This is a genomic window from Massilia aurea, assembly GCF_024753205.1.
GTDB classification, from domain to species: domain Bacteria; phylum Pseudomonadota; class Gammaproteobacteria; order Burkholderiales; family Burkholderiaceae_D; genus Telluria; species Telluria aurea.
Map to the genome: position 1 here is coordinate 343165 of NZ_JANUGZ010000002.1, position 57389 is coordinate 400553.

Consider the following 57389-nt stretch of genomic DNA (forward strand, 5'->3'; position numbering starts at 1 on the left):
CGGCCGAGCCGGGATCGGAAAACGCCTTGTTCAGCGACGGGATCACGGTGTCGGCCGCGCCGCTGCCTTCGGCTTCGATCTCGCCGTTGATTTCGATCAGCGCGGTGTGGCGGCCGAGGTTTTCGGTGTCGCCGCTGGCGAAGTTGAAGTCGTAGTAGGCCCACAGGGCCAGCAACGCCACGGTCAGGAAGCCGAGCTTGAAGAAGATGCTCCAGCGGCGCGCAGAGCGGCGCTCCTGGACAGTGGCAAATACCAGTTTCTCGAGCGTGTCGCGCTCCCAGTTGCTCATCGTCGGATTCGACGCGAGCCGGCTGTCGCCAGGTTGGTCAATGCTCGTATGGTCACTCATAAAGTCGGAAGGTGGACGACGAAACGCCGTCCCCGCGCGTCACGCGCGGGGCTGTTCGTGCGGCAATCAGTATATCGTGCCAGCGCCGTCGCGTACGGTCGGCAAAACCACCCGTACACTGCGGGCCTGCAGCTGGCCCGTGCTTGGCGTACCTGTCGACCGGACTTCAGGCGTGCTCGAGAAGCCAGTCATGCAGCTCAGGGATGTTCCTGGCAGAGAACAATGGCTGGCAGGCGTGGAGCTGGCTGACCGGATGGGCGCCGAACTCGACTGCGATACCGGCGGCGCCGGCATTGGTGGCCATTAACAAATCGTGTGTTGTGTCGCCGATCATCACCGTCCGCCGCAAATCCTGGCCAAGCTCGCGTGTCAGTTCCTGCAGCATCGCCGGGTGCGGCTTGGAGAATGTCTCATCGGCGCAACGTGTTGCATCGAAGATCGACAGCAGCCCGGTCGCATTGAGCGCGCGGTTCAGACCAACCCGGCTCTTGCCCGTGGCCACGGCCAAAAAGTAACCTTCGTTCGACAACGCACTGAGCATCTCGGGCACGCCTTTGAACAGCACCAACTGGTGGTCCTTGGTCAGGAAATGGTGCCGGTAGCGCTCGACCATGCGTGGATACAGCGCCGGCTGGATGTCGGGCATCACCGCCTGCATCGCTTCGGCCAGGCCGAGGCCGATGACGTGCGCGGCCGACGAGTCGGTCGGCACCGGCAAGCCCAGGTCGCGCGCCGCCGCCTGGATGCACTTGACGATGGCGGCAGTACTGTCCATCAAGGTGCCGTCCCAATCGAAGACGATCAGGTCGAATTGTTTTCTAGCCATAATTAGTGGCGGCAAGGCCGCCGGTCCCCTGTTGTTTTTTATTGGTGCGCTGTCGTACTTGCGCGATTGGTTGCTGTGCGCCTGATGGTGTTACACCGGGGCGCCCAGACTGGTCAGGAAGCGCTCGCACTCGGCCGGCATCGGCGCGCGCAAGGTCATGCGCTCGCCCGAATCCGGATGCGTGAACGTGATCTGGTGCGCATGCAAGAACATGCGCTTGAGCGCGCCACGGCTGTCGGTCGCCTTGTGCAATTGCTTGTTGAACGCGAAGTCACCGTACTTTTCGTCGCCCAGGATTGGAAAGCCCGACGAGGCCAGGTGAACCCGGATCTGGTGCGTGCGCCCTGTCTTGAGCTCAGCTTCAAGTAAGGCGAAATTGTGCCATTTTTTTAACAAACTGAAAATCGTGTGCGCTTCCTGACCACCGGCCTGGACCAGCACGCGCTTCTCACCTTCGGCGCTCGTGTATTTATGCAGCGGCAAGCGGATGTGCTGGCGCTTGTTCACCCAGTCGCCTTTCACGGCTGCATAGTAACGCTTGTCGGTCGTGCCTTCGCGCATCTGGTCATGCAGGTGCGTCAGCGCGCTGCGTTTTTTGCCGATCAACAAGAGGCCCGAGGTTTCACGGTCGAGTCGGTGTACCAGCTCCAGGAACTTCGCTTGCGGGCGCGCGGCGCGCAATTGTTCGATCACGCCGTACGACACACCCGAGCCGCCGTGTACGGCCACGCCGCAGGGCTTGTCGATCACGAGCAGATGCGCGTCTTCATAGACAACCGCAAATTCGGCGCCCGGCGCGGCGTGTTCGGCCGACTTTTCGGCGATGCGGATGGGTGGAATGCGGACGGTGTCACCGGCAACCAGGCGGTACAACTGGTCGATGCGGCCCTTGTTGACACGGACTTCGCCGGAGCGAAGGATACGGTAGATGTGGCTCTTTGGTACGCCTTTACAGACACGCAACAGGTAGTTGTCGATGCGCTGGCCGGCTTCTTCTTCGTCGATTGTCACGAACTGCGCTTGCAGTGCTGCGGGGGATGAAGGGGGGACACTATCGTTCTGCATTGCCATTCGGTCTGTCTTCCCAGAAATTCTCTCTAAGTCCTTCATTTTGAATATATAATCGACAGGCGGCGGTCAAACCTCTGCTGGTGTAAGAATTAAAATGAAATTTTACACTGGGGCACGCCCCATCGGCCCCGCCAAGTGCAAATTCGATGGAAAGAACGTGTACGCACATCCTTGCGCCAATCAAGGTTGCAACCGATTTGTAATCGGATTGCGCGCAATGATGCCGGATTGGATTGTCAGGATTCTTAAGGATAAGTACCAGCAAGCATCCTTAACAAAGTGCTTGCCGGTTGATGGTGTCGATAACGCTTGTCGTTTTCGCCGACCCCGCTGCTGCAGCATCCACACCGCTTGAGCAAGGCTGTCTCTTCGCCTCCAGGCCGGTCGGTTGCTGGCGCCCAGGGTCGGCTGGCTGTGGCACACCCTCCCTTGTTCGTTGCTGTGCCAACCCCAATGTGGTGGCAGGTAACGAACAAAAGTTGCGGCGTGTTTAGACAATGACGTTCGGCCCCACAGCGCCCCGTTGCGGCAGCGAATTACTTTGCTGTACCGCACGCCCGGGCATACCCCCTCCTGTCACCCGTCCCCGCATACATCCCTGTAGCTGCGCCGCCCGTGAGGGCGGCCTTCACACGGCCCCCGGGTCACGGAGTACTAAAAATGAAACGCATGTTGTTTAACGCGACGCAGCAAGAAGAGCTGCGCGTCGCTATTGTCGATGGCCAGAAGCTGATCGACATCGATATCGAGACTGCCGGTCGCGAACAGCGCAAGTCGAATATCTACAAGGGTGTCATCACCCGCATCGAACCCTCCCTCGAAGCCTGCTTCGTCAGCTACGGCGAAGACCGCCACGGTTTCCTCCCCTTCAAAGAAGTCGCCCGCACGTATTTCCGTGAAGGTGTCGACGTGCGCAATTGCTCCATCAAGGAAGCGCTGCGCGAAGGCCAGGAAATCATGGTCCAGGTCGAAAAAGAAGAACGCGGCAACAAGGGCGCTGCCCTGACCTCGTTCATCTCGCTGGCCGGCCGCTACCTCGTCCTGATGCCGAACAACCCGCGCGGCGGTGGTGTATCGCGCCGCGTCGAAGGCGAAGAACGCCAGGAACTGCGCGAAACGATGGACAAGCTCGACCTGCCGCAAGGCATGTCGGTGATCGCCCGCACTGCCGGCATCGGCCGTAACGTCGAAGAACTGCAGTGGGACTTGAACTACCTGATGCAACTGTGGCGCGCGATCGAAGGCGCCGGCAAGTCGTCCAACGGCGCGTTCCTGATCTATCAGGAATCGTCGCTCGTCATCCGCGCGATCCGCGATTACTTCCAGCCGGACATCGGCGAAGTGCTGATCGACACCGACGAAATCTATGAACAGGCGCAGCAGTTCATGAGCCACGTGATGCCCGACATGGCGCACCGCGTGAAGCGTTACAGCGACGACGTGCCGCTGTTCTCGCGTTTCCAGATCGAACACCAGATCGAAACCGCCTACGCGCGCACCGTGCCGCTGCCATCGGGCGGCGCCATCGTGATCGACCACACCGAAGCGCTGGTCTCGATCGACGTCAACTCGGCCCGCGCCACGCGCGGCTCGGACATCGAAACGACCGCCTTCAACACCAACTGCGAAGCAGCCGACGAAGTGGCGCGCCAGCTGCGCCTGCGCGATCTGGGCGGCCTGATCGTGATCGACTTCATCGACATGGAAGTGGCCAAGAACCAGCGCGAAGTCGAACAGCGCCTCAAGGATGCGCTGCACCATGACCGCGCCCGCGTCCAGATGGGCAAGATTTCGCGCTTCGGCCTGATGGAACTGTCGCGCCAGCGCCTGCGTCCGTCGCTGTCCGAAGGCTCCCACGTGACCTGCCCGCGCTGCTCGGGCACCGGCCACATCCGCGATACCGAATCGTCGGCCCTGCAAGTCCTGCGCATCATCCAGGAAGAGGCGATGAAGGAAAATTCGGCCGCCATCCACGTGCAGGTGCCCGTCGATGTCGCCGCCTTCCTGCTGAACGAAAAGCGTGGCGAAGTGCTCAAGATCGAGAACCGCCACCGCATCACCGTGATCCTGATCCCGAACAAGCATCTGGACACGCCGCATTACAAGCTCGAGCGCATCAAGCACGACGATCCGCGCCTCGAAGACGCACACGCCAGCTACGCGATGGCCGAGTCGGCCGATACCGACATGGCCTACGCGAAACGCCAGAAAGAAGAAGCCAAGCCGCGCCAGGAAGCCGTCGTCAAGACGATCACCCCGGCCCAGCCTGCGCCGCTGGTCGACCGCAGCGAGGCGGCCAAGCCAGTCAAGCCGGCCGTCGCCCCTGCTGTGGCGGTGCCCGTGCCTGCGCCAGTGGAAGAAGAAGGTTTCTTTGCCAAGCTGCGCAACTTCTTCTTCGGCAAGCCAGAACCGAAAGGCGCCGCACCGGCCGTGCTGGTGGAAGTGCCTGTCGCCGCCCCTGCGCAGGCAGAGCGCGACCGCAACAACCGCACCAAGAATGGCCGCACCGGTGGCCGTCCAGCTGGCAAGCCGGGCCGTGAGCGCGAAGAGCGTGAGCCAGTTGCCAAGACCGCCGCACCGGGCGAAGAGCTGGCCAAGGGCCCGGACGCCGAAGCGCGTCCACCACGCCCGCCGCGCCCGCCACGCCCACCGCGCGAAGGTCGCGAGCCACGTGAACCACGCGACCCGGCCGATGCCGCGCCACGTGCCGAAGGCGCCGAGCGTCCGGAACGTGCCGAGCGTCCTGAACGCGGCGAGCGCAAAGAGCGCCAGCCACGTCAGCCGCGCGAGCGCACCGAGCGTACGGAACGCACCACCCAGGTCATCGAAGCCAAGCTCGATGAAATCAATGTCAGCCAGGTGGTGTCGAACACCACCGTCGCCGTGACCACCACGGGTCCGGAAGGCAGCCAGGAAGTCGTGCAGCAAGTCATCAAATCGGTGACCACGATCGGCCCGGATGGTGAAGAAGTCGAGATGGATGGCGACGAGCCACGCCGTCGTCGTCGTCGCGGTGGCCGTAACCGCAACCGTCGCGATCGTGATCAGATCGAAGGCGAAGGCGGCGAAGGCAACGAAGACGCACCAGCATTCGCGCCGGTAGCGGACGAAGAAGTTGCCAAGGTGGCAGCAGCCGCCCGCGCCGCCCGCGGCAAGCAGGCGCAGTCCGGCGCCCAGGCGCCGTGGCCGTTCCCGACCTCGGCATCGATTGCTGCCAAGGATGATGCGGCGCAAGCTGCAACTACAGCTGCAGTACCAGCGGCTGCACCGGTGGTTGCGCAAGCGGCGCCGGTCGAGGGCACGATGTTCCCGACGTCGGCATCGATGGCGGCAACGACGACCGAGGCGGCGCCTGCCAATGTTGAGCCAGTCAACTTCCCGACGGCAGCATCGATGGGCGCGCCGGCAGAAGTTTCGGCACCAGCACCGGCGCCAGCATCGACCGAACCGGTCATGTTCCCGACGGCGGCATCGGTGGCGGCTGAACACGTTGCTGAACCGGTCGTGGCCGAGGCTGCTCCTGCACCAGCGCCTGTCGAGCCGGCGCCGGTGGTGGAAGTCGCCCCTGCGCCAGTGGTCGAGCCTGTGACCGCCGTGGCCGTCGAGCCAGCGCCGGTGGCAGCCGCGCAAGTGACCACGGCGCCTGCGCCAGTGGCTTCTACCCCTGCGCCAAAGCTGGATGACATGCTGGCCGAAGCGGGCCTGCAACTGGCCGCGACCGATCCTGAAAAGCTGCGCGCCGCTCAGGCCGCAGCAGCGCAAGCTGCCACGCCGGTGCGCGTTGGCCGTGCCCGCAAGCCGGTCGTCGTGCCGGTCGACGAGCCGCTGGTGCAGGTCGATACCAGCCGTCAGTAAGCACTAAGCAATAAGCCGTAGCGTACGTCGTTCCCGCGCAGGCGGGAATCCAAGTTGATTAGCGTTGCGATAACGCTGGTACCTTGGGTTCCCGCCTTCGCGGGAACGACGCATTTGGGCCGCATTACTCCCTCCAACGACACACCCTCGCCCGGCAGTATTCCCGGGCGCATGCTATCGTATTGGAATGGCTGAAAAAATCATCCTTATCAATGACCTGCGCTCATCGAAGCTGCGGGTCCCGGCCGTGCCGGAAGCACCTACGGGCCTGCTGAGCGACGCGCTCGGCCGGCCGCTGCACGACTTGCGCATTTCCGTCACCGACCGCTGCAATTTCCGCTGCGTGTATTGCATGCCGAAGGAAGTGTTCGACAAGGATTACCAATATCTGCCGCACGGCGACCTGCTGTCGTTCGAAGAGATTACGCGCGTCGCGCGCCTGTTTGTCGCACACGGCGTCGAAAAACTGCGCCTGACGGGCGGCGAACCACTGCTGCGCAAGAATCTCGAACGCCTGGTCGGCATGCTGCGTGCGCTCCCTACCCCCAGTGGCCGTCCGCTCGACCTCACTTTGACGACCAATGGCTCGATCCTGGCACGCAAGGCGCAAGCCCTGAAAGATGCGGGGCTGGACCGGGTCACGGTGTCGCTCGACGCGCTCGACGACGGCGTATTCCGCAGCATGAACGATGTCGATTTTTCGGTGGCCGATGTGCTGCATGGCATCGATACCGCACATGCCGTGGGCCTGGGGCCGGTCAAGGTCAATATGGTCGTAAAGGGCGGCACCAATGTCGATCAGATCCTGCCGATGGCGCGCCACTTCAAGGGCTCACCGACGATCCTGCGCTTCATCGAATTCATGGATGTGGGCGCGTCGAACGGCTGGGACATGCGCGACGTCGTGCCGTCGGGCGACGTGGTGCGCCGTATCTCGGCCGAGCTGCCGCTGGTGCCGGTGGCCGCCAACTACAGCGGCGAGACCGCCTCGCGCTGGCGCTACGTCGATGGCGACGGCGAGATCGGCGTGATTTCCAGCGTCACGCAGGCGTTCTGCGGCGACTGCAGCCGCCTGCGCCTGTCGACCGAAGGTAAGCTGTACACCTGCCTGTTCGCCACACGCGGCCACGATATGCGCGCACTGCTGCGCGAAGGCCATGACGACCTGGCCCTGAGCGGCGCCATCGCGCAACTGTGGCGCGGCCGGGCCGACCGCTATTCCGAAACCCGCTCGGCAGAGACCGGCACCGGCCAGCTGGACGGACCGCGCCGGGTTGAAATGTCCTATATTGGTGGCTGACAGCCGGTGGTTAATCAAACGATGGAGGCAGGCTTGATCAGCGGATTGGTTCTGGCGGGCGGGCGTGGCTCGCGCATGGGCAATGTGGACAAGGGCTTGCAGCCGTTCCGCTCCAGCACGATGGTCGAGCACGTACTGGCGCGCCTGCGGCCGCAGGTCGGGCCGCTCGCAATCAACGCCAACCGCAATCTCGACACGTACCGCGCATTTGGCGCGCCCGTGCTGACCGACGAGATGGCGGATTTTCCGGGCCCGCTGGCCGGGCTCGAAACGGGCTTGCGTCACTGCACCACGCCGTATCTGCTGACGGTACCATGTGATTCGCCATTCCTGCCACTTGACCTGGCCGCGCGCCTGTTCGCTGCGCTCCAGGAGCACGACGCCGACGTGGCCTACGCCGCGACGCAGGAAGCAGGCATGCTGGTCCAGCCGCATCCTGTGTTCTGCCTGGTGCGTGCCGACCGGCTGCCCGTGTTGTCGGCCTATCTGGCCCAGGGCGGCCGCCGGGTCGACGGCTGGTACCGCGATATCAAGGCCGTTGAAGTCGTGTTCGACGATGCTGACGCCTTCCGCAACATCAACACGCTCGACGAGCTGCGCGGGCTCGAACAACCGGCCTTCCCTGCCAGCCTGGCCCAGGTGGCCAGCTGCATCAACGGCTATGACCCGAACGCGCTGCCGGTGCGCGACGCCCAGCGCATCATCTGCGAATTCGTGCAGCCGGTGCGCGCCGTCGAAATGGTGGCGCTGCGCGCAAGCCTGGGCCGCGTGCTGGCGCGCGACCTGGTCTCGCCGATCAACGTGCCGGCGCACGACAATTCGGCGATGGATGGCTACGCGCTGCGCGGCGCCGACCTGCCGCTGGACGGCGTGGCGACGTTCAAGGTGGTCGATATTGTCTATGCCGGCAAGCCGTCCGCGGTCGTGCCCGGTCCCGGTGAGTGCGTACGCATCATGACGGGCGGCGTAATGCCGGCCGGCTGCGACAGCGTGCTGCCGCAGGAATTTGCCGACAACGGCGACGACGTCGCGATGACCGTGCGAGCCGGCGCTATCCGCGCCGGCGACAACCGCCGGCTGGCGGGCGAAGATTTGAAGGCCGGCAGCGCCGCCCTGAAGGCCGGCCGCATCATCCGGCCATCCGACCTGGGCTTGTGCGCATCGCTGGGCTTTGCCGAAATCCCCGTGCAACGGCGCTTGCGCGTGGCGTTCTTCTCGACCGGCGACGAACTGCGCTCGATCGGCGAGCCGCTGGGCGAAGGCTGCGTCTACGACAGCAACCGCTACACGATTTACGGCATGCTCCAGCGCCTCGGCTGCGAGATCATCGACATGGGCGTCGTGCGCGACAGCCCGGAAGCGCTGGAAGACGCACTGCGCACCGCCTGCGAAAACGCCGACGCGATCATCACGTCGGGCGGCGTCTCGGTCGGCGCGGCCGACTACACCAAACAGGTGATGGCGCAGCTGGGCGACGTCACGTTCTGGAAAGTGGGCATGCGCCCTGGCCGCCCGCTGGCATTCGGGCGCGTCACATCGAACGGCCGCAGCGCCTTCCTGTTCGGCCTGCCGGGCAATCCGGTGGCCGTGATGGTGTCGTTCTACTTCTTCGCGCGCGACGCGCTTCTGCAGATGATGGGCGCGAACGCCCCACTGCCGCTGCTGCAGGCACGCTCGTCCGAAGCAATCCGCAAGAAACCAGGCCGCACCGAATACCAGCGCGGCATCATCACACGCAGCGCCGACGGCACACCTGAAGTGCGCCTCACCGGCGCCCAAGGCTCAGGCATCCTGCGCTCAATGTCCGAAGCCAACTGCATGGTGGTACTGCACGATGAGCAAGGCAGCGTGGCCGCTGGCGACATGGTCGACATCCTGCCATTCGAAGGCCTGTTCTAAGCCCCCCAGACGCAACTCCACACCTACCGCGATCACCAAATTGTTGCCCCCAGACCCTTACAAAACAATTAGGGTCAGAGTCGAATTGTTTGACAACTTTGGATAATTGCCCATTAATTCGACTCTGACCCTAATTAATTTTGGCTGTTTTTTCGACTAAATCGAGTTATCCTGGAAATTGAGTTCCAGGCGGAATCAGATTTGGCGTTTGGCGGTTAAAAACCCTCTAAAACAATTAGGGTCAGAGTCGAATTGTTTGACAACATTGGGTAATTGCCCATTAATTCTACTCTGACCCTGATTGTTTTTGTGACTTGGGGAAAATTGTAGCGGTGCTGTCAGTCTTCGCGTTCCAGGCCGTCAGAGCCCAGGAGTAATTGGGCGGCTTCGCTTGGGAGTGCTTCGACGGATTTGAGCTTGCGGGCCATCTGGCGGCTGCGCACTTCGGCGTTTTCGATGTTTTTGGCGGCGCGCTCCAGCGTCGTCTTGGTGGCGGCCAGCACGTCGCCGAATTTGGTGAATTCGGTTTTGACTGCGCCCAGCACCTGCCACACTTCGGACGAGCGCTTTTCCAGCGCCAGCGTGCGGAAGCCCATTTGCAGGCTGTTGAGCAAGGCGCTCAGCGTCGACGGGCCGGCGATCGTCACGCGCAGCGTGCGCTGCAGGTCGTCGGCCAGGCCCGGGCGGCGCATCACTTCGGCGTACAGGCCCTCGGTCGGCAGGAACAGGATCGCGAAATCCGTCGTCTGTGGCGGCGAGACGTATTTGTCGCAGATGGTTTGCGCCTCGCGCCGCACTGCCCGTTCCAGCTCGGCGCCGGCGCGGATGACGCCTTCGGCGTCCGCAATGTCGGCCGCGGCCTGCAGGCGTTCGTACTGCTCCTTCGGGAACTTGGCGTCGATCGGCAGCCACAACGGCGCGCCGCCGTCGACGGTGCCCGGCAGCTTGATCGCGAACTCCACCCGCGCGTTCGAGCCTGCCACTGTCTCGACGTTCTTCGCATACTGCTCGACCGTCAATACCTGCTCGAGCAGCATCTCCAGCTGTACCTCGCCCCACGTGCCGCGCGTCTTCACGTTGGTGAGCACGCGCTTGAGATCCCCCACGCCGATGGCCAGTTGCTGCATCTCGCCGAGGCCCTGGTGGACTTTTTCCAGCCGCTCCGACACCTGGCGGAACGATTCCGTCAGCCGCGTTTCCAGCGTCGCGTGCAGCTTTTCGTCGACCGTCTGGCGCATCTCTTCCAGACGCTTGCCATTGTCCGCCTGCAGGTCGCGGATTTTTGACTCCAGCGTGTTGCGCACTTCGAGCATGCGCTGGGCGTTCGATTCGGTCAGGTTGCCCAGCGTTTGCTGCAGCGTGTCGGCAAAGCGCTTGAGCGCGCGCGCCTGCTCTTCCCGTCCGCTGCTCGATTGCAGCTGCATCTGCTGACGCATGCTGTCAAATTGCTGGACCGACGCGTTGTGATACTGGGCCAGGTGGCCGGCGGTCTCCTGGCGCGTCGATTGCGCGCTGGCCTGCAGTTCCTGGCGCAGCTCGCGCTCGAGCCGTTCGATGTGCGCGCCGTTGCCATCGCCGCTGCCGCGCAGGCGCAGCAAGACCAGCACCAGCAAGGCGATGATGAGCGCGAGGCTCACCAGGATCAGAATTTCTGCTGTCGTCATTGTCTCAATCGGCTTTGTTGCGCATCCAGTCGGCGGTCTCGAAGAAGGACGTCAGCAGGCGGACCCGAAGCGCCTCGTCATAGCCCAGGTCTTCCATCGCCCACGCCATCGCGCGCAGCCACGCGTCGCGCTCCTTCGTGCCGATCGCATACGGCAGGTGACGCGCGCGCAGGCGCGGATGGCCGTAGCGTTCTATATACAGGTCCGGACCGCCCATCCACCCGGACAAAAACATGAACAGCTTGTCGCGCGAGCTGTCATTGGGCACCGGGTGCATCACGTGGATGTTGGCGAACTCCGGCTCGAGCTGCATCAGGTCATAGAAGCGGTCCACCAGCGCGCGCAGGCGCTCGGCGCCGCCCATGATCTCGTACAGCGTTGGCGTGTCGGCTTGCGTATCTTGCATGCTCACGCCTCCCGCAAGGTTTGCAGCGGTGGCTGACGCAGCACGCCGCGCAAGCCGAACCAGCCGCCGATAATCGCGCACAGAATGCCGACCACCAGGCCAGCGAGCCACACGCCCGGCGCGAACGTCCACGGGAACTTGAACTGGTACGTCGCCAGCGCCCAGCCCAGCGCCGCAGCGCCCGTCGCGGCGAGCAGGCCCGACAGCCCACCCACCAGCACGAACTCGATCCGCTGCGCCCGCGCCAGTTGCTGGCGCGTTGCGCCCAGCGCCCGCAGCAGGCCGCCTTCACGCGTGCGCTCGGAGGTCGATCCCATCAGCGCCGCATACAGCACCAGCACGCCCGAGGCCAGCGTGAACAGGAACAGGAATTCGACCGCCACCACCACCTGATCCAGCACGTCCTGCAGCTGGCGGATGATGCCCGAGACGTCGACCACGGTCAGGTTCGGGTACGCGCGCGTGAGCGCATTGCCCAGGTTCGCGCCTTCGGCCGGCACGTGGAACGCCGTCATGTAGGTGGTCGGCGCATTGGCCATCGCGGCGGGATTGATGATGACGAAGAAGTTGGCGCGCATCGAGCCCCATTCAAGCTTGCGCACGCTGGTGATCTTCGCGTCCACCATCAGGCCAGCCATGTCGAAGCGCAGGCTGTCGCCCAGCTTCAGGCCAAGGCGGTCCATGATGCTCTTCTCGACCGACGCTTCGGCCAGGCCAGGGGCGTCCCTGAACCAGGCACCGTCGACGACCTCGTTCCCCTCCGGCAGCGCATTGGTTGTCGACAGGTTGAATTCGCGGTTGGCCAGGCGGCGCGCCTCGCCGTCGGCGAAGGTGTCGCTCTTGATGGCGGCGCCGTTGATCGCCGTGAGGCGCCCGCGGATCATCGGGAACAGCACCGGTTCCTTCACGTTGGCCGCCTGCAGCTGGTCTTCAACGCCCTTTGTCTGCTCGGGCAGGATGTTGATCACGAAGCGATTCGGCGCATCGGCCGGCGTGGCCGACTGCCAGGCCGCCATCAGGTCGCCCCGCACGACGGTCAGGAGCAGCAGCGCCATCAGGCCGAGCGACAGCGAGACCACCTGCACGACCGTGGCGCCGGGCCGGCGCTGCAGCGACGTGACGGCAAAGCGCCAGGCCTGCTGCGGGAACAGGTTGCGCATGCGGCGCAGCAGCTTGAGGCCCAGCCACGCCACGAGCGCAAACACCGCGAAGCCGCCGAGGAAGCCGCCGGCCGTGATCAGCGCCAGCGTCAGGTCGCCCGCCTGCCAGTAGAGAAGCAGGACGAACGCGCCCACGCCCAGGCCATAGGTCGCCAAAGCGGCCGGTTGCGGCGCGCCGGCTTCGCGCCGGATCACGCGGTTGTGCGGCACATTGCGCAATTGCAGAATCGGCGGCAGCGCAAAGCCCACCAGCAGCAGCATGCCCGTGGCCACGCCCTGCAGCGCCGGCAGGATGGAGACCGGCGGCAGCTCGGTGCGGATCAGCGATGCGATCAGTTCGAGCAGCACGAAGTGCGCGCCAAAACCCACCAGCACGCCAATCACGCTGCCCAGCAAGCCGATGAGGGCAAATTCGGTCACGTACATGACGGTGACCTGGTTCTGGGTCAGGCCCAGGCAGCGCAGCATGGCGCAGGCATCCAGGTGGCGGCTCATGAAGCGGCGCGCCGCCATCGCCACGGCCACCGCCGCCAGCATCGCCGACAGCAGGCCCACGAGCGACAGGAACAAACCTGCCCGATCGAGCGTCGCACGCATCTCCGGGCGCCCGTTCTCGAGCGTCTCGATGCGCACACCCTTCAGGTTGCCGTCCCTGATCTGTGCGCGCAGCCAGGTTTCATAAGCCTTGATGGCAGTCAGGTCGTTGCGGTTGGTCGAGGCAATCTGCAGCCGGAAGTCCACGCGCGCGAAATCGTCCACCAGGCCCGTGGCCTTCAGATCGGCCATCGACAGCATCACGCGCGGCGCGAAGTTCGCGAACGACGCGCCTTTATCGGGCTCGGTCGCGATCAGCTGCGTGATGCGCAACTGGCTGTTCCCCAGCGTGAGCATGCCGCCCACCTGCGTCGACAACTGCGCGAGCAGGCCAGGGTCGACCCACACGGTACCCGGCGCCGGGACGGCGCGTGTCGGCTCGCCGCGCGCGCCACTGGCCGCGACCGGGTCGGTCGTGATCTTCATTTGGCCGCGCAGCGGGTAGCCCGCTGACACCGCCTTGATCGACGAGAGCTGCGCCAGCGACTCATCGCCCTCGCCTGCCTGCGCCATGCTCGGGAAAGTCACCGTGTCGGCCAGCAGCAGGCCGCGCCGCGCCGCTTCGTCGCGCCAGGCCTGGGGCACCGGATCATCGGTCTTGACCAGCAGGTCGGCGCCCAGCAGCTGGTGCGCGTCGCGGTCCATGCCGGCGCGCATGCGATCAGTGAAGAAGCCGACCGACGTGAGCGCCGCCACGGCGACGATGAGCGCCACCAGCAGGAAGCGCAGTTCACCGGCGCGCCAGTCGCGCGCCGTCATGCGAAGTGCCTGGACGAACATGGCGTCGCTCCGTGGTTGGGTCAGGCGTTGGCGAAGAAGTCGTCGACTTCGGCCAGGAAGGCGCGCTTGCGCTCCGGGTCGATGAAGGCGGCCTGGAAGCTGTTGCGCGCCAGTTGCCGCGCGTGCGTCGCATCCAGCGGCAAGGCGTCAAAGGCAGCGAAGTAGTTCTCGTTGACGTAGCCGCCAAAATAGGCCGGATCGTCCGAGTTGACCGTGACGGCCAGACCCGCGTCGAGCAAGGTGCGCAGATTGTGCGACCCCATGACGTCGAACACGCGCAGCTTGATGTTCGACAGCGGGCACACGGTCAGCGCCATCTGCTCGCGCACCAGGCGCTCGACCAGCGCCGGGCTTTCCAGACTGCGCACGCCGTGGTCAATACGCTCGACCTTGAGCACGTCGAGCGCGCTTTCGATATAGGCCGGCGGGCCTTCTTCGCCGGCATGCGCGACCAGGCGCAGACCCAGGTTGCGGGCGCGCTCGAACACGCGCGCGAACTTCTCGGGCGGATGGCCGACCTCGGACGAATCCAGGCCCACGCCGATGAACTTGTCGCGGTACGGCAGTGACTCGTCCAGCGTGGCGATCGCGTCGTCTTCCGACAGGTGGCGCAGGAAGCACATGATCAGTTCGGCGCTCAGCGGCGCATCCTGGCAGGCGCGCCAGATGCCGTTGATGACGGTCTCAAACGGCACGCCGCGCGCGGTGTGTGTTTGCGGGTCGAAGAAGATTTCGGTGTGGCGGACATTGTCAGCATGGGCACGCGCCAGGTAGGCGGCGGTCATGTCATAAAAGTCCTGCTCGGTCAGCAACACGCTGGCACCCGCATAGTAAATATCGAGGAACGATTGCAGATCGCTGAAAGCGTAGGCATCGCGCAACGCTTCGACCGAGGCATAGGCCAGCTGGACGTTATTTCTTTGTGCCAGAGCAAAAATCAGTTCTGGCTCGAGCGAGCCCTCGATATGGATGTGCAGTTCAGCCTTGGGCATGTTCTGCAGCAGGGTGCGCAAGCGATCGTCAAGCATGGTGTTCTCCAACAGGTGTTCAGTGAATAAGGTCGCGTTGAGGCGACCGGCAAGTGTAACGCATGCGTGCAATCGGCTCATGCCATAGCGAAAAAGCGTGAGTTCATCATGGGGCAGCGCCTGCTACGCACGCACCGCTGTTGTACAGTTGACGAAAACTCGCTACGCTTTGCATCACAGCCCGCATGCACGCGCAGCGCAGGAAAAAAGCAAACTTTTCATTGTTAAATCAAGCACTTGTTACCACTTCATCATGTCGTGCAACACGACTTTGACTTCGGAAACTATTAGGCACATAATAAATTTCAGTAACGCAAAAAGACGCTCTCCACACTGCGGTTAGTTCGATATTTCCGGATCGACAACAAGCAATCGCACGCGCACCATCCACGACGCCGACCACACTGGCGCCGCACGTGACGACCGAACAAGGAGTACGCCAAAAATAACCGGGCCCCCGGGCAGCGCCATGCGCTGCTGTGACAGTGATTCGTTGTTGGCACATTAAAGGAAATTCAATGAACATCTTTGAAAATTACACGGCCCGCTATGAGCGTACTCGCGAAGAGGAATACTCGATGTCCGAGTTCCTGCAGATGTGCAAGCGTGACCCGCTGACCTATGCCAGCGCACCGGAGCGCATGCTCGCCGCCATTGGCGAACCCACGCTGGTCGATACCCGTCTCGATTCGCGCATGTCGCGCATCTTTGCCAACAAGGTCATCAAGATCTATCCGGCGTTTCGCGAGTTTTATGGCATGGAAGAAGTGATCGAACAGGTCGTTTCGTATTTCCGCCACGCGGCGCAGGGCCTGGAAGAACGCAAGCAGATCCTGTATCTGCTGGGCCCGGTGGGTGGCGGCAAATCGTCGATTGCCGAAAAACTCAAGAGCCTGATGGAGCTGGTGCCCTTTTATGCGATCAAGGGTTCGCCCGTCAACGAGTCGCCCCTGGGCTTGTTCAGCGAAGACGAAGACGGCAAGATCCTCGAAGAGGATTACGGCATTCCCCGCCGCTATCTGCGCGCGGTGCCAAGTCCCTGGGCCGTCAAGCGCCTGCACGAATTCGGCGGCGACATCAACAAGTTCCGCGTCGTGCGGCGCTACCCGTCGATCCTCAAGCAGGTTGCCATTTCCAAGACCGAACCGGGCGACGAAAACAACCAGGACATCTCGTCCCTCGTCGGCAAGGTCGATATCCGCAAGCTCGAGGATTTCTCGCAGGACGATCCGGACGCTTACAGCTATTCGGGCGGCCTGTGCCTGGCCAATCAGGGCCTGATGGAATTTGTCGAGATGTTCAAGGCGCCGATCAAGGTGCTGCACCCGCTGCTCACGGCCACGCAGGAAGGCAATTACAAGGGCACTGAAGGCTTTGGCGCGATCCCGTTCGACGGCATCGTGCTGGCCCACTCGAACGAGTCCGAATGGAAGACCTTCCGCAACAACCGCAATAACGAGGCGTTCCTCGACCGCATCTATATTGTCAAGGTGCCGTATTGCCTGCGGGTGTCGGACGAAGTGAAAATCTACGACAAGCTGCTGCGCAATTCGTCGCTCGACAAGGCGCCCTGCGCCCCGGGTACGCTGCGCATGATGTCGCAGTTTGCCGTGCTCTCGCGCCTGAAGGATCCCGACAATTCCAGCATCTATTCCAAGATGCTCGTGTATGACGGCGACAACCTGAAAGACACCGACCCCAAAGCCAAGTCGCTGCACGAATATGTCGATTACGCAGGCGTGGACGAAGGCATGAACGGCTTGTCGACGCGGTTTGCTTTCAAAATCCTGTCGAAGGTGTTCAATTTCGACAATACCGAAGTGGCGGCCAATCCGGTGCACCTGCTGTACGTGCTCGAGCAGCAGATCGAGCGCGAGCAATTCCCACCCGAGACCGAGCAGCGCTACCTGTCGTATATCAAGGAACACCTGGCGCAGCGCTATGTCGATTTCATTGGCAAGGAGATTCAAACGGCGTACCTGGAAAGCTATTCCGAGTATGGACAGAACATCTTCGACCGTTACGTCACGTTCGCCGACTTCTGGATCCAGGACCAGGAATTTCGCGATCCCGATACCGGCGAGAGTTTCGATCGCGAGTCGCTCAACGCCGAACTGGAAAAGATCGAGAAGCCGGCCGGGATTTCGAATCCGAAGGATTTCCGCAACGAGATCGTCAACTTCAGCCTGCGTGCACGCGCCACCAATGCCGGTAAAAATCCGGCCTGGACCAGTTATGAAAAGTTCCGCAGTGTGATCGAGAAAAAAATGTTCTCGAATACCGAGGAACTCCTGCCGGTGATTTCATTCAATGCAAAGGCGAATACCGAGGATGCGAACAAGCACGCCGATTTCGTGGCGCGCATGGTCGAGAAAGGCTATACGCCGAAGCAGGTGCGGTTGCTGTGCGAGTGGTATCTGCGCGTGCGCAAATCGTCGTAAGCATCAGCGCATGAGCAACTGAGCATGAGCAAGAGTGCATGAGCAACAGCGTTGCCAGCTGGCCGCAGGCCGCCTGCCGGCAACGTCCCGCGCTGTGCGTGCGCCGCACGTCCGTTCACGTAGCGTATTAAGATAAGGGCGCTGCTGTTTGAAAGGCAGCGCCACAGCGCCAACGGCGTGTCCAACACGCCAGATCCGCGCTTACATTGAGCAGGAGGCCTGTTTTGACTTACCTCATCGACCGTCGCTTGGAGGGCAAGAACAAGTCTGCGGTCAACCGCGAACGCTTCCTGCGCCGCTACAAGGCGCAGATCAAGGATGCCGTCGGCCGCGCCATCAAAGGCCGCTCGATCACCGATATCGAAAACGGCGAAAAGGTCACCATCCCCGTCAAGGACGTGAACGAGCCCCACTTCGGCCACGCCCATGGCGGCGTCTGGGAAACCGTCAACCCCGGCAATACCGAATATCAAAAAGGCGACCAGTTCAGCCGCCCGCGCGGCGGTGGCGCCGGCGCCGGCCGCGGCCGCCCCGGCAACAGCGACCAGACCGTCGAGGACGATTTCATCTTTGAATTGTCGCGCGAAGAATTCATGAATTATTTCTTCGAAGACCTCGAGCTGCCGAATATGGTCAAGACGCAGTTGACCCAGACCATTGAGTACAAGAATCAGCGCGCCGGCTACAACGTCTCGGGCACCCCCTCGAATATCCACGTGCTGCGCTCGCTGCGCGGCGCCCTGGGCCGGCGCATTGCCGTGGGCGGGCCCACGCGGCGCCAGTTGGCCGAGGCCCAGGAACAATTGCAGGCCTTGTTCGACGAAGGTGCACCGGCCGACGACCAGGGCGTCATCGAACTGCGCGACCACATTCATCACCTGCGGATCCGGCTCAATGCGATTCCGTTCATCGACCCATTCGACCTGCGCTACGCCAACCGGATCAAGGTTCCCAAGCCAAGTACCCAGGCGGTGATGTTCTGCATCATGGACGTGTCGGGGTCGATGGACGAAACGCGCAAGGACACGGCCAAGCGCTTCTTCATCCTGCTGTATCTGTTCCTGAAACGCGTGTACGAGAAAATCGATGTGGTCTTCATCCGCCACCACACGGCGGCGGCCGAGGTCGACGAGAACGAGTTCTTCCATTCGCGCGAATCGGGCGGCACCGTCGTGTCGTCGGCCCTGCACCTGCTGCAAAAAGTCATCAACGAACGCTACGGCAGCGCCGACTGGAATGCCTACGTGGCGCAAGCCTCAGACGGCGACAACTGGGACAACGATTCGGTGCTGTGCAAGCAGATCCTGTCCAGTGCGATCATGCCGCGCGTTCAGTACTACACGTATGTCGAAATCACGGACGGCCCGCCACAGAATCTGTGGGAACAATACTGTGACGTCGCCAGCCAGCACCGCAACTTTGCGATGCAAAAGATCGTGACCCCGGCCGATATCTATCCGGTGTTCCGCGAACTGTTTAAAAAGCAGGCCAAGTAGCCGCGCGAACAGCCGAACCAGCCAACAGCAGCGAGGTACCTCATGCCAAGAGATCCGGACAACCCGCGCGCCCTGCCCGAACAGTCGGAATGGACTTTCGACCTGATCGAGCAGGCGCACGAAGAAATCAGGCGTGTGGCCCAACGCTATGGCCTCGACACCTACCCGAACCAGCTCGAGATCATCACCGCCGAGCAAATGATGGATGCCTACACCTCGGTCGGGATGCCGGTGTCATACAACCACTGGTCGTTCGGCAAGCATTTCCTGAGCACCGAGAAAAGCTACCGCCGTGGCCAGATGGGACTGGCGTACGAAATCGTCATCAATTCCAATCCCTGTATTGCCTACCTGATGGAAGAGAACAGCCTGACGATGCAGGCGCTGGTGATCGCGCACGCGGCGTACGGCCACAACTCCTTCTTCAAGGGCAATTACCTGTTCCGAAGCTGGACCGATGCCGACGCCATCGTCGACTATATGGTATTCGCCAAGAACTACATCGCCGAATGCGAGCAGCGGCACGGCATCGATGCGGTGGAAGAATTGCTCGATTCATGCCACGCGCTGCAGAACCATGGCGTGGACCGTTACAAGCGCCCGGCCAAGCTGTCGGTAGCGCAAGAGGCGGCGCGCACCAAAGAGCGCGAAGACTACGCCCAGTCGCAAGTCAACGCCATCTGGCGTACGCTGCCACTGCGCGAAGAACAGGTGCACAGCGCCGCGCCAGTGCGCTTTCCGCCCGAGCCCGAAGAAAATCTGCTGTACTTCATTGAAAAATATGCGCCGCTGCTGGAGCCATGGCAGCGCGAGCTCGTGCGCATCACCCGCAAGATCTCGCAATACTTTTATCCGCAGCGCCAGACCCAGGTGATGAACGAAGGCTGGGCCACGTTCTGGCATTACACGATCTTGCAGGACCTGTACCAGGAAGGCATCGTCGGCGACGGCTTCATGCTCGAATTCCTGCAAAGCCACACCAATGTCGTCTATCAGCCGCCGGCCAACAGTCCGTATTACAGCGGGATCAATCCGTATGCGCTCGGTTTTGCGATGATGAGCGACATCCGCCGCATCTGCGAACACCCGACCGACGAAGACCGCATCTGGTTCCCTAACATCGCCGGCAGCGACTGGCGCAAGACACTGGACTTTGCAATGCGCAATTTCAAGGACGAGAGTTTCATTGCGCAGTACCTGTCGCCAAAACTGATCCGCGAATTTCACTTTTTTGCCGTGCTGGACGACGATCGCAGCGACAAACTGTCCATCTCCGCCATCCATGACGACGCCGGCTACCGTTATGTGCGCCACAAGCTTGCCGAACAATACAATCTGGGCAGCCGCGAGCCGAACATTCAGGTCTGGCAAGTCAATACACGCGACGACCGCGCGCTGACGCTGCGTCATACCCAGTACAACCGGCGCCCACTCAACCAGCAAGCCCAGGAAGTCCTCAAGCATGTGGCCCGCCTGTGGGGCTTCGACGTTCGCCTCGAGACAGCCGATCCTGACGGCCATGTTGTCAGCTTTATCGAGTGCCGGCGCGAAAAGCGTACGCGCTGATCGCCTGTTTACTAGACACGGATCGGCATCCCTGCCGATCCAGCCCACCCCGCTTTTCACCCCTCTTAACCTGTAAATACCATGCGTGCGTAGGAACACGTACGTACTTGTGTTCGCTTGGTATCGCCAATATCGTAATTTCATGGTATGTTGCCGTCATCACATGTTGGCGCTGTCACATCTACGTCATGGCAATATGGTGGTGAAGTACCTAGCAAAACTAAGTAATATAGTTTGGCGAAGGAGGTGTGAAGGCTCGCAGCGTTCATTACCGTCAGGTTGAACCCCCGTTGGACGCACGGTTGAGTTATCTCAATGGTGAGAAGTCGTATAACTTTTATCTATAGCTTGTGAAGGAAGGTGCCTGTTTCAGGTGATTCATTCTCCGATGCAAGACTCGGTGAACAGCGATAGTTTGCAGAAAAGCGATCGCATAGTCATAGGAAATTTGCCAGACGACACAATTAACGACAATAATTTGGCTAAAGCAGCCTGAGCATTGATCTTCCACGTAACGAGGAGAATCCATCGAGAAGACGACACATTTTCCGGACCTCCAAACCCCGCCGTACAGCCCATCCGTTCTTGTATAGATGAGCTGGTTTGCCTGCTTTTACAAGCAGTTAGCGGTCCTTTCGCTGCTGTAAAAATGTATGTGCAAAAAAGAATTCGTAGGTATAATTCCTCGAATGTCCCGGATGCGGCTCTAGGTTTCCGTCGTATTTAGTGGGTTTGGTAGCAACAAAAAAGAGTTGGCATTGGAGAAATATGGCATGAATTTTTCGAACGAAAAGCAACCCGGGAAAAATTTCACAGGATTCATCGTTGTGCTCATCTTCCACATCCTTGTGGGTTGGGCACTCGTGGCTGGCCTGGGTACCCGGATCGTCAGCACGGTGACCGAAGCTGTGGAGACCAAGCTGATTGAAGAAGTGGCTCCACCGCCACCACCGGAAACCCCGCCACCGCCGCCGCCGCCGGAAATGAAGGCTCCACCGCCTCCATTCATTCCGCCGGTCGAAGTGCAGGTGCAGCAGCCGCCGCCACCGCAAAACGTGATCGCCGCAGCGACGCAGACGCCGCCACCGACCACGTCGCTGGCACCGCCTGCGCCACCGGCACCATCGGCGCCGCCAGCACCACCGGCACCGCGTGGCGTCAGCCGCAGCGATGCAGTAGCAGACTTTAATACTTGCGCACGTCCGGAATATCCGCGTTCGTCGCAACGCAATGAAGAAACGGGTACCACGACCCTGCAATTCCTGATTGGTGTCGATGGTCGCGTGTTGGAAGCCAAGCTGGCGAAGTCAAGTGGCTTCCGAGACTTGGACCGGGCCGCGCAATCGGCTCTGAGCAAATGCCGATTCAAGCCAGCCATGATCGATGGCAAGCCGGAACAGGCGTGGACAGCGGTGCAGTACGTCTGGACGCTGGAATAAAACCGGGACAAAACACCGTCTCAAACTTTGATTGTCGTTGTCGTAAGTTCAGCGAACTGTCTATTTAAATATTTTGGAGGAAGCATGTTTAAGAATACCCGTTTGTCCGCTTTCCTGGCGGCTGTCCTGTTGTCGGTAACCGCAGCATCGGCGCTGGTGTCGGCACCAGCCTTCGCTCAAACCCCGGCAACCGACGCAGCTGCTCCAGCGGCGACCGACGCAGCTGCACCAGCCGTTGATCCGGCTGCTGCGCCTGCTACTGATGCTGCTGCTACCGCTGCTCCGGCCGATGCCGGCGCGCCAGCTGCTGCACCAGGCACCGAAAAAACCGAAGAAGTCTACAACCCGTACGGCCTGCAGGCCATGTGGGAACACGGCGACTTCGTCAACAAGGGCACCCTGATCATCCTGTCGCTGATGTCGATCGGTTCGTGGTACATCATCATCACCAAGCTGATCGATCAGCAAAAAGTGATGAACCAGGCTAAAGACATGAAGGCCAAGTTCTGGAAAGCACCGTCGATCGTTGCTGGTTCGGCTACGCTGAAAGAAGGTTCGCCATTCCGCTTCATCGCTGAAACCGGCACCAAGGCTACCCAGCACCACGACGGCGCCCTGCTCGAGCAGATCGACCTGTCGACCTGGGTTACCATGCAGATTCAGCGCGCTGTTGACCGTGTTCAGTCGCGTCTGCAAGATGGCCTGTCGTTCCTGGCAACCGTTGGTTCGACCTCGCCGTTCATCGGTCTGTTCGGTACCGTCTGGGGTATTTACAACGCACTGACCGCCATCGGCATGTCGGGTAACGCATCGATCGACAAGGTTGCAGGTCCAGTCGGTGAAGCACTGATCATGACCGCCTTCGGTCTGTTCGTTGCAGTTCCTGCCGTGCTGGGTTACAACTGGCTGGTTCGTCGTAACAAGACCGCGCTGGAAGATATCCGCTCGTTCTCGGCTGACGTGCACTCGGTACTGATCTCGGGCGCAATGTCGACCTCGAACGCAGCAATCAGCGCCAAGAAGATTGGATAAATTATGTCGATGAGTGTCGGATCCGATAACGGAGAAGATGAGCTGAATTCAGAGATCAACACGACGCCACTCGTTGACATCATGTTGGTTCTGCTGATCATCTTCCTGATCACGAGTCCGGTGGTTCTGAAACTGCAACAAGTTGCACTGCCTGCAGAAGAGAACCAGGTCACACTGACCAAACCGGAAGACGTTAACATCACCGTCAATAAAGACGGCGAAATGTACTATAACCAGCTGCACCTCGCGAATACGGACGAGCTGTTCAAGTTCCTCGCGGAGCAGTCGGTGAAAGTGCCGCAACCGGCAGTGAAAGTTCGTGGTGACCAGGAAGCCCGCTACGAAGCGATCGGTCGGGTCATTTACACGGCACAACGTGCTGGGGTGCAGAAGGTTGGTTTCGTGATCGAACCACCGGGCTGATAGCCCTGCACGCGGCGCCGGGCTCATCGAGCCGGGCGCCGCGCCCTTCTCCCAACATTTGAAAAGGAAACACCATGAGTATGAGCGTAGGTTCGAGCTCCGCTAAGGATGCTGATCCGGAACCGATGATGGAAATGAACATGACGCCGTTGATCGACGTCCTGCTCGTTCTGATCATTATGCTGATCATCACGATTCCGAAGCAGAACCACTCGGTCAATCTGAACATGCCGACGGGTACCCCGCCACCGCTGACGGATGTCAAGCCGGTCGTGGTCACCATCGACGTGGACTTTGACGGCACCATCCTCTGGGATGGCGAAGTGATTCCGGATCGTGCAGCCCTCGAAGCAAAGATGAATGCAGTCGCAGCAATGGCTGACCAGCCTGAAGTGCACCTGCGTCCAAATAAGCTGGTAGAGTATAAAGTTGTAGCCGGCGTGATGGCATCTGCCCAGCGCATCGGCGTCACCAAAATCGGCATGGTCGGTAACGAGCAATTCCAGTAATCGTTCCATGTTTTGACCAACACGGCAGGGCTACCCCCTGCCGTGTCTATTTTGAAATAAGGATTTTTCAGATGATCAAGTTCCGTCTCGCTCACCTCAGTATCGCGATGGCCGCACTCGGCTTCGTTGCCGCCACTCCGGTGATCGGCCTGTCCTCCGCTGTCGCTGCAGAAGCATTGCGTGCGGAGATCGGCAAACCACTGCAGCAAGCCCAGGCACAAATGAAACAGGGCAAGCACAAGGACGCACTGGCGACCCTGCGTGGACTGGACAAAGTGGGCAACAAGACTGCCAACGAAACCTACACGATCGAGCGCGTGCGCGCCGCTGCAGCCTCGTCGGCCGGTGATTTTGACACCGCTGCCAAATCGTTTGAAGCACTGCTCGATTCGGGCAAGCTGAACGCCAGCGAGCGTTCGCAATTTTCAGAAGGCCTGGTCGGCATCTATATGCGCGCCGGCGATCTGAACAAAGCCAACAGCACCATCCAGAACCTGCTCAAGCAGAAGGATGATCCAAAGCTGCGCGCTTACCTGCTGCAGAACTACTACAAGCAAGGCAACACCGCCGCGCTCGAGCAGGAACTGAGCAGAATCGAAAAAAGCGGCCGCCTGAGCGAAGATCAGCTCGGCATGCTGGCCAATATCCAGCTCAAGAAAAACGATACGGCCGGCTATGTCCGCACCATCGAGAAGCTGGCAGCAAGCTATCCAAAAGCCCAGTACTGGACCGACCTGCTGAACCGTGTGCAGCGTCAGCCAGGCTACTCGCAGCGTCTGAACATCGACGTCTACCGCCTGAAGCTGGCCAATAACCTGCTCAAGAAGCCGAGCGAGTTCATGGAAATGGCCCAGCTGGTGCTGCAGGCGAAAGCCCCGGCTGAAGCGCTCAAGGTCATCGACCGCGGCTACAAGGCCGGCGCACTGGGCACCGGCACCGATGCCGCGCGCCACCAGCGCCTGAAGGAACTGGCCGAGAAAAATCTGGCAGAGCAAAACAAGAACTTTGCCGCGCTTGAAGCCGAGTACACCGCTGCCAAGGACGCAGACCAGATGGTTGGCCTGGGTTACGCAATGGTGCAGGCTGGCCAGACCGACAAGGGTCTGAAGATGATGGAAGAAGCGATCAAGGCCGGTGGCCTGCGCAATGCTGACGAAGCCAAGCTGCGCATGGGCGAAGCCTACGCCGTCGCTGGCAAGAAGCAGCAAGCCATCGCTGCCTTCAAGACCGTTGGCGGCAAGGACGGCACTGCCGAACTGGCCCGCTACTGGATTCTGGCAGTCAACCACCCACTGTCGTAAGCGCACGTTGCCGTCGACCGCAGCTGCGGTCGACGGCCTTGCAATCGACCAAAAACGCCGCCTTCGGGCGGCGTTTTCATTTGGTCTGCATTTGAAGACCACCGCGCGCGAAGGTGACAACAAACCATTACCTCTATGCAACGTCGGAGTTGCCGCGCAGTTCCCGTATAATCAGGCTTTTGGCGCCGCATACCGATAGCATGGCGCGCAACCGGAACCAGACTTGATGAAGGTATTTCGCGGACTTCCCAACGACAGGGCGCGCGCACCCTGCGCACTCACGATCGGCAATTTCGACGGCGTCCATCGCGGCCATCAGGCCCTGCTGGCGCAAGTGCGCGGCGCAGCCGACCGGCTCGGTCTGGACGCGGCCGTGATGACGTTCGAGCCCCATCCCCGCGAATACTTTGCCCACAAGCTGGGCGACCCGTCCAACGCCCCGGCACGCGTGGCCAATCTGCGCGACAAGCTCGAAGACCTGGACCAGGCCGGCATCGACCGCGTCATCGTCGAACATTTCAACGAACAGTTTGCCGCCATGTCGCCGCAGGACTTCGTCCAGCGCGTGCTGGTCGACGGCCTGCACGTCAAATGGCTGATGGTGGGCGATGATTTTCGCTTTGGCGCGCGTCGCGCCGGCGACATCGCGATGCTGACCGAGGCAGGCCGTGAACACGGTTTCGAGGTCCACACGCTCGGCGCCGTGATGCATGGCGACGGGCGCATCTCATCGTCGGCCGTGCGCGCGGCACTGGCCGGCGGCGACTTTTGCGCCACCAGCCGGCTGCTCGGTCATCCTTACGCGATATCGGGCCACGTGATCCATGGCGCCAAGCTCGGCCGCACGCTGGGCTTTCCCACACTCAATTTGCGCGTCACGCACCGCCCTGCCCTGTCCGGCATCTTCGTCGTACAGGTGCATGGCTTGGCCGAGCATCCGCTGCCGGCCGTGGCCAGCCTGGGCGTGCGCCCCACCGTCGAAGACGCCGGCCGCACCTTGCTTGAAGTCCATGTGTTCGACTATGCCGGCCAGTGTTACGGCAAGCTCGTGCGCGTGGAGTTTCTCGCCAAGCTGCGCGACGAAGAAAAATACGCCGACCTGGCGCTGCTCACAGCCGCGATCGACAACGACGCGCTGCAGGCGCGCGCGTTCTTCGACCGGCGTAACGGCGCGCTGAACGCGACCGACCGAATTTGAGTGCGCTTCCCGGCCAGTCGACGATTGGCAGGAAGCGCCTCCCCCTGTTTGCCAGACCCTATTCGACGCGGCGCACGGCGCCGTGCACACGAACACCCAACAAAAGAACCTTATGTCCGATACCAAACAGCACAACCCTGCCAAGGGCGGCAAAAAGCCTGAGAGCAAATACCCGGTCAATATGACCGACACCCCGTTCCCGATGCGCGGCGACCTCGCCAAGCGCGAACCGGGCTGGGTCAAGCAATGGCAAGACAAGAAAATCTACGAGCGCGTGCGCAAGGCAGCCAAGGGCCGTCCGACCTTCATCCTGCATGACGGGCCGCCGTACGCGAATGGCGACATCCACCTGGGTCACGCCGTCAACAAGATCCTGAAAGACATGGTGCTGAAGTCGCGCACGATCGCGGGCTTCGACGCGCCGTACGTGCCGGGCTGGGATTGCCACGGCATGCCGATCGAGATCCAGATCGAAAAACTGTACGGCAAGAACCTGCCGACGGCCGAGGTGCTGCAAAAAGCCCGCGCCTACGCGCTCGAACAGATCGACCGCCAGCGCGCCGGCTTCATCCGCCTGGGCGTGCTCGGCGAATGGGACAACCCGTACATGACCATGGCCTACAGCAATGAGGCCGATGAGCTGCGCGCGCTCGGCACGCTGCTCGAAAAAGGCTATGTCTACCGGGGCCTCAAGCCCGTGAACTGGTGCTTCGATTGCGGTTCGGCCCTGGCCGAAGCGGAAGTCGAATACCAGGACAAGCGCGACCCGGCGATCGACGTCGGCTTCCCGTTTGCCGAACCCGAAAAAATCGCTGCCGCCTTCGGCCTGGACAAGCTCCCGGCCGGCGACGGTTTCATCGTCATCTGGACCACGACCCCATGGACCATCCCGTCGAACCAGGCGCTCAACGCCGGTCCGGAAGTCCAGTATTCGCTGGTACAGACCGAACGTGACGGCAAGCCGCTGCTGCTGATCCTGGGTTCCGAGCTGGTCGAATCGTGCCTGGCGCGCTACAAGCTCGAAGGCACCGTCGTCGCCACCACTGTCGGCGAAAAGCTGGCCGGCATCAACTTCAAGCACCCGCTGCACGCGCAGGACGCGTTCTACGACCGCCTCTCGCCGCTGTACCTGGCCGACTACGTCACGGTCGACAGCGGTACGGGCGTCGTGCACTCGGCGCCAGCCTACGGCCTGGAAGACTTCGTGTCGTGCAAGGCGCACGGCATGCAGGATGACGACATCCTCAAGCCGGTCATGGGCGATGGCCGTTACGTTCCGACGCTGCCGCTGTTCGGCGGCCTGACGATCTGGGAGGCGAGCAAACCAATCTGCGCCGCGCTGACCGAAGCCGGCGCGCTGTTCGAACTCAAAATGTTCGATCACAGCTACATGCACTGCTGGCGCCACAAGACGCCGATCATCTACCGCGCTACCAGCCAGTGGTTCGCCGGCATGGACCTCACGCCAAAGGATGGCGGTCCGACCCTGCGTCAGACCGCGCTGGCCGGCATCGCCAAGACCCAGTTCTTCCCGGACTGGGGCCAGGCGCGTCTGCACGGCATGATCGAGAACCGTCCGGACTGGACCCTGTCGCGTCAGCGCCAGTGGGGCGTGCCGATGGCCTTCTTCATCCATAAAGAGACCGGCACGCTGCACCCGCGCACGCCGGAACTGCTGGAGCAAGTTGCCAAGCTGTTCGAAAAAGGCGGCATCGACGCCTGGCACACGCTCGACCCGGTCACGCTGCTGGGCGACGACGCCGCGATCTACGAAAAGAACAGGGACACGCTGGACGTCTGGTTCGATTCGGGCGCGACCCACCAGACCGTGCTGCGCGGCTCGCACAAGGAGCAGCTGGGCTTCCCGGCCGACCTGTACCTGGAAGGCTCCGACCAGCACCGGGGCTGGTTCCACTCGTCGCTGCTGACGTCCTCGATGCTCAATGGCGAACCGCCATACAAGGCGCTGCTCACGCACGGCTTCACGGTCGACGAGCATGGCAAGAAGATGTCCAAGTCGCTCGGCAACACGATGGCGCCGCAGAAAATCTCCGACACGCTCGGCGCCGACATCCTGCGCCTGTGGGTGGCCTCGACCGATTACACGGGCGAGCTGTCGATCGGCGAAGAGATCCTCAAGCGCGTAACCGAATCGTACCGCCGCATCCGCAACACGCTGCGCTTCCTGCTGGCCAACACGTCGGACTTCAACCCGGCCCAGCACGCGGTGCCGATGGGCGAGCTGCTCGAGATCGACCGCTACGCGATCGCCTCGATGGCCCAGTTGCAGAAGGATGTGGCGGCGCACTTCGAGCGCTACGAATTCCACCCGGTCGTCTCGCGCCTGCAGAACTACTGCTCGGAAGACCTGGGCGGCTTCTACCTGGATATCCTGAAGGACCGCCTGTACACGACCGGCATCGATTCTGCCTCCCGCCGCTCGGCCCAGACCGCGCTGTGGCACATCGCGCATGCGCTGCTGCGCGTGATGTCGCCGGTGCTGTCGTTCACGGCCGAAGAAGCGTGGGCCGTGTTTGCGGACCAGGAGACGTTCAACGCCAGCGATGAAACCATCTTCACGCAGACGCTGTGGACCTTCCCGGAGCTGCCGGATGGCGACGCACTGCTGGCCAAGTACGCCTTGCTGCGCCAGGTGCGCCTGGACGTGACGAAGCAACTGGAAGAAGTGCGCACCTCGGGCGCGATCGGTTCGTCGCTGCAGGCCGAACTGGCGATCAAGGCCTCGGGCGAGAAGTACCGCGCACTGGCCAGCCTGGACGACGACCTGAAATTCGTCTTCATCACGTCGCAGGCGAGCGTCACGGAAGTGGCAAGCGAGGCTGAAGAAGCCGTGGCCGTGGTGCCGTCGGACGCCGAGAAGTGCGAGCGCTGCTGGCACTATCGCCGCGACGTCGGCCACGACCATGCGCATCCAACGCTGTGCGGCCGCTGCACGAGCAACCTCTTCGGCGCCGGCGAAGCGCGCCGCTTCGCATAAGTACCGGGTCCAGACACCATGGCAACCAAAAAGAAACCAGCGCCGTCCGGCGCCACCTTAGTCAAGCGCAGCACGAACAAGAGCGTCGGCGCCAGCATGTTCCCCTGGATCGGGCTGTCCCTGATCATTGTCCTGCTCGACCAGGTCACCAAGCTCACCGTCGAACGCACGTTTGCCTACGCCGAGACAGTGCCGATCACGGGCTTTTTCAACCTGATCAAGGTGTACAACCCGGGGGCGGCGTTCAGCTTCCTGGGTGACGCGAGCGGCTGGCAGCGCTGGCTGTTCCTGGGTATCGCCATTGGCGCCGTAGTGTTCTGCCTGTACATGATGAGCAAGAACGCGACGCAGCGCCTGTTCTGCTTCGCGCTCGCGCTGATCATGGCCGGCGCGGTCGGTAACGGCATCGATCGTGTCGTGCACGGCCACGTGATCGACTTCCTCGATTTCTACTGGACCGGCATCGGCCACTTCCCGGCCTTCAATATCGCCGACATCGGCATCTCGGTCGGCGCCGTGCTGTTCGTGCTGGATGAATTCCGGCGCGTGAACAAGTCGTGACCGGGACAAAACCATGAGCATGGACCTGAAAGGCAAGCGCATCGTCCTGGGCCTGACCGGTGGTGTCGCCTGCTACAAGGCGGCCGAGCTGTGTCGCGCCCTGGTCAAGCACGGCGCCAGCGTGCAGGTCGTGATGACCGAGGCGGCGACGCATTTCATCGGTGCGGTCACCATGCAGGCGGTCTCGGGCAACCCGGTCTACCTGGACCAGTGGGACGCGCGCATGGCCAACAACATGGCCCACATCGACCTGACCCGGGGCGCCGATGCGATCCTGATCGCGCCCTGCTCGGCCGATTTCATCCGCAAGCTGGTGCACGGCGCGGCCGACGATCTGCTGTCGCTGCTGTGCGTCGCGCGGCCCCGTCACGTGCCGCTGCACGTGGCGCCGGCGATGAACGTCGAGATGTGGGACAACCCGGCCACGCAGCGCAATGTGACCCAGCTGCGCGCTGACGGCATTTGCCTGTTCGGCCCGGGCCGCGGCGCGCAAGCCTGTGGCGAAACGGGCATGGGGCGCATGCTCGAAGCGGATGAGCTGGTCGACGAACTGATTGCCTCGTTCCAGCAGAAGGTGCTGGCGGGCCGGCGCGTGATGATCACGGCTGGGCCGACGTTCGAACCGATCGATCCGGTGCGCGGCATCACCAATCTGTCGTCCGGCAAGATGGGCTACGCCATTGCGCGCGCCGCGCGGGAAGCCGGCGCCGACGTCACGCTCGTCTCCGGGCCCGTATCGCTGCCCACGCCCCACGGCGTGCGCCGCATCGACGTGCTCACCGCGCAGCAGATGCACGACGCCGTGATGGCCGGCGTCACGGGCCAGCACGTGTTCATCGGCGTGGCTGCGGTGGCCGACTGGCGTGTCGTCAATGCCAGCGACCAGAAACTCAAGAAGACGCCTGATGGCGCCCCGCCGGCGCTGGAATTCGCGCAGAACGCAGACATCCTGGCTTCGGTCGCAGCGACTGTGTCGCTGTCGGGCTGGCCGTACTGCGTGGGCTTTGCCGCCGAATCCGAGCAGCTCGAAACCTACGGCGCGGCCAAGCGCGAAAAAAAGGGCATCCCCCTATTGGTCGGCAATATCGGGCCACAGACCTTCGGCCAGGACGACAATACGATCATCCTGTTCGACGAACATGGCCACGTGCTGCTTGAGCGCGCCGACAAGCTTACGCTGGCGCGCCAGCTGGTCTCCGAGATCGGCAAACGCCTGGAACAGCGCTCCCTGCTCACCTGACTGATTACCTGCTTACCCAAGACTTTGCAATGAAACATATCGACCTCAAAATCCTCGACCCGCGCATGCAGGACCTGCTGCCGGCCTACGGCACGCCGGGCAGCGCAGGCCTCGACCTGCGCGCTTGCCTGGATGCGCCGTTGACCATCGCGCCGGGCGAAACCGTGCTGGTGCCGACCGGTCTCGCGATCCATATCGGCGATCCGGGTTACGCCGCGATGATCCTGCCGCGCAGTGGCCTTGGCCACAAGAGCGGCATCGTGCTGGGCAATCTGGTAGGCTTGATCGACTCCGATTACCAGGGGCAGCTGATGGTCTCTACCTGGAATCGCAGCAGCACCGCCTTCGTGCTGCAACCAATGGATCGGCTCGCGCAGCTGATCATCGTGCCGGTACTGCAAGTGGCTTTCAACGTGGTGACGGACTTCGCGTCGAGCGACCGTGGCGTCGGTGGCTTCGGCAGCACCGGCAAACAATAACAAACCATGAGGAGCACCCCGATGCGCATCCAGCGCCTGTACCGATTCACTTCCCCGGCGTTGATCGTCGCCACGGCAGCGCTGCTCGCTGCCTGCAGCACGCCGGGACCAATGCAATCGTCGACCGAGCCGGGCGCCGTGCCGGTCGAACAGGCGCCGGGCAAGCCCGAGGTCACGCCGCAGATGGCGGCCGCCGCCGAGGTGCTCCAGCGCATGGCAACGCAGCACGACCGCCTGTACCGCGTCGCCGCCCCCCTCCTGATCGACAACGCCGCGCTGTGCACCAAGCACGCGCGCAACCTGCTGGGCTTCACCGCGAAGAACCGCTACACCTATCCGGGCCAGTACAACGAGGCGGCGTGGGTCGTGCTGGGCATGGACGAGCACCTGCAGGTCACGAACGTATTGAACGGCAGCGGCGCGGCCAAGGCTGGCCTGCGCCAGGGCGACCGCCTGCTGGCCGCCGCCGGCACGCCGCTCCCGGTGGGTCCGAATGCCCTGAGCAAGGCCGGCGCCGTGTTCGGCCCGATCATGGCCAAGCAGGCCAGCCTGCCGCTGTCGATCGAGCGCAGTGGCAAGCCGCGCGACCTCACCATTCCCGTCACGCGCGCCTGCGCCTTCGCGATTGAGCTGGGCAACGCCGACAACATCAACGCGTACGCCGACGGCAGCCGCGTGATGGTCACGCGCGGCATGCTGGGCTTCGCGCAGAACGACGATGAAGTGGCCTACGTGGTGGCGCGCACGATGGCGCACAATATGCTGGGCCACGCGGCCACGCAGCGCAATGCGGCCACCATCGGCAGCATCATCGACAACCTCACCGCCATCACGCCCGACACCTCGATGCTGATCGGCAGCGGCGGCATCCGGGCGATGCCGGCGGCTGACGACGTGGCGGCCGACCGCCTGGCGGTCTACCTGCTGGCGCGCGCCGGCTACCGCTACGAAGGTGCGTCCGCATTCTGGAAGCGTCTGGCGGCGACGTACCCGGCCAAGATCCTCAATAGCTACACGGCCAACCACCCGGCCACGCCGATGCGCGTGGCGGCAATCGACAAGACCGTGGTCGAAGTCAAGGCCAAGCAAAGCGCCAAGAAACCGCTGGTGCCTTGAGCGCTGGCCTACGCGCCGACACGTGCGGCGCTTTTTTTGTATGATTGTCCATCTTATTCACCCGCTCCGGCGACACGAACACCATGGACAGCATCGACCTCGACGTACTGAAAACCTGCGCCGCCTGGCTTGACGGCGGCCAGCGCTGCCAGCTGGTCACGGTCATCAAGACCTGGGGTTCCAGCCCACGCCCGGTGGGCGCCACGCTGGCCATCTGCGAAGACGGCCAGGTGGTCGGCTCGGTCTCGGGCGGCTGCATCGAGGACGACCTGATCGCCCGCGTGCGCGACAACGGCATCGAAATCACCCTCCCCGAAATCATCAGCTACGGCATCAGCGCCGATGAAGCGCACCGCTTCGGTCTGCCTTGCGGCGGCACGATCGAGCTCGCCATCGAACCGCTGTCGGTCGACAGCGGGGTCAAGGAGCTGCTCGCGCGTCTTGGCGAGGGTGAACTGGTCGAGCGCAGTGTGGAACTGGCCACCGGCGCCGTCACGCTCGCCACGGCGCAGGCCACCGCTATCCAGCGCGTCGAAGACGGCATGCTGCACACGCTGCACGGTCCGCGCTGGCGCCTGTACATCATCGGCGCCGGCCCGCTGTCGCGCTTCCTGGCACAGATCGCCGCCGGCATGGATTACCGCGTCACCGTGTGCGACCCGCGCGAAGAATACCGCAGCGGCTTTCACATCCCCGGCGTGACGCTGGTGCACGCGATGCCCGACGACCTGGTGATCGACGCGAAGCTCGACGCACGCAGCGCCGTCGTGGCGCTCACGCACGATCCGAAGCTGGACGACCTGGCGCTGATGGAAGCGCTCAAGTCCGAAGCCTTCTACGTCGGCGCGATCGGCTCGCGCGCCAACAACGCCAAGCGGCGCGAACGTCTCAAGCTGTTCGACCTGACGGACGTTGAACTGGCGCGCCTGCACGGGCCGATCGGCCTGTACATCGGCAGCAAGACGCCCGCTGAAATCGCGGTCTCGATCATGGCCGAAATGACGGCCGTGAAGAACGCGGTGCCACAGACGCTACTCATGCCGCATGCGGCCGCGCTGACGCTCGCCAGCGCCGCCTGACGACGGGTATCGATGGCAAGAAGCGGCTGGCACATTGCTGCCGGCCCTGCCACAATGGTCAGCCTGACAACTGGCCTATTTTTTCGACCTCATGAACACCGCGAACATGCTGCGCCTCGTTGCGCTGGCCGCCATCTGGGGCGGCTCCTTCCTCTTCATGCGCATCGCTGCACCGGTGCTCGGTCCGGCCGTGTTGATCGAATACCGGCTCGCGCTGGCGGCCGTGTTTCTTGCGCTGGTGAGCTGGGTGCTGCATCTGCGCGGGCGCGGTGCGCCGCTGAACGTGCGGCGCCACTGGCAGCATTACCTGATCCTGGGCCTGTTCAATTCTGCCCTGCCTTTTTTGCTGTTCGCGTTTGCGGCGCGCACGCTGTCGGCGTCGGTGCTGGCGGTGCTCAACGCCACCGCGCCGATGTGGGGCGCGCTGGTCGGCGCCGTGTGGGCGCGCCAGCAGGTCACGCGGCGCAGCGCCCTCGGCCTGCTGCTGGGCACCGCCGGCGTCGCGTTGCTGGTCGGCTTTGATCACGTGGCCGAACGGCCCGGCGCAGGTCTGGCCGTGGCCGCAGCGCTGATCGCCGCCTTCAGCTACAGCGTCGCCAGCCAGTACACGAAATCGGCCGCCGCCAGCAAAGGTGGTGTGGCACCGTTCGCCAATGCGCACGGCTCGATGTGGGCTTCGGCCCTGCTGGTGCTGCCGCTCGTCGCGTTCTTCCCGGCGCCGGGCGAGCCGACCGCTGGCATCATTGCCGCCGTGGTGACGCTGGGCGTGGTCTGCAGCGGCATCGCCTACATCGTCTATTTCAAGCTGATCGAGGATGTCGGCGCCACATCGGCGCTGACAGTCACGTTCCTCAGCCCCGTGTTCGGCATCCTGTGGGGCGCGCTGTTCCTGCATGAGGTGATCGGCTGGCACACGATCGCCGGCTCGGCGATCGTCCTGTTCGGCACGGCGCTGGTGACCGGCTTCAAGCCGGCCTGGCGGCGCGTGCCGGCGCCAACGGGAGTTTGATGACCGCATTCCATGCGATCGCCCTGCCGCCCGGCTACCGCGTCGCCGACGTGCTGGCATTTCACGGCCGCGATCCCGAACGCGTGGCCGAGCAGGTCGACGCCGATGGATTGCGCAAGGGCGTGCTGCTCGGTGGCGTGCCGACGCTGCTCGACATCCGGTTCGGGGACGGCGCAGCGCACTGCCGCGTGACGTTCGACGGGCCGGTCACGCCGGATGTCCAGGCACGGATGCACGATGCGCTGCTGAACGTGCTGGGCCTGCGGATCGATCCGGCTGCATTCGGCGCCTTTGTCCAGGACGATCCCTGGCTGGGGCCTGTCGTGGCGCGCCAGCCGGGTCTGCGTATCGTGCAGTCGGCAACAATCTTCGAGGCGCTGACCTGGGCCATCATCGGCCAACAGATCAACCTGACGTTTGCCATTGCGCTGCGCCGCACGCTCATTCAAATAGCGGGCCGCGCGCATTCGTCAGGCTTGTGGTGCTATCCGGAGGCGCCCGACGTAGCCCGGCTCGATATCGGTGAGCTCACGAGCCGCAAATTCTCGAACGCCAAGGCCGAGACGATATTACGCGTGGCGCGGATGGTGGTCGATGGCAGCCTGGTGCTCGAACGGCACGCTGGCGTGGAGGATATTTCTGGCTCGGCGAGCGCCGAGGTCAGCGAAACACTGCTGGCCATCAAGGGCATCGGCCCCTGGACCGTCAACTACGTGCTCCTGCGTGGCTATGGCTATCCCGATTGCTCGCTGGAAGGCGACGTCGCGGTGCGCGCCGCGCTGCACAAGCTCTCGGGCAGCGCAGCCCGGCCAACGGTAGCGGAAGCCGAGCGCATGCTGGCACGCTATGCGCCGCACCGGACGATGGCGGCGGCCTACCTGTGGGCGAGCCTGGCGGACACGTCGCCGGCAGAAGAACAGGCTTAATTCCAACGCGGCAGACCATCGAACTGCTGCGCGCCTTCACCCGAAAAACGGATCAACGCCGCCAGCGGCGCGATCGCCAGATTATCGCACCCATATTTTCCGCCCAGCGCACTGGGAATTTTAAGGCAGTAGGTGCGCCCGTCGGTCAGCGGCCCCAGCGCGGCCTCGGCCAGGCACACGGCTTCGGGCATGTACCAGTCGTTGAGAAAATCCTGGTTGTACGACAGTGCATCGAGCGCAGCGCGGTTGCTGGCGAGCGGCTCGCAACAGAGTTCGTGCGGGCGCAGGCACCAGAACTTGTCGTCCTCGTCGCGAATGATGAGATTGCCGAAGGCATTGGCGCCAAGCACTTCCACTGCGCTCATGCCGACCCAGCCCCAGGCCTGGTTGATATCGTCTACATCGATCATGGCTTGCCCCTGACGTGTCGTCTGTTGCAAGTTGGACCCGGCAGGCTGCCGTGCATTGCAGCAGAGGCGCGTGACGTTGCGCTGGATCGAGGCCGTTATGGAAGAGCAAGAGCCCAAGAACGAGGCCAGAAAAACGAAAAGCCGCTGATTCTTTCGAATCAACGGCCTCTAATCTTGGTTGCGGGGACAGGATTTGAACCTGTGACCTTCGGGTTATGAGCCCGACGAGCTGCCAGACTGCTCCACCCCGCGTCTGTGAAATGAATTATACGCCCCCGTGCGTCATTTAGCAAATCCAATCCTCATTGCATGGCTTATTGAAGAAACTTATATCTCGGTCGAGCGCGCGGGCGCCAGCTGCAAACACGCCCCTTGGCCCTGCCGACGCCGCATTCGGTGTACAGTATTGCCACGACCAACCTGCCCTATCCACCATGAAATTCTGCTCCGAGTGCGCCCACCCTGTCGTGCTGGCCATTCCCGAAGGCGACAACCGGCCGCGCTACGTGTGCACGCACTGCAACACGATCCATTACCAGAACCCGAAGCTGGTCGTCGGTTCAATTCCCGTGTGGGAACGCGATGGCGAACTCCAGATCCTGCTGTGCAAGCGCGCGATCGAGCCGCGCTACGGCTACTGGACGCTGCCGGCCGGGTTCATGGAAAACGAAGAGACCACCGAACAGGCGGCCCAGCGCGAAACCGAAGAAGAAGCCGGCGCCAATATCGAGCTTGGCCCGCTGTTTTCGCTGCTCAACGTCGCCCACGTGCACCAGGTGCACCTGTTCTACCTGGCGCGCCTGCGTGACCTGGACTATGCAGCGGGCATTGAAAGCCTCGACGTGCAATTGTTCACCGAGGCCACCATCCCCTGGGATGACCTGGCCTTCCCCACGATCCGCACGACGCTGGAACTGTTCTTTGCCGATCGGATCAAAGTGCGCGAGGGTGGCGACTTCGGCTTTCACAGCGTGGCCGTGGACCGCCCGATGATGGCCCCACGCGAACCGGACTGACATGATTCCCTGGCTCGAGATCGACACGCCGTTCCCCGACGTCTCGAAGGCATTGACCGTTGAAGCGCCGGGCCTGCTTGCCGCCGGCGCCGACCTGTCGCCGGCGCGCCTGCTGCAGGCCTACCGCAACGGCATCTTCCCGTGGTTTTCCGAAGGCCAGCCGATTCTGTGGTGGAGCACCGATCCGCGCATGGTGCTCTACACCGACCAGTTCAAGGTCAGTAACAGCCTGGCGAAAACACTGCGCAAGATCGAGCGCAGCCGCCTGGATGGCGGGCGCTGGGACGTGCGCTTCGACAGCGCGTTCGACGAGGTGATGCGCGCGTGCGCCGCGCCGCGGCGCGACGGGCCCGGCACCTGGATTTCGGATGAGATCATTGCCGGCTATACGGGGCTGCATGCGCTGGGTTACGCGCACTCGGCCGAGGTCTGGCTGGACGGCGAACTGGTGGGCGGCGCGTATGGCGTGTGCATCGGCCGCATGTTCTATGGCGAGTCGATGTTCGCGCGCGTGTCCGATGCGTCCAAGGTCGCGCTGGCCTATCTGGTAGCGTTTCTGCGCCGCCATGGCGTCGAGATGGTCGATTGCCAGCAGGAGACCGGCCACCTGGCCTCGCTTGGCGCAGCGCCAATCCCGCGCAGTCGCTTTCTCGAGCACCTCCACCGCGCGACCGCCAGGCCGGGCATCGGGTCATGGACAGTAGCGTCACCGTTGCCTGGCTAACGGAATCGCGGCGCGGTTTTCGCTAGAATAGGCGGCAACCCCACGTCGTCCCGAGAGCTCCTTGCATGACGCACCTACACGACCTGCCCTTTGCCACGCTGCAGTTCTACACCACGGCGCCCTACCCGTGCAGCTATCTCGACGCACGCCAGGCGCGCTCGCAGGTCGCGACGCCCTCGCACCTGATCAATGCCGACGTGTATTCCGAGCTGGTCAGGAGTGGCTTCCGGCGCAGCGGCATCTTCACCTACCGCCCGTATTGCGACGGTTGCCAGGCCTGCATCCCGGTGCGCGTCAGGTGCGCCGACTTCACACCCAACCGCACCCAGCGCCGCGCCTGGAAGCGCCATGGCAATCTGGTGGCGATGGTCGCCAACCTGGCGTTCTCGGACGAGCACTATGCACTCTACCTGCGCTATCAGACTACGCGCCACGTGGGCGGCGGCATGGACCAGGACAGCCGCGACCAGTACGCGCAGTTCCTGCTGCAAAGCCGCGTCAACACGCGTCTGGTTGAATTTCGCGAGCCCGATGGCACCTTGCGCATGGTGTCGATCATCGACGTGCTGTCCGACGGTCTGTCGTCGGTCTATACCTTCTTTGACCCGAATGTCGAGAATGCGTCGTATGGCACCTACAACATCCTGTGGCAGGTGAATCAGGCGCACGAGCTCGGCCTGTCGCACGTGTACCTGGGTTACTGGATCGCGCAAAGCCCCAAGATGGCCTACAAGATCAACTTCAGGCCACTCGAAGCGCGCATCGACGGGCAGTGGGGCATTCTGGACGCCTGAACCTGTTGCGTGGCGGGTCACCGGACACAACCGCTAACAATTGCATTGACACTTCGTTACGTACACCCCCTCGCCGCACGTTAGAATGACGGGGATACGTCAACCGAGTACCCTATGCCAGACAAAATCCTGTATACCCTCGTTCGTCCCGCATTGTTCTCGCTCGATCCCGAAGCGGCGCACAACCTGACCTTGCCCATGCTGCGTCGCGCAGCGGCGCTTGGCCTGACGGGCGCGTTCCGGAAACCACGGCCCGATCCGCGCACCGTCATGGGTATCACGTTTCCCAATCCTGTCGGCCTGGCCGCCGGGCTGGACAAGGATGGCGCGTATATCGATGGTCTGGCGGCACTGGGCTTCGGCTCCATTGAAATCGGCACGGTCACGCCGCGTGGCCAGGCTGGCAACCCGAAGCCGCGCATGTTCCGGCTGCCGCGCGCGCGCGGCATCATCAATCGCATGGGCTTCAACAACGGCGGCGTCGACGCGTTTGTGGCCAATGTGCAGGCCTCGCGCTTTTTCCAGGAAAAGCAGGGCGTGCTGGGGCTGAACATCGGCAAGAATGCCGATACGCCGATCGAGCGCGCTGCCGACGACTACCTCGAATGCCTGCGCAAGGTGTACCCGTATGCCAGCTACGTGACGGTCAATATCTCGTCGCCGAACACGCAGAACCTGCGCCAGTTGCAGGGCGCGTCCGAACTCGACAGCCTGCTGTCGCAGCTCAAGCAGGAGCAGATGCGCCTGGCCGACCAGCATGGCCACTACGTCCCGCTCACGCTCAAAATCGCACCGGACGTCGACGGCGACCAGATCCGCGATATCGCCGGCGCCCTGCTGCGTCACAAGATCGACGGCGTCATCGCCACCAACACCACGCTCAACCGGCGCGATGTCGAGGGCATGAAGCACGCGCAGCAAGCGGGCGGGCTGTCCGGTGCGCCCGTGTTCGAGCAGTCGAACATCGTGATCCGCGCGCTCAAGACCGAGCTGCGCGACGACATCCCGATCATCGGCGTGGGCGGCATCATGCGCGGCGTCGATGCACGTGCGAAGATCGCGGCCGGCGCCAAGCTGGTGCAGTTGTACAGTGGTTTGATCTACGCCGGCCCAGGCCTGGTGCGCGATTGCGCGGACGTGCTGCGCGAGAAAAAGAAGAAGTAAGCAGCAAAACCCGCCGGCGCCTCGATACAAGGTGCCGGCGGCGCCACCCTATTCCGCCGTCGCAATCGCCTTTTCGATATCGGCCCGCGTGTAGCCTTGCGCGAAGCGCTCGATAAAGTGAAACGCGTACGAGCGCAGATAGGCGCCGCGCCGCACCGCCAGGCGCGTCACGTTCTGCGCGAACAGGTGCGATGCCTCGATCGCGCGCAGTCCCTTGTCGCGGCCATGGTCGAACGCCATCGACGCCACGATCCCCACGCCCATTCCCAGCGACACGTACTGCTTGATCACGTCCGAATCCATCGCCGTGAGCACGATGTCCGGCGCCAGCCCGGCTTCGAGAAACGCCGCATCGATGTGGCTGCGGCCAGTGAAGCCCTGGTCATACGTGATGAGCGGATGCTCGGCCAGGTCTTCCAGGCGCAGCGGCGAACCGCTGGCGAAGATCGGATGGCCTTCCGGCGCCACGATCACATGGCTCCAGCGGTAGCACGGGAACGACACCAGGTCGGGAAACGCCGACAGGCCTTCGGTGGCAATGCCGATATCGGCCTTGCCCGAAGCGACCCACTCGGCGATGTGTTCCGGCGCGCTTTGCTGCAGGGCGATGCGCACATTGGGGAACGCGGCGCGAAACGATTGCACCACTTGCGGCAGCGCGTAACGGGCCTGCGTGTGGGTCACGGCCACCGTCAGTGTGCCGCTGTCCTGGCCGGCGAATTCACGGCTGGCCTGCTGCAGGTTCTCAGCTTCGACCAGCAGCTTTTCGACGATGCGCAGGATGCCCTTGCCGGGCGGCGTGAGCCCCGTCAAGCGCTTGCCGTTGCGCTCGAAAATCACCACGCCCAGTTCATCTTCGAGTTCGCGGATCTGGCGCGATACGCCCGGCTGCGACGTGAACAGAGCGTTGGCCACGTCGGTCAGGTTGAAGTCGCGGCGGGCCGCTTCGCGCACCGAGCGCAGCTGCTGGAAATTCATGCGGCGCTTCCCTGGTCAACAAACACTTCGATGCGGCGCGGACGCACCACCAGCGTGTCGCCTTCTTTGAGGCCCAGGCTGGCGAAGCGGTCGTTTGGCAGCACTGCTTCGATCATCTGGCCATTGTCGGCGCGCTCCAGATCCAGCTGCGCCAGCGGCCCGATCGCATGGGCGCGGCGCAGCTTGGCCACCACGCCCGCAGCGCCCGGGGTGTAGCGCTCGACATCGAGGTCGTGCGGGCGCACGTAACCGATACCGGCGCCATCGCGCACGTCGATGTGCTGCGGGGCCTGGAAGTTGACGTCACCGCTGGCCAGCACGCCTTCGTGGATGCGGCCGTGGAACAGGTTGACGTTGCCCAGAAAGCCGTACACGAACGGCGACGCCGGATGGTTGTAGACCTGATCGGGGCTGCCCAGTTGTTCGACGCGGCCCTTGTTCATCAAGACCACCTGGTCGGCCACTTCGAGTGCTTCTTCCTGGTCGTGCGTGACGAAGATCGACGTCACGTGCAGATCGTCGTGCAGGCGGCGCAGCCAGCGGCGCAGTTCCTTGCGCACCTTGGCGTCGAGCGCGCCAAACGGCTCGTCGAGCAGCAGCACGCGCGGCTCGACGGCCAGCGCGCGCGCCAGGGCGATGCGCTGACGCTGGCCGCCGGACAGCTGCGGCGGGTAGCGGTCGGCGATCCAGTCGAGCTGCACCAGTTCGAGCAGCTTTTTCACCTTGTCGCGGATCTGGTCTTCGCTCGGGCGCTCGCTGCGTGGTTTCACGCGCAGGCCAAACGCGACGTTCTCGAACACGGTCATGTGCTTGAACAGCGCGTAGTGCTGGAACACGAAGCCGACCTGGCGCTCGCGCACGTGGCGGTGCGACGAATCCTGGCCATCGAGCAGCACAGTGCCAGAGTCCGGGTATTCGAGGCCTGCGATGATGCGCAGCAGCGTGGTCTTGCCGCAGCCCGACGGGCCAAGCAAGGCGGTCAGTTCACCGTCCGGGAACTGCAGGGACACGTCGTCGAGCGCCTTGAACTGGCCGAAATTTTTACGGATGTGTTGGACTTCAATCGTCATGCGTGACTCCGGCGTAAATTCAGTGAGGGGCGTCCAGCGAGGCCGACTTGGCCTGGTGCAGACGCCATTCGATAAAGGACTTGATGGCCAGCGTCACCAGCGCGAGCAGCGCCAGCAGCGACGCCACAGCAAAGGCGGCCGTGAAGTTGTATTCGTTGTAGAGGATTTCGACGTGCAGCGGCATCGTGTTGGTCTCGCCGCGGATGTGGCCCGAGACCACCGAGACGGCGCCGAACTCGCCCATCGCGCGGGCGTTACACAGGATCACGCCATACAGCAGGCCCCATTTGATGTTCGGCATCGTCACGCGCCAGAAGGTCGACCAGCCCGATGCGCCCAGCACCAGCGCCGCTTCTTCTTCTTCGGTGCCCTGCTGCTGCATCAGCGGAATCAGCTCGCGCGCCACGAACGGGAACGTGATGAAAACGGTGGCCAGCACGATGCCCGGCACGGCAAACAGGATCTTGATGTCGTGCTCGGCCAGCCACGGACCGAACCAGCCCGATGCGCCAAACAGCAGCACGTACATCAGGCCCGCGATCACGGGCGAGATCGAGAACGGCAGATCGATCAGCGTGAGCAGGATGCTCTTGCCGCGGAATTCGAACTTGGTGATGGCCCAGGCGGCCGCCACGCCAAACACGAGGTTCAGCGGCACCGAAATCACCGCGGCGATCAGCGTGAGTTTGATGGCCGATACGGCATCCGGATCGATGACCGCTTCGACATACACTTCCCAGCCCTTCTTGAGCGCTTCGGTAAACACCGCCGCAAGCGGGATGAACAGGAACAGCGTGAGGAAGACGAGGGCGACGGCAATGAGCACGTAGCTGACCCAGCGCGGCTCGAGCACGCTCGTATCGAGGCGCTTGCCCCGGGCCGCCGGTGGACGCGGCGGCGTGGCTTTGTCGAGGACGGCACTCATGATTTGCCCGCCCGTTTGCGTGTCCAGGCCTGCAGCAGATTGATCGTCAGCAGCAGGATGAACGAGAACACCAGCATCACGACGGCAATCGCGGTGGCGCCGGCGTAATCGTATTGTTCGAGTTTGGAGATGATGAGCAGCGGCGTGATCTCGGACACCATCGGCAGGTTGCCGGCGATGAAGATAACGGAGCCGTATTCGCCGGTAGCGCGCGCGAAGGCCAGCGCAAAGCCGGTCAGCAGCGCCGGCGTGATCGTCGGCAGCACCACGCGGGTGAACGTCTGCAGCGGCGGCGCGCCCAGGCTGGCGGCGGCTTCTTCGAGTTCGCGTTCGGCTTCTTCGAGCACCGGCTGCACCGTGCGCACGACGAACGGCAGGCCGATGAAGGTCAGCGCGACCACGACGCCCAGCGGCGTGAACGCAACCTTGATGCCCCAGGCGGCCAGGTACTGGCCGATCCAGCCATTCTGCGCATACAGGGCGGTCAGCGTGATGCCGGCGACGGCGGTGGGCAGCGCAAATGGCAAATCGACCAGCGCATCGATGAAGCGCTTGCCGGGAAATTTATACCGCACCAGGACCCAGGCGACGATGCCGCCGAACACGACATTCAGGGCGGCTGCGATCAGCGACGCGCCAAAGCTGAGGCGATACGACGCCATGACGCGCTCGGACGTGACCGTGGCCCAGAACTCGGCCCAGGTCATGCTGAAGGTATTGAGGAACACCGCCGACAGCGGGATGAGAACGATCAGCGCCAGGTAAAACAGCGTGAAGCCGAGCGAAATGCCAAAGCCGGGGATGACCCGGCCCGGTGCTTTCGACGACTTCGACGCTGCCGTGCTGCCTGGCATGGCAAGCGATGTCATGCGAGTCCTTATTACAAATTCTTCTATCGGACGCTAATATTCTCACGTGATCTTTATAACGCAAACGAAGCAATCCTTATTTGTATAGACACGAAACGCTATGTAGACGTGCGGCGTTTGCATGGCGATATGCGGAAATCTTCGATGGCTGGACAAAAAAAATGGCCCAGGCATATGCCTGGGCCATTTTTCTGGGCAGTACAACCTGAATTACTTGTTCGGCTGCGGCGTCATGCGCAGATACGGACGCGGTGCTTCGAAGCCCTTTGGATACTTTTGCTTGATCACGTCAGGATCGGTGACAGTCAGCGGAATGATGACGTCGTCGCCATCTTTCCAGTTGCCCGGCGTGGCAACGGTGTAGCCGTCGGTCAGTTGCAGGGCGTCGATCACGCGCAGCACTTCGTCGAAATTGCGGCCGGTGCTCATCGGGTAGGTGATGGTCAGGCGCACTTTCTTGTTCGGATCGATGATGAACAGCGAACGCACGGTGGCAGTGGCCGACTGTTCCGGGTGGATCATGTCGTACAGCGTCGAGACCGAACGGTCGGCATCGGCGATGATCGGGAAGCCCACGACGGTTTGCTGGGTTTCTTCGATGTCGCGGATCCAGTCGCGGTGCTTTTCGGCCGCGTCGACCGACAGCGCGATCGCCTTGACATTGCGCTTGTCGAATTCAGGCTTGAGCTTGGCAGTCAGGCCCAGTTCGGTGGTGCAGACCGGCGTGAAGTCGGCCGGGTGCGAAAACAGCACGACCCACGAGTCGCCTGCCCATTCGTGGAAACGGATAGGGCCAATGCTGGATGCTTGCTCGAAGTCGGGGGCGGTATCGCCGAGGCGTAAGGTCATGGTCATCTCCTGTGATTGATCAAACTTGTTCGGGGCGCCATCCGGTACGAATGGCGCGTTGGTCTACATGAAGCGATTGTAGAGGACGACAGCCCAGGTCGCGAACGCCAGCAGCAGCGTCAGTGCGACGGCGGCGCTGCCGATGTCCTTGGCTGCTTTCGACAATGGATGGCGCTCGAGCGAAATACGGTCGACAATCGCCTCGATCGCTGAATTGATCAGCTCGACGATCAGCACCACGATCAGCACGCCGATCATCGCCAGGCGCTGGAAACCGGAAACCGGCAACAGCAGTGCGATCACGCTGGCCACGACGATCAGCACTACTTCTTGCCGGAACGCCGCTTCACTGCGCCAGGCCCAGCGCAGGCCGTCCCACGTATTGCGGCACGCCGCGCCAATGCGCTCGAGGCCGCGCAAGGTCTTGAATTCGCTGATCGGGTTGTCCATCGTTGTCCAGTGAGGATGCAGGAACATCATTATGCCGCCTCCCGATCAGCATGTGGCATGCAAGCCCACAATGCAAGGGCGGGTTTGCGCGAGCGTTTCACATCATGGTATAAAGAATGGGCCTACTGCACCGCACAACCATCATATGAAAATGGAAACGCCCCAACCCGCCAAGACCTCGATCCAGGTGATCGAACGCATGACCTCGCTTCTAGACGCCCTGGCCACCTATTCCGACCCGGTCAGTCTCAAGGAACTGGCGCGCGTGTCGGGTCTGCACCCATCCACGGCGCACCGGATCCTCAACGATATGGTGGTCACGCGCTTTGTCGACCGTGTCGAGCCGGGCACCTACCGGCTCGGCATGCGCCTGCTGGAACTGGGCAATGTGGTCAAGAGCCGGCTGTCGGTGCGCGAAGCGGCGCTCGACGCCATGCGCGCCCTGCACCGCAAGACGCAGCAGACGGTCAACCTGTCGGTGCGCCAGGGCGATGAAATCGTGTACATCGACCGGGCCTTCTCGGAGCGTTCCGGCATGCAGGTCGTGCGCGCCATCGGCGGGCGCGGTCCGCTGCACCTGACGTCCACCGGCAAGCTGTTTTTGTCGGTGGACGATGTGAAAGCCACGCGCGCCTACGCGACCCGCACGGGCCTGTCGGGCCACACGCGCAATTCGATCACCGAGCTGGCACGGCTGGAGCGCGAGCTGAGTCTGGTGCGCTCGCGCGGCTATGCGCGCGACAACGAAGAGCTGGAGCTGGGTGTGCGCTGCATGGCGGCAGGGATCCACGATGACAGTGGCAAACTGGTGGCGGGCTTGTCGATTTCGGCGCCGGCCGACCGCCTGCAGGAAGACTGGCTCGATGACCTGGTGCAGACAGCGGCGCGCATTTCGGCGACGCTCGGGTACCGGCCGATGCCGACGGTGTAAACAGCAAGAGCAGATACAACAAGGGCAGGCGCAAGGCCTGCCCTTCTTCTTAACGCGCCAGGCCTGGCGCGCTGGCGGTGATGGTCGATGGCCGGATTGCATCGACATCCATGCGATCAGGCAGCGACTCGATCAGGCGGCGAATCCGGCCGGCGTCGGCCGTGCGCGACATCTTGCCCTTCGAGTCCAGGAACACCATCACCACATTGCGACCATGGATCATGGCCTGCATCACCAGGCAGCGCCCTGCTTCGTTGATGAAACCGGTCTTTTGCAGGCCGATATTCCAGTCAGGCAGCGAGACCAGGTAGTTGGTATTGCGATAGTGCATCGTGCGGCCGCTGGCCTGCACGGTGGAGTTGGGCGTGGTCGAGAATTCGCGCAGCACCGGGTCGCCATGCGCCGCCATGACGAGCTTGGCCAGGTCGCGCCCGCTCGAGACGTTGCTGCTCGACAGGCCGCTGGAATCGACGTAACGGGTGTCGCGCATGCCCAACTGGCGCGCCTTGGCGTTCATCGCGGCGACGAAGGCGCTGATGCCGCCCGGATAGTTGCGGCCCAACGCCGACGCGGCGCGGTTTTCGGAACTCATCAGGGCAATATGGAGCAGTTCGCGGCGCGTCATGCTGGCGCCAACTGGCAGGCGCGAGCTGCTGAACTTGTGGCGGTCGACGTCGTCGTCGGTCACGCGCAACACTTCGTCCAGGTCTTGCTTGGAGTCCATCACGACCATGCCCGTCATCAGCTTGGTCAGCGACGCGATCGGCAGTGCGACATTGGCGTTTTTCTCGAACAGCACTTCGGCGCTGTTCTGATCGACTACGAAGGCCACGTTCGAGCGCAGCGCCAGCGGATCGACGGTGTTGTCGAGGCCAGCCATATCGCCAACGGTCTTGGCAGCAACGCCAACTGCGACGGCAGCCGCGGCAGTGCGCACCGGCTGGTACGTGACAACGCGCTTGCCGCGCACTGTCTTGACACGGCGGATCATGCGCGGACGGTCGCCTGCGGCGGCGAGTTCCTGGCGTTTGGCTTTTTTAGTGCGTGTGGCCGTGGTTTTGCGCACGACCTTGCGTTTGACTTTTTTCTTGGCGGCAGACGATTTCTTCGCCTGCTCGGTGGCGCCCGCACCCGCGCCTGCGCCAGCACCGGCGGCCTGGACTGGGGAAAAGGCAAATAAAGCGGCAACTACAGCAGCCACAGCAAGTTTGAACATGATGAAGCCCCTGACCCGAACAGATGAGATACGTAGTGAAGTGTAGCGGAACGACGTCCGATCGCAAGCAAAATTCACATTCCGTGCGGCAATAAGCGACTTAATACAACAAGAAGCGCCCAACCATTTTCCTTTTGATATCAACAGGATATTGACGGTATTTACGTTAGTCCATGAAGCGGGCGAAGCCGTGACTCGGTTCGCGCTCGGTCACCAGCGTATTCTCGACGCTCGCCGGATCGGCCCAGCCCAGCGCCATGCCGCAGACCACCATCTCGCTGGCCGGCAGATCGAGTTCGGCACTGATGATCCGATGATACTGCGTGAACGCCGCTTGTGGGCAGGTATCGAGACCGCGCGCGCGCGCCGCCACCATGATGTTCTGTAAAAACATGCCGTAGTCGAGCCACGAACCCTGCGCCATGATGCGGTCGATCGTGAAGATCAGCCCCACCGGCGCGTCGAAGAAAGCGTAGTTGCGGGCATGCTGGGCTGCCATGCCGGCCTTGTTGTCGCGGCCCAGACCCAGCAGGCTGTAGAGATCCCAGCCCACCTTGCGCCGCCGGTCGATATACGGCGACGTCCACTCGCGCGGGTAGTAGGCGTATTCCTCGGTATGCCCGCGTGCCTGCCCAGGATCGGCATTAACAGCCAGGATCGCATTCGACAACCGCGCGCGCGCCGCGCCAGTGAGCACATACACCTTCCACGGCTGCGTGTTGGTGCCGGACGGGGCCCGCGCGGCAACGTCGAGGATGCGCGCGATCTCGTCGCGTTCCACCGGCTTGTCGAGAAAGGCGCGGATCGAGCGGCGCGACGTGATGGCGGCATCGACCGCTTCCTGGCTGGGACTGCTGATCATGGAGATTTCCTTGGTTTCTTGACGACAAACGCGACGCCGGTCACGGCAACGACCATTCCGACCAGGCCAAGCAGGCTGAACGATTCGCCGAACAGCAGCCAGGCCATGATGGCGGTGGTAGGCGGGGTCAGGTACATCAGGCTCGTCACTTCCGTGGCCTGGCTACGCCGGATCAGCGTAAACAACAGGAAGATGGCGCCGATCGACAGCGCCAGCACCGACCACACCAGCGCCAGGATAAAGTCAGCGCTCCAGATGATGCGGCTGAACCCCGGATCAAGATCTTCCAGCCAGATGGCCAGTGGAATCAGCACGAGCACCGTCGCGCTGAACTGGATCGCAGTGCCGGTACGCAAATCGAACTGTGGACAAAAACGGCGCTGGTACAGCGTACCGGTCGTGATGCACAGCAGCGCGAACAGGCACAGGGCCAGTGCGACCGGCGACATGCCGGCAACGCCCAGTTTGGCGTACACGACGAGGGCCACGCCGGACAGGCCCAACAGCAAGCCCAGCCACTGCAGGCGCCGCACGCGTTCGCCGATCAGCGGCGCGGCCGCAGCGGTCAGGATGGGCTGCATGCCGACGATCAGCGCCGTCAGCCCGGCCGGCATGCCCAGGTTGATGGCTGCCCAGACGCCGCCCAGGTACCCAGCCTGCAACAACAAGCCAGCCAGTGCGACGTGCACGATCTGGCCGCGCGGCCAGGGTGTATGCCAGATCAGCACGATCGGCAGCAGCACGGCCAGCACACCCAGGCAGCGCACGATCAGGAAGGTCAGCGGCGGCGCATAGGGCAGGCCGAACTTGGCAACGATGAAGCCGGTGCTCCACAACAGGACAAAAAACAGTGGTACCGGCGACAGCCAGGGGGCAGTTGGGACGGCAGCGGTAACCGGCGGCAAAATGGCAGGCTGTGACATGAACGCAGCAATGTCCCGAAAGAATCGACAGAGTTAAGGTAAAGACAAGAACTGAGTCTAGCACACCGTTTTAGTGCAATTAGACAGCGAAAAAGAATGTTCGTTTGCGGTAGATCAATTGAGCTTTCTCACGATAAATGCATTCTTGTCACTTCCGTACCACGGATTGTGCATCGCATCAAAATCGCTTGACGCCTCAAACGAAGTGGCACAAAATCTGCCCTGTTGCGGTGCACAAAAGAAGAGTTTCATCGCGTTTGCCGAAGAGCCTGCCCCACCCCGAGCAATAGTCCATTCACGAAACGTAACATTTTGGAGAGACACATGTTTGCAATCCCTGAGCAGTTTTCGACCGCCACCAAGACCAGCCTGGAGTCGCAGTTCGCCCTGTTTTCGTCGCTGACGTCGAAGACGTTCGAGAGCATGGAAAAACTGGTCGCCCTGAACATCAGCACCGCACGCGCCAGCCTCGAAGAATCGTCGGCCCTCACCAGCAAGCTGCTGAGCGCCAAGGATCCGCAAGAGTTCTTCTCGCTGGCCGCCACCCAGGCACAGCCGAATGCTGAAAAAGCCATGGCCTACAGCCGTCAGCTGGCGTCGATTGCCAGCGGCACCGGCGCTGAATTCTCGAAAGCAGCCGAAAGCCAGATCGTCGAAGCCAACCGCAAGGTGATTTCGCTGGTCGACGAAGTGAGCAAGAATGCACCGGCCGGTTCGGAGAACTTCGTCGCCGCCGTCAAGACCGCCATCAGCAACGCCAACGCCGGTTACGAGCAGTTCAGCAAGACCTCGAAGCAGGCTGTCGAAGCCATCGAAACCAATGTCAACGCTGCCGTGTCGCAATTCTCGGCCAACGCTGCCAAGGCTACCAACTCCGCAACGGCTGCTGCTGCGTAATACTGCAGCATCACTGATCGGTAAAAAAATGGCCGGGGCGCGCATGCGTCCCGGCCATTTTTACGTGCGCATGGCTTATTCGCCCAGATAGGCCGCCTGCACGCGCGGATCGGTCAGCATGTCGCGCGCATTGCCGGTCATGGTGACCTCGCCCGACTCCATTACATAGCCGCGGTGCGCGGCCTGCAACGCCAGCTTGGCGTTCTGCTCGACCAGCAGGATCGTGATGCCCTGCTGCGATACATCGCGGATCACCTCGAAAATCTTTTCGACCATGATCGGCGACAGGCCCATCGATGGCTCGTCGAGCAATAGCAGCGTCGGATGGCACATCAGCGCGCGCGCCATTGCCAGCATCTGCTGCTCGCCGCCCGAGAGCGTCCCGGCCAGCTGGGCCGCGCGTTCCTTCAGGCGCGGGAATACCGCATACCATTTCTCGATATCGGCGTCGATCCCGGCCTTGTCATTGCGCGTGTAGGCGCCCATCAACAGGTTTTCGTGAATCGACATGCGGGTGAACACGCCCCGCCCTTCCGGCACCATCGCCAGCTTTTGCTGGACCATGCGGAATGACTGCGTACCGCGCAGAGGTTGGCCCAGATAGCTGATGTCGCCTTCGACCTTGCATGGCGGCAGCGTGCCGGTGATGGCCTTGAGCGTCGTCGTTTTGCCGGCGCCATTCGCACCAATCAGCGTGACGAGCTCGCCCCGCGCCACCTGCAGGTCGATCCCCTTCACCGCCTTGATGCCGCCGTACGCGACCTTCAGGCCCGTTATCTGCAGGATCGTTTCGCTCTTCATTGCATTCATCAGTGGGCACCTCCCAGATAGGCGTCGATCACGGCCTGGTTTTTCTGGATCTCGGCCGGCACACCTTCGGCGATCTGCTTGCCGTATTCGAGCACCGTGATGCGGTCGCACAGGCCCATCATCAGTTTGACGTCGTGCTCGATCAGCAGCACGGTCTTGCCCTGCGCCTTGATCTTGACGAGCAGTTCGCGCAGACCCAGTTTTTCGGTGGCGTTCATGCCGGCCGCCGGCTCGTCCAGCGCCAGCAATTGCGGATCCGTCGCCAGCGCGCGCGCGATTTCCAGGCGGCGCTGGTCGCCGTACGACAAAAACTTCGCCGTGCGGTTGGCGAACTGGCCGATGCCCACGAAATCGAGCAGTTCCTGGGCGCGGATGCGGATCGCCCGCTCTTCTTCACGCGCCGCCTTGTGGCGCAGGATCGCGCCAAGCACGCCCTGTTTGGTGCGCACGTGGCGGCCCACCATGACGTTTTCCAGCGCGCTCATCTCGCCAAACAGGCGGATGTTCTGGAACGTGCGCGCGATGCCGGCCCTGGCCACGTCGTGCGGTGCCGACGGCGAGTACGCCTTGCCGGCCAGCTCGAACGTGCCGCTGTCGGGCTGGTAGAGACCCGTGATCACATTGAAAAACGTGGTCTTGCCAGCGCCGTTGGGGCCGATCAGGCCATAGATCTGGCCCTGCATGATCCGGATGCCGACATCCGTCAGCGCCTGCAGGCCGCCGAAGCGCTTGTTGACGCCGGCAATGTTCAGAATGACTTGTTCGCTCATGTGGTGCTCGCTTCTTCGTCGTCACGCGCCAGCGCGGCGTTCGGCCGCTCTTCCTTGTTGGGCGACGGCCACAGGCCGGCCGGGCGCACCAGCATGATCAATACCAGCGCCAGGCCGTACAGCAACTGGCGCAGCACTTCGGCTTCGATGATCACCTTGCCGAACAGCGCCTGCTGGGCAGGGTCGACCACGTGACGCAACACTTCCGGCAGGGCTGCCAGCAGCACGCCGCCCAGCACCACGCCCGGGATGTGGCCGATACCGCCGAGCACCACCATGGCCAGCACGGCGATCGACTCGGTCAGCGAGAACGATTCGGGCGAAACAAACCCCTGGAAGGCGCCGAACATCGCGCCGGCCACGCCGCCGAACGAGGCGCCCATGGCAAACGCGAGCAGCTTGACGTTGCGGGTATTGATGCCCATCGCCTTGGCCGCGATTTCGTCTTCGCGGATGGCCACCCAGGCGCGGCCCAGGCGGGAGTGCTGCAGGCGGCCCGTAATGAAGATCGACGCGATCACCAGCGCCAGGAACAGGAAGTAATACGCGTTCACCGACGGCATCGCGTAGCTGCCGATGTGCACGGTGGCGTTGGACCCCGCCTCGCCCGCCAGCGACACGCCAAAAATGCGGATCGGGTCGATCATGTTGATGCCCTGCGGCCCGTTGGTGAAGTTGATCGGGTCGTTCAGGTTGTTCATGAAGATACGGATGATCTCGCCGAAGCCCAGCGTCACGATGGCGAGGTAGTCGCCCCGCAATTTGAGCGTCGGGGCGCCCAGCAGCGCGCCGCACAGTGCGGCGGACAAGGCTGCCAGCGGCACGATCGCCCACAACGACAGGTGGATGCCGTTTTGCTGGATCTCGGGACCGAAGAACGCGACCAGCGCTTCGCCGATGGCCGGTGAGTAATAGATCACCGATTCCAGCAGCGCGGCGAATTGTGGCGACGAGAACAGGCCGACCAGGTAGGCGCCGACAGCAAAGAACGCGATATAGCCCAGGTCGAGCAGGCCGGCAAAGCCCACCACGATGTTCAGGCCAAGCGCGAGCATGATGTACAGCAGCGCGATGTCGATGATGCGCACCCACGAATTGCCGAATTGCGCGGCAAAGAACGGGAAGATCAAGAGCAGCACCAGCACGATCGCCATGCTGGTGTAGGCCTGGCGCGGCTTGTGCTGGGTGTCGAACGTCAGGAGTGCCATGGTGTGCTCCGGTTAAGCGCGGTCGGCCACGCGTTCGCCCATGATGCCGGACGGGCGCAGGGTCAACACGAGGATCAGCACCACGAAGGCGAAGATGTCCTGGTAGTGGCTGCCAAGGAAACCACCGGTCAGGTCGCCGATATAGCCAGCGCCAAGCGCTTCGATGATGCCCAGCACGAGGCCACCGATCATGGCGCCATAGATATTGCCGATCCCGCCCAGCACTGCGGCGCAGAATGCCTTGAGGCCCGGCAGCACGCCCATTGTGAACGTGATCGAGGCGTAGTTGGCGCCCCACATCACGCCGGCCACGGCGGCGAGCGCCGCGCCGATAGCGAAGGTGGCGACAATCACGCGGTTCGTATCGATGCCCATCAGGCCAGCCACGCGCGGGTTTTCGGCGACGGCGCGCATCGCGCGGCCCATCCGCGTGCGCTCGACCAGCAGCACGAGACTGCCCATCGCCAGCGCGGCCAGCACCAGCAGCAAGACCTGGGTTTGCGAAATCATGGCGCCGCCGATCATGATCGGTTCGGACGACAGCAACTGCGGGAACGGCAACGGGCTACGGCCCCAGATCATCATCGCGAACGTTTGCAGCAGGATCGAGATGCCGATGGCCGTGATCAACGGCGCCAGGCGCGGCGCATTGCGCAGGCGGCGGTAGGCAATGCGTTCGATCAGGATATTGACCAGCATGGTGACGGGAATGGCGCCGAGGATCGCCAGCGCCAGCTGGACATAGCCAGGCAGGCCAGGCACATAGGCTTCGAGCAGTTGCAGGATGGTCAGGCCGATCATTGCGCCGATCATCAACACGTCGCCGTGGGCGAAGTTGATCAGGTTGAGGACGCCGTACACCATCGTGTAGCCGAGCGCGACCAGCGCATACATACTGCCGAGCACGAGCCCGTTCAGTAGTTGTTGGATAAAGGTTTCCATCGTTCCGCCTGTTGTGCAATAACAAAAAACGGCACGCCGGGGTATCCCGACGTGCCGCTCAAGGTCTGAAGCTGCTGCTTTACCGTTGTCTGCGGCCCAACGACGTGCTGGTTAGCACATCGCTACGACAAATCCGAGCGCCGCCATCATAGCTTGGCTGCTGGAAAACTAACAACGGTAAATGGCGGCAGTAGCTAATTTTTGTTTTCTGCCGGAACGAAAAATAATGTTCAGCTTTCCGCCTTGAAGGCCACCTGCCGAGCACCATCCAGGCCTTTCGGCAGCGGGAACGTCACGTTCTCTTCGACGCCTTCGAGCGCGCGCACACTGGCCGCGCCCAGTTGCTTGAGGCGGTCGATCACGGCTTGTACCAGTACCTCGGGCGCCGATGCGCCGGCGGTGACGCCAATGCGTTTCTTGCCCGCGATCCAGGTCGGATCGATCGCGGCGGCGTTGTCGACCATATAGGCAGGCGTGCCCATCTTGTCAGCCACTTCGCGCAGGCGGTTCGAGTTCGAGCTGTTTGGGCTACCGACGACGATCACCACTTCCACCTGCGGCGCGAGGAACTTGACGGCTTCCTGGCGGTTGGTGGTGGCGTAGCAGATGTCGCCCTTCTTCGGCTCGATGATGTTCGGGAAGCGCACCTTGAGCGCCTCGATAATGTCGGCCGTGTCGTCGACGGACAACGTGGTTTGCGACACATATGCCAGCAGGTCAGGGTTACGCACTTGCAGGTTATCGACATCGGCGACCGTCTCAACCAGGTGCATGCCTTCTTCGGCCTGGCCCATCGTGCCTTCGACTTCCGGGTGGCCGTCGTGGCCGATCATGATGATCTCGGCGCCGAGTTTGCGCATCTTGGCCACTTCGACGTGCACCTTGGTCACCAACGGGCAGGTGGCGTCGAAGATCGTCAGGCCGCGCGCTTCGGCGTCGGCCCGCACCGCTTTCGAGACGCCGTGGGCCGAGAACACCAGGGTGTTGCCAGGCGGGACATCTTCGAGCTGTTCGATGAAGATCGCACCCTTGGTGCGCAGGTCGGCCACCACATAGGCGTTGTGGACGATCTCATGGCGCACATAGATCGGGGCGCCGAATTGGGTCAGGGCGCGCTCGACGATTTCGATGGCGCGGTCCACGCCGGCGCAAAAGCCGCGCGGCTGGGCAAGCAGAATTTCGTTTTCCATAGTCTTCCTTTACAGCACCGAAATCAGTTTCACTTCGAACTGGAGCGCCCGGCCAGCCATCGGGTGGTTGAAGTCGAACAGGGCCGAGTCATCGCGCATGTCGAGCAGCACGCCGGCAAACCGGCCGCCCTTCGGCGCATTGAATTCGACCACTTCGCCGACCAGATAATCGGCGCCCGGCACCGAATTTTCTTCCAGGGTCGCTTTCGACACCGACTGGATCAGTTCGGGGTTACGTTCACCGAACGCTTCCTGCGCGCTGAGCTCGAAGGTCTGGTGCGTGCCTTCGGGCAGGCCGATCAGGCGCTCTTCGAGGAATGGCGCGAGCTGGCCCTGACCGAGCAACAGCGTTGCCGGCGTGCCGTTGAAGGTGGTGATCACATCAGAACCACCGGCAACAGCCAGGCGGTAATGCAGTGTCAGGTACGAGGATTCATTGACGACAGGAGCAGCGTTGGCCATGTTCTTTGCGACGTTTCGTATGAGTGCGGGCAGCCCCGGTGGGGCAAACCGCTATTGTAAGCCACGCGCGCAGCTTGCGCCCGGGCTGCCTCTTTTTTTGGCGAGGAATCACAATGGGAATTTGTGACTGGCCCGAGCAGGACCGCCCCCGCGAGCGCTTGCTGCGCGACGGCCCGGCGGCATTGTCCGACACCGAATTGCTGGCAATCTTCCTGCGCGTGGGTGTGGCCGGGAAAAGCGCCGTGACGCTGGCCGGCGACACCCTCACCCACTTCGGCTCGCTGCAGCGGCTGCTGCATGCCGATGCCGGCGAGTTCGGACAACTGCACGGGCTCGGGCCGGCCAAGTATGCGCAGCTTCAGGCGGCGCTCGAACTGGCGCGGCGCGCGGTGGCCGAACAATTCCGGCGCGAGGCGCTGTGCTCGCCCGAAGCCGTGCGGCACTATCTGCGCAGCCACTTCTCGCTGCGGACGCACGAATCGTTCATCGTACTGTTTCTGGATGTGAAAAATCGCCTGATCAATTGCGATGAAATGTTCAGGGGCACGCTCACCCATACCAGCGTTTATCCCCGCGAAGTCGTCAAGGCGGCGCTGCGGCGCGATGCAGCGGCCGTGATCCTGGCGCACAACCATCCATCGGGTGTGGCCGAGCCCAGCGACGCGGATCTGCGGCTGACGAACGCGCTCACGCAGGCGCTGTCACTGGTCGAGATCCGGGTACTGGACCATTTCGTGGTGGCAGGCAGCCACGTGCATTCGTTTGCCGAGAATGGCCAGTTGTGACGAATTTGCTACCCGTGCGTGATGCGGCCACTGGCCTGAATTACGTCGCGTAAACAGGGGCTTACCCGTGCAAATATGCTCGAATCTACGATTGTTAAATTTTTTAGTCAGTTTAATTAACCATTGTTTTTCGCAAGTGATTGATTCCGCTTCATTTTTCGCGCTATACTCTCGTTTTTCCAGTCCTGGAACATATTTAAGGAGTGCACTATGGCACGTGTTTGCCAAGTAACCGGCAAGGGTGTGATGGTTGGTAACAACGTCTCCCACGCTAACAACAAAACGAAGCGTCGTTTCCTGCCTAACCTGCAGAATCGTCGTATCTACGTCGAATCGGAAAACCGCTGGGTTTCGCTGCGTTTGTCGAACGCCGGCCTGCGCCTGATTGACAAGCTCGGCATCGATGCCGTGCTGGTCGACATGCGTGCTCGTGGCGAAAAAGTTTAATTAGGGAGCTATCATGGCAAAAACTGGCCGCGACAAAATCAAGCTGGAATCGACTGCAGGCACGGGTCACTTCTACACCACCACCAAGAACAAGCGCACGATGCCGGCGAAAATGGAAATTACCAAATTCGACCCTAAGGCACGTAAGCACGTGATCTACAAAGAAACCAAGATCAAGTAATTGATCCTGTTGTCTTTCAAAAAGCCGCCGGCGCAAGCCTGGCGGCTTTTTTTATGGCCGCACACTGTCCGCGTTACCATGACGGCATGACCAGTTTGTCCCTGCCCACCATTCCTCCCGTCACCGACCGCCTCAATGCCCTCGATGTCCTGCGTGGTTTTGCGCTGATCGGCATCTGCATCGCCAACGTCGAATTTTTCAACCGGCCCGTGGTCGAATCCGGGCAAGGCATTCCCGCTGGCTTGCACGGCCTGGACTGGCTCGTGGCATTCCTTGTCGCGTATCTGGTCAGCGGCAAGTTCTGGACGATCTTTTCGCTGCTGTTCGGCATGGGCTTCGCACTGATGCTCGAGCGCGCCTGCGTGGCCGGGCGACCATTCGCGCCAACCTACGGCCGCCGGGTCGGCGTGCTGCTGGCGATCGGCTTGTTGCACCACACCTTGCTATGGAGCGGCGATATCCTGATCAGTTATGCGGCCGGCGCGCTCGCGCTGATGCTCGCCCTGCTGGCGCCGGCACGGGTGCTTATTACCGCGCTCATTGCCTGCATCGCGTTGCCCCAGATGCCGGGGCTGGGCCTGCTGGGCTGGCTGCTGGCGCCTGTCGTCCTGGCGTCGCTGGTCGCGCTGTACCTGCGCGCGCGGCAAGCCTGGCTGTTTCCACTGGTGACGATCGGTACCGGTTTGCTGATGTTGCTGGCGGCGCTGCTCGCCACATGGGGCAGCAAGGGCGACGACACGACGATGCTGACCGCGGTGGGCGCTATCTTCA

At 62.5% G+C, this 57389-nt stretch carries 53 protein-coding genes and 1 tRNA gene (2 of these 54 only partly in view); 30 read left to right on the plus strand and 24 right to left on the minus strand.

Annotation, left to right across the window (positions count from 1 at the left end; translation table 11 throughout):
* The 3 genes from NX775_RS07200 to NX775_RS07210 form a co-directional block, all read right to left on the minus strand.
* On the minus strand, nucleotides 1-349 hold the start of the coding sequence (locus tag NX775_RS07200; RefSeq protein WP_258835381.1) for a S49 family peptidase. Its footprint begins 653 nt before the window's first position; 349 of the gene's 1002 nt are visible here — the first part of the coding sequence; it begins with the start codon at nucleotides 347-349; its stop codon lies off the left edge, out of view.
* A gap of 166 nt (nucleotides 350-515) precedes the next feature.
* A complete protein-coding gene (locus NX775_RS07205) occupies nucleotides 516-1175 on the minus strand; it encodes an HAD-IA family hydrolase (RefSeq protein WP_258835382.1) in 660 nt (219 codons plus the stop codon).
* A gap of 90 nt (nucleotides 1176-1265) precedes the next feature.
* Entirely contained in the window at nucleotides 1266-2246 is a 981-nt protein-coding gene (locus tag NX775_RS07210) for an RluA family pseudouridine synthase (protein ID WP_258835383.1), read from the minus strand.
* A 660-nt stretch (nucleotides 2247-2906) separates the two neighbouring features.
* Between NX775_RS07210 and NX775_RS07215 the strand changes: the two genes are divergently transcribed.
* From NX775_RS07215 to moeA, 3 genes are all read left to right on the plus strand, one after another.
* Entirely contained in the window at nucleotides 2907-6101 is a 3195-nt protein-coding gene (locus NX775_RS07215; RefSeq protein WP_258835384.1) for an Rne/Rng family ribonuclease, read from the plus strand.
* Nucleotides 6102-6288: 187 nt separating this feature from the next.
* Entirely contained in the window at nucleotides 6289-7401 is a 1113-nt protein-coding gene (moaA, locus tag NX775_RS07220; RefSeq protein ID WP_258835385.1) for a GTP 3',8-cyclase MoaA, read from the plus strand.
* A gap of 33 nt (nucleotides 7402-7434) precedes the next feature.
* Nucleotides 7435-9300, plus strand: coding sequence for a molybdopterin molybdotransferase MoeA (gene moeA, locus NX775_RS07225; protein WP_307732145.1), 1866 nt, complete (start codon nucleotides 7435-7437; stop codon nucleotides 9298-9300).
* A 338-nt stretch (nucleotides 9301-9638) separates the two neighbouring features.
* On the opposite strand, the gene NX775_RS07230 is transcribed toward moeA, so the two are convergent.
* Genes NX775_RS07230 through NX775_RS07245 form a run of 4 tightly spaced genes read right to left on the minus strand, consistent with a single transcriptional unit; the run spans nucleotide 9639 to nucleotide 14932 of the window.
* A complete protein-coding gene (locus tag NX775_RS07230; RefSeq protein ID WP_258835386.1) occupies nucleotides 9639-10964 on the minus strand; it encodes a DNA recombination protein RmuC in 1326 nt (441 codons plus the stop codon).
* A 4-nt stretch (nucleotides 10965-10968) separates the two neighbouring features.
* The gene (locus tag NX775_RS07235; protein WP_258835387.1) at nucleotides 10969-11370 is read right to left on the minus strand and encodes a group II truncated hemoglobin; all 402 of its coding nucleotides are present in this window, start codon (nucleotides 11368-11370) and stop codon (nucleotides 10969-10971) included.
* Nucleotides 11371-11372: 2 nt separating this feature from the next.
* Nucleotides 11373-13904 carry an ABC transporter permease gene (locus NX775_RS07240; RefSeq protein WP_258835388.1) on the minus strand — a complete coding sequence of 844 codons (2532 nt, stop codon included), beginning with the start codon at nucleotides 13902-13904 and terminating at the stop codon, nucleotides 11373-11375.
* A 20-nt stretch (nucleotides 13905-13924) separates the two neighbouring features.
* Nucleotides 13925-14932 carry an adenosine deaminase gene (locus NX775_RS07245; RefSeq protein ID WP_258835389.1) on the minus strand — a complete coding sequence of 336 codons (1008 nt, stop codon included), beginning with the start codon at nucleotides 14930-14932 and terminating at the stop codon, nucleotides 13925-13927.
* A 518-nt stretch (nucleotides 14933-15450) separates the two neighbouring features.
* Here NX775_RS07245 and NX775_RS07250 point away from each other — a divergent pair.
* The 17 genes from NX775_RS07250 (at nucleotide 15451) to NX775_RS07330 (ending at nucleotide 35745) form a co-directional block, all read left to right on the plus strand.
* Nucleotides 15451-17373, plus strand: a complete 1923-nt coding sequence (locus NX775_RS07250; RefSeq protein WP_258835390.1) for a PrkA family serine protein kinase — start codon at nucleotides 15451-15453, stop codon at nucleotides 17371-17373.
* 224 nt (nucleotides 17374-17597) lie between these two features.
* On the plus strand, nucleotides 17598-18869 hold the full coding sequence (locus NX775_RS07255; RefSeq protein WP_258835391.1) for a YeaH/YhbH family protein: 1272 nt from the start codon (nucleotides 17598-17600) through the stop codon (nucleotides 18867-18869).
* Nucleotides 18870-18911: 42 nt separating this feature from the next.
* Nucleotides 18912-20435, plus strand: a complete 1524-nt coding sequence (locus NX775_RS07260; RefSeq protein ID WP_258835392.1) for a SpoVR family protein — start codon at nucleotides 18912-18914, stop codon at nucleotides 20433-20435.
* Between the two features lie 773 nt (nucleotides 20436-21208).
* On the plus strand, nucleotides 21209-21874 hold the full coding sequence (locus NX775_RS07265; protein ID WP_258835393.1) for an energy transducer TonB: 666 nt from the start codon (nucleotides 21209-21211) through the stop codon (nucleotides 21872-21874).
* An 84-nt stretch (nucleotides 21875-21958) separates the two neighbouring features.
* The gene (locus tag NX775_RS07270) at nucleotides 21959-22906 is read left to right on the plus strand and encodes a MotA/TolQ/ExbB proton channel family protein (RefSeq protein WP_221290656.1); all 948 of its coding nucleotides are present in this window, start codon (nucleotides 21959-21961) and stop codon (nucleotides 22904-22906) included.
* 3 nt (nucleotides 22907-22909) lie between these two features.
* Complete coding sequence (locus tag NX775_RS07275; RefSeq protein WP_258835394.1) at nucleotides 22910-23329, plus strand: ExbD/TolR family protein; 420 nt, start codon at nucleotides 22910-22912, stop codon at nucleotides 23327-23329.
* A 74-nt stretch (nucleotides 23330-23403) separates the two neighbouring features.
* Entirely contained in the window at nucleotides 23404-23838 is a 435-nt protein-coding gene (locus NX775_RS07280; protein ID WP_258835395.1) for an ExbD/TolR family protein, read from the plus strand.
* Nucleotides 23839-23909: 71 nt separating this feature from the next.
* Complete coding sequence (locus NX775_RS07285) at nucleotides 23910-25139, plus strand: tetratricopeptide repeat protein (RefSeq protein ID WP_258835396.1); 1230 nt, start codon at nucleotides 23910-23912, stop codon at nucleotides 25137-25139.
* 226 nt (nucleotides 25140-25365) lie between these two features.
* On the plus strand, nucleotides 25366-26337 hold the full coding sequence (locus NX775_RS07290; RefSeq protein ID WP_258835397.1) for a bifunctional riboflavin kinase/FAD synthetase: 972 nt from the start codon (nucleotides 25366-25368) through the stop codon (nucleotides 26335-26337).
* Between the two features lie 112 nt (nucleotides 26338-26449).
* On the plus strand, nucleotides 26450-29335 hold the full coding sequence (gene ileS / locus NX775_RS07295) for an isoleucine--tRNA ligase (RefSeq protein ID WP_258835398.1): 2886 nt from the start codon (nucleotides 26450-26452) through the stop codon (nucleotides 29333-29335).
* Between the two features lie 18 nt (nucleotides 29336-29353).
* Nucleotides 29354-29896 carry a signal peptidase II gene (lspA, locus tag NX775_RS07300; RefSeq protein ID WP_183555802.1) on the plus strand — a complete coding sequence of 181 codons (543 nt, stop codon included), beginning with the start codon at nucleotides 29354-29356 and terminating at the stop codon, nucleotides 29894-29896.
* Between the two features lie 19 nt (nucleotides 29897-29915).
* Nucleotides 29916-31136 (plus strand): bifunctional phosphopantothenoylcysteine decarboxylase/phosphopantothenate--cysteine ligase CoaBC, encoded by a 1221-nt coding sequence (coaBC, locus tag NX775_RS07305; RefSeq protein ID WP_258835983.1) that lies wholly within the window; start codon nucleotides 29916-29918, stop codon nucleotides 31134-31136.
* Nucleotides 31137-31165: 29 nt separating this feature from the next.
* A complete protein-coding gene (gene dut, locus NX775_RS07310; RefSeq protein ID WP_258835399.1) occupies nucleotides 31166-31615 on the plus strand; it encodes a dUTP diphosphatase in 450 nt (149 codons plus the stop codon).
* Between the two features lie 21 nt (nucleotides 31616-31636).
* A complete protein-coding gene (locus NX775_RS07315; protein WP_258835400.1) occupies nucleotides 31637-32731 on the plus strand; it encodes a M48 family metallopeptidase in 1095 nt (364 codons plus the stop codon).
* 83 nt (nucleotides 32732-32814) lie between these two features.
* Nucleotides 32815-33810, plus strand: coding sequence for an XdhC family protein (locus NX775_RS07320; protein WP_258835401.1), 996 nt, complete (start codon nucleotides 32815-32817; stop codon nucleotides 33808-33810).
* Between the two features lie 91 nt (nucleotides 33811-33901).
* Nucleotides 33902-34819 carry a DMT family transporter gene (locus NX775_RS07325; RefSeq protein ID WP_258835402.1) on the plus strand — a complete coding sequence of 306 codons (918 nt, stop codon included), beginning with the start codon at nucleotides 33902-33904 and terminating at the stop codon, nucleotides 34817-34819.
* Nucleotides 34819-35745 (plus strand): DNA-3-methyladenine glycosylase family protein, encoded by a 927-nt coding sequence (locus tag NX775_RS07330; protein ID WP_258835403.1) that lies wholly within the window; start codon nucleotides 34819-34821, stop codon nucleotides 35743-35745. The genes NX775_RS07325 and NX775_RS07330 overlap by 1 nt, the downstream gene beginning before the upstream one ends.
* Here the strand turns inward: NX775_RS07330 and NX775_RS07335 are convergent.
* Nucleotides 35742-36155, minus strand: coding sequence for a T6SS immunity protein Tdi1 domain-containing protein (locus NX775_RS07335; RefSeq protein WP_183555807.1), 414 nt, complete (start codon nucleotides 36153-36155; stop codon nucleotides 35742-35744). The genes NX775_RS07330 and NX775_RS07335 overlap by 4 nt on opposite strands.
* A 175-nt stretch (nucleotides 36156-36330) precedes the next feature.
* A tRNA-Met gene (locus NX775_RS07340) sits at nucleotides 36331-36407 on the minus strand.
* Between the two features lie 182 nt (nucleotides 36408-36589).
* Between NX775_RS07340 and NX775_RS07345 the strand changes: the two genes are divergently transcribed.
* The 4 genes from NX775_RS07345 (at nucleotide 36590) to NX775_RS07360 (ending at nucleotide 39853) form a co-directional block, all read left to right on the plus strand.
* Entirely contained in the window at nucleotides 36590-37171 is a 582-nt protein-coding gene (locus NX775_RS07345; protein WP_258835404.1) for an NUDIX hydrolase, read from the plus strand.
* Between the two features lies 1 nt (nucleotide 37172).
* Entirely contained in the window at nucleotides 37173-37895 is a 723-nt protein-coding gene (gene aat, locus NX775_RS07350) for a leucyl/phenylalanyl-tRNA--protein transferase (RefSeq protein ID WP_258835405.1), read from the plus strand.
* Between the two features lie 65 nt (nucleotides 37896-37960).
* Nucleotides 37961-38689, plus strand: a complete 729-nt coding sequence (locus NX775_RS07355) for an arginyltransferase (protein ID WP_258835406.1) — start codon at nucleotides 37961-37963, stop codon at nucleotides 38687-38689.
* 114 nt (nucleotides 38690-38803) lie between these two features.
* Entirely contained in the window at nucleotides 38804-39853 is a 1050-nt protein-coding gene (locus NX775_RS07360) for a quinone-dependent dihydroorotate dehydrogenase (RefSeq protein WP_258835407.1), read from the plus strand.
* Between the two features lie 48 nt (nucleotides 39854-39901).
* On the opposite strand, the gene NX775_RS07365 is transcribed toward NX775_RS07360, so the two are convergent.
* The 6 genes from NX775_RS07365 to NX775_RS07390 all read right to left on the minus strand — a co-directional run bounded on the left by NX775_RS07365 (nucleotide 39902) and on the right by NX775_RS07390 (nucleotide 44994).
* The gene (locus NX775_RS07365) at nucleotides 39902-40831 is read right to left on the minus strand and encodes a CysB family HTH-type transcriptional regulator (protein WP_258835408.1); all 930 of its coding nucleotides are present in this window, start codon (nucleotides 40829-40831) and stop codon (nucleotides 39902-39904) included.
* Entirely contained in the window at nucleotides 40828-41901 is a 1074-nt protein-coding gene (locus tag NX775_RS07370; RefSeq protein ID WP_258835409.1) for a sulfate/molybdate ABC transporter ATP-binding protein, read from the minus strand. Before NX775_RS07370 ends, NX775_RS07365 begins: the two co-directional genes overlap by 4 nt.
* Before the next feature lie 19 nt (nucleotides 41902-41920).
* Nucleotides 41921-42826: a sulfate ABC transporter permease subunit CysW gene (cysW, locus tag NX775_RS07375; RefSeq protein WP_258835410.1), complete on the minus strand. Its 906-nt coding sequence runs from the start codon at nucleotides 42824-42826 to the stop codon at nucleotides 41921-41923.
* A complete protein-coding gene (gene cysT, locus NX775_RS07380; protein ID WP_258835411.1) occupies nucleotides 42823-43695 on the minus strand; it encodes a sulfate ABC transporter permease subunit CysT in 873 nt (290 codons plus the stop codon). Before cysT ends, cysW begins: the two co-directional genes overlap by 4 nt.
* Nucleotides 43696-43905: 210 nt before the next feature.
* On the minus strand, nucleotides 43906-44544 hold the full coding sequence (locus NX775_RS07385) for a peroxiredoxin (RefSeq protein WP_183555817.1): 639 nt from the start codon (nucleotides 44542-44544) through the stop codon (nucleotides 43906-43908).
* Nucleotides 44545-44607: 63 nt separating this feature from the next.
* Entirely contained in the window at nucleotides 44608-44994 is a 387-nt protein-coding gene (locus tag NX775_RS07390; RefSeq protein WP_258835412.1) for a diacylglycerol kinase, read from the minus strand.
* A 145-nt stretch (nucleotides 44995-45139) separates the two neighbouring features.
* Here NX775_RS07390 and NX775_RS07395 point away from each other — a divergent pair, with 145 nt between their 5' ends.
* Complete coding sequence (locus NX775_RS07395) at nucleotides 45140-45925, plus strand: IclR family transcriptional regulator (RefSeq protein WP_183555818.1); 786 nt, start codon at nucleotides 45140-45142, stop codon at nucleotides 45923-45925.
* A 49-nt stretch (nucleotides 45926-45974) separates the two neighbouring features.
* Here the strand turns inward: NX775_RS07395 and pbpG are convergent, their stop codons facing one another.
* The 3 genes from pbpG to NX775_RS07410 form a co-directional block, all read right to left on the minus strand.
* Complete coding sequence (gene pbpG, locus NX775_RS07400; protein WP_258835413.1) at nucleotides 45975-47141, minus strand: D-alanyl-D-alanine endopeptidase; 1167 nt, start codon at nucleotides 47139-47141, stop codon at nucleotides 45975-45977.
* Nucleotides 47142-47307: 166 nt separating this feature from the next.
* Nucleotides 47308-48003 (minus strand): nitroreductase, encoded by a 696-nt coding sequence (locus NX775_RS07405; RefSeq protein ID WP_258835414.1) that lies wholly within the window; start codon nucleotides 48001-48003, stop codon nucleotides 47308-47310.
* Nucleotides 48000-48926 carry a DMT family transporter gene (locus NX775_RS07410; protein ID WP_258835415.1) on the minus strand — a complete coding sequence of 309 codons (927 nt, stop codon included), beginning with the start codon at nucleotides 48924-48926 and terminating at the stop codon, nucleotides 48000-48002. The genes NX775_RS07405 and NX775_RS07410 overlap by 4 nt, the downstream gene beginning before the upstream one ends.
* Nucleotides 48927-49250: 324 nt before the next feature.
* On the opposite strand from NX775_RS07410, the gene phaP reads away from it, so the two are divergent.
* Nucleotides 49251-49823, plus strand: coding sequence for a TIGR01841 family phasin (gene phaP / locus NX775_RS07415; RefSeq protein WP_258835416.1), 573 nt, complete (start codon nucleotides 49251-49253; stop codon nucleotides 49821-49823).
* 75 nt (nucleotides 49824-49898) lie between these two features.
* Here phaP and NX775_RS07420 read toward each other — a convergent pair whose 3' ends face one another.
* From NX775_RS07420 to NX775_RS07445, 6 genes are all read right to left on the minus strand, one after another.
* Nucleotides 49899-50633: an ABC transporter ATP-binding protein gene (locus NX775_RS07420; protein WP_258835417.1), complete on the minus strand. Its 735-nt coding sequence runs from the start codon at nucleotides 50631-50633 to the stop codon at nucleotides 49899-49901.
* Nucleotides 50633-51403: an ABC transporter ATP-binding protein gene (locus NX775_RS07425; RefSeq protein ID WP_258835418.1), complete on the minus strand. Its 771-nt coding sequence runs from the start codon at nucleotides 51401-51403 to the stop codon at nucleotides 50633-50635. Before NX775_RS07425 ends, NX775_RS07420 begins: the two co-directional genes overlap by 1 nt.
* Complete coding sequence (locus NX775_RS07430) at nucleotides 51400-52611, minus strand: ABC transporter permease subunit (protein WP_183555825.1); 1212 nt, start codon at nucleotides 52609-52611, stop codon at nucleotides 51400-51402. The genes NX775_RS07425 and NX775_RS07430 overlap by 4 nt, the downstream gene beginning before the upstream one ends.
* Before the next feature lie 12 nt (nucleotides 52612-52623).
* Nucleotides 52624-53553: a branched-chain amino acid ABC transporter permease gene (locus NX775_RS07435; RefSeq protein ID WP_258835419.1), complete on the minus strand. Its 930-nt coding sequence runs from the start codon at nucleotides 53551-53553 to the stop codon at nucleotides 52624-52626.
* A 230-nt stretch (nucleotides 53554-53783) separates the two neighbouring features.
* Nucleotides 53784-54743, minus strand: a complete 960-nt coding sequence (gene ispH, locus NX775_RS07440) for a 4-hydroxy-3-methylbut-2-enyl diphosphate reductase (protein WP_258835420.1) — start codon at nucleotides 54741-54743, stop codon at nucleotides 53784-53786.
* A gap of 9 nt (nucleotides 54744-54752) precedes the next feature.
* A complete protein-coding gene (locus NX775_RS07445; protein ID WP_258835421.1) occupies nucleotides 54753-55205 on the minus strand; it encodes an FKBP-type peptidyl-prolyl cis-trans isomerase in 453 nt (150 codons plus the stop codon).
* A gap of 113 nt (nucleotides 55206-55318) precedes the next feature.
* Here NX775_RS07445 and radC point away from each other — a divergent pair, with 113 nt between their 5' ends.
* The 4 genes from radC to NX775_RS07465 form a co-directional block, all read left to right on the plus strand.
* Entirely contained in the window at nucleotides 55319-55990 is a 672-nt protein-coding gene (radC, locus tag NX775_RS07450; RefSeq protein ID WP_258835422.1) for a RadC family protein, read from the plus strand.
* Nucleotides 55991-56200: 210 nt separating this feature from the next.
* Complete coding sequence (gene rpmB / locus NX775_RS07455; RefSeq protein ID WP_183555830.1) at nucleotides 56201-56437, plus strand: 50S ribosomal protein L28; 237 nt, start codon at nucleotides 56201-56203, stop codon at nucleotides 56435-56437.
* Between the two features lie 13 nt (nucleotides 56438-56450).
* Nucleotides 56451-56618: a 50S ribosomal protein L33 gene (rpmG, locus tag NX775_RS07460; RefSeq protein ID WP_005665735.1), complete on the plus strand. Its 168-nt coding sequence runs from the start codon at nucleotides 56451-56453 to the stop codon at nucleotides 56616-56618.
* 86 nt (nucleotides 56619-56704) lie between these two features.
* Nucleotides 56705-57389, plus strand: the start of a protein-coding gene (locus NX775_RS07465; RefSeq protein WP_258835423.1) for a DUF418 domain-containing protein. 914 nt of this gene lie beyond the right edge of the window; 685 of the gene's 1599 nt are visible here — the first part of the coding sequence; it begins with the start codon at nucleotides 56705-56707; its stop codon lies off the right edge, out of view.

Bases quoted from the DNA above. Each gene is read 5' to 3' on its own strand.
- NX775_RS07205 (WP_258835382.1), bottom strand. From the start codon at position 1,175: ATGGCTAGAAAACAATTCGACCTGATCGTCTTCGATTGGGACGGCACC.
- NX775_RS07210 (WP_258835383.1), bottom strand. From the start codon at position 2,246: ATGGCAATGCAGAACGATAGTGTCCCCCCTTCATCCCCCGCAGCACTG.
- NX775_RS07215 (WP_258835384.1), top strand. From the start codon at position 2,907: ATGAAACGCATGTTGTTTAACGCGACGCAGCAAGAAGAGCTGCGCGTC.
- moaA (WP_258835385.1), top strand. From the start codon at position 6,289: ATGGCTGAAAAAATCATCCTTATCAATGACCTGCGCTCATCGAAGCTG.
- NX775_RS07230 (WP_258835386.1), bottom strand. From the start codon at position 10,964: ATGACGACAGCAGAAATTCTGATCCTGGTGAGCCTCGCGCTCATCATC.
- NX775_RS07235 (WP_258835387.1), bottom strand. From the start codon at position 11,370: ATGCAAGATACGCAAGCCGACACGCCAACGCTGTACGAGATCATGGGC.
- NX775_RS07240 (WP_258835388.1), bottom strand. From the start codon at position 13,904: ATGTTCGTCCAGGCACTTCGCATGACGGCGCGCGACTGGCGCGCCGGT.
- NX775_RS07245 (WP_258835389.1), bottom strand. From the start codon at position 14,932: ATGCTTGACGATCGCTTGCGCACCCTGCTGCAGAACATGCCCAAGGCT.
- NX775_RS07250 (WP_258835390.1), top strand. From the start codon at position 15,451: ATGAACATCTTTGAAAATTACACGGCCCGCTATGAGCGTACTCGCGAA.
- NX775_RS07260 (WP_258835392.1), top strand. From the start codon at position 18,912: ATGCCAAGAGATCCGGACAACCCGCGCGCCCTGCCCGAACAGTCGGAA.
- NX775_RS07265 (WP_258835393.1), top strand. From the start codon at position 21,209: ATGAATTTTTCGAACGAAAAGCAACCCGGGAAAAATTTCACAGGATTC.
- NX775_RS07270 (WP_221290656.1), top strand. From the start codon at position 21,959: ATGTTTAAGAATACCCGTTTGTCCGCTTTCCTGGCGGCTGTCCTGTTG.
- NX775_RS07275 (WP_258835394.1), top strand. From the start codon at position 22,910: ATGTCGATGAGTGTCGGATCCGATAACGGAGAAGATGAGCTGAATTCA.
- NX775_RS07280 (WP_258835395.1), top strand. From the start codon at position 23,404: ATGAGTATGAGCGTAGGTTCGAGCTCCGCTAAGGATGCTGATCCGGAA.
- NX775_RS07285 (WP_258835396.1), top strand. From the start codon at position 23,910: ATGATCAAGTTCCGTCTCGCTCACCTCAGTATCGCGATGGCCGCACTC.
- NX775_RS07290 (WP_258835397.1), top strand. From the start codon at position 25,366: ATGAAGGTATTTCGCGGACTTCCCAACGACAGGGCGCGCGCACCCTGC.
- ileS (WP_258835398.1), top strand. From the start codon at position 26,450: ATGTCCGATACCAAACAGCACAACCCTGCCAAGGGCGGCAAAAAGCCT.
- lspA (WP_183555802.1), top strand. From the start codon at position 29,354: ATGGCAACCAAAAAGAAACCAGCGCCGTCCGGCGCCACCTTAGTCAAG.
- coaBC (WP_258835983.1), top strand. From the start codon at position 29,916: ATGGACCTGAAAGGCAAGCGCATCGTCCTGGGCCTGACCGGTGGTGTC.
- dut (WP_258835399.1), top strand. From the start codon at position 31,166: ATGAAACATATCGACCTCAAAATCCTCGACCCGCGCATGCAGGACCTG.
- NX775_RS07315 (WP_258835400.1), top strand. From the start codon at position 31,637: ATGCGCATCCAGCGCCTGTACCGATTCACTTCCCCGGCGTTGATCGTC.
- NX775_RS07320 (WP_258835401.1), top strand. From the start codon at position 32,815: ATGGACAGCATCGACCTCGACGTACTGAAAACCTGCGCCGCCTGGCTT.
- NX775_RS07325 (WP_258835402.1), top strand. From the start codon at position 33,902: ATGAACACCGCGAACATGCTGCGCCTCGTTGCGCTGGCCGCCATCTGG.
- NX775_RS07330 (WP_258835403.1), top strand. From the start codon at position 34,819: ATGACCGCATTCCATGCGATCGCCCTGCCGCCCGGCTACCGCGTCGCC.
- NX775_RS07335 (WP_183555807.1), bottom strand. From the start codon at position 36,155: ATGATCGATGTAGACGATATCAACCAGGCCTGGGGCTGGGTCGGCATG.
- NX775_RS07345 (WP_258835404.1), top strand. From the start codon at position 36,590: ATGAAATTCTGCTCCGAGTGCGCCCACCCTGTCGTGCTGGCCATTCCC.
- aat (WP_258835405.1), top strand. From the start codon at position 37,173: ATGATTCCCTGGCTCGAGATCGACACGCCGTTCCCCGACGTCTCGAAG.
- NX775_RS07355 (WP_258835406.1), top strand. From the start codon at position 37,961: ATGACGCACCTACACGACCTGCCCTTTGCCACGCTGCAGTTCTACACC.
- NX775_RS07360 (WP_258835407.1), top strand. From the start codon at position 38,804: ATGCCAGACAAAATCCTGTATACCCTCGTTCGTCCCGCATTGTTCTCG.
- NX775_RS07365 (WP_258835408.1), bottom strand. From the start codon at position 40,831: ATGAATTTCCAGCAGCTGCGCTCGGTGCGCGAAGCGGCCCGCCGCGAC.
- NX775_RS07370 (WP_258835409.1), bottom strand. From the start codon at position 41,901: ATGACGATTGAAGTCCAACACATCCGTAAAAATTTCGGCCAGTTCAAG.
- cysW (WP_258835410.1), bottom strand. From the start codon at position 42,826: ATGAGTGCCGTCCTCGACAAAGCCACGCCGCCGCGTCCACCGGCGGCC.
- cysT (WP_258835411.1), bottom strand. From the start codon at position 43,695: ATGACATCGCTTGCCATGCCAGGCAGCACGGCAGCGTCGAAGTCGTCG.
- NX775_RS07385 (WP_183555817.1), bottom strand. From the start codon at position 44,544: ATGACCTTACGCCTCGGCGATACCGCCCCCGACTTCGAGCAAGCATCC.
- NX775_RS07390 (WP_258835412.1), bottom strand. From the start codon at position 44,994: ATGGACAACCCGATCAGCGAATTCAAGACCTTGCGCGGCCTCGAGCGC.
- NX775_RS07395 (WP_183555818.1), top strand. From the start codon at position 45,140: ATGAAAATGGAAACGCCCCAACCCGCCAAGACCTCGATCCAGGTGATC.
- pbpG (WP_258835413.1), bottom strand. From the start codon at position 47,141: ATGTTCAAACTTGCTGTGGCTGCTGTAGTTGCCGCTTTATTTGCCTTT.
- NX775_RS07405 (WP_258835414.1), bottom strand. From the start codon at position 48,003: ATGATCAGCAGTCCCAGCCAGGAAGCGGTCGATGCCGCCATCACGTCG.
- NX775_RS07410 (WP_258835415.1), bottom strand. From the start codon at position 48,926: ATGTCACAGCCTGCCATTTTGCCGCCGGTTACCGCTGCCGTCCCAACT.
- phaP (WP_258835416.1), top strand. From the start codon at position 49,251: ATGTTTGCAATCCCTGAGCAGTTTTCGACCGCCACCAAGACCAGCCTG.
- NX775_RS07420 (WP_258835417.1), bottom strand. From the start codon at position 50,633: ATGAATGCAATGAAGAGCGAAACGATCCTGCAGATAACGGGCCTGAAG.
- NX775_RS07425 (WP_258835418.1), bottom strand. From the start codon at position 51,403: ATGAGCGAACAAGTCATTCTGAACATTGCCGGCGTCAACAAGCGCTTC.
- NX775_RS07430 (WP_183555825.1), bottom strand. From the start codon at position 52,611: ATGGCACTCCTGACGTTCGACACCCAGCACAAGCCGCGCCAGGCCTAC.
- NX775_RS07435 (WP_258835419.1), bottom strand. From the start codon at position 53,553: ATGGAAACCTTTATCCAACAACTACTGAACGGGCTCGTGCTCGGCAGT.
- ispH (WP_258835420.1), bottom strand. From the start codon at position 54,743: ATGGAAAACGAAATTCTGCTTGCCCAGCCGCGCGGCTTTTGCGCCGGC.
- NX775_RS07445 (WP_258835421.1), bottom strand. From the start codon at position 55,205: ATGGCCAACGCTGCTCCTGTCGTCAATGAATCCTCGTACCTGACACTG.
- radC (WP_258835422.1), top strand. From the start codon at position 55,319: ATGGGAATTTGTGACTGGCCCGAGCAGGACCGCCCCCGCGAGCGCTTG.
- rpmB (WP_183555830.1), top strand. From the start codon at position 56,201: ATGGCACGTGTTTGCCAAGTAACCGGCAAGGGTGTGATGGTTGGTAAC.
- rpmG (WP_005665735.1), top strand. From the start codon at position 56,451: ATGGCAAAAACTGGCCGCGACAAAATCAAGCTGGAATCGACTGCAGGC.